Origin of the sequence: Oceanobacillus saliphilus, assembly GCF_023522835.1 — a bacterium.
Lineage (GTDB): Bacteria > Bacillota > Bacilli > Bacillales > Amphibacillaceae > Oceanobacillus > Oceanobacillus saliphilus.
Genome location: NZ_JALCZU010000006.1, coordinates 115,344 through 173,014, shown reverse-complemented (window position 1 = coordinate 173,014; position 57,671 = coordinate 115,344). Strand labels below are relative to the sequence as shown.

General features: G+C 39.0%; 51 protein-coding genes and 1 other RNA gene (1 of these 52 only partly in view). 44 read left to right on the top strand and 8 right to left on the bottom strand.

What is annotated here, in order from left to right:
* Positions 1 to 19: 19 nt before the first annotated feature.
* Together MN204_RS11795 and MN204_RS11790 are read left to right on the top strand one after the other, a co-directional pair.
* On the top strand, positions 20 to 1,303 hold the full coding sequence (locus MN204_RS11795; protein WP_249871273.1) for a GntP family permease: 1,284 nt from the start codon (positions 20 to 22) through the stop codon (positions 1,301 to 1,303).
* Positions 1,304 to 1,353: 50 nt separating this feature from the next.
* On the top strand, positions 1,354 to 2,292 hold the full coding sequence (locus MN204_RS11790) for a 3-hydroxyacyl-CoA dehydrogenase family protein (protein ID WP_249871272.1): 939 nt from the start codon (positions 1,354 to 1,356) through the stop codon (positions 2,290 to 2,292).
* Positions 2,293 to 2,345: 53 nt separating this feature from the next.
* Here MN204_RS11790 and MN204_RS11785 read toward each other — a convergent pair whose 3' ends face one another.
* Positions 2,346 to 2,900 carry a shikimate kinase gene (locus MN204_RS11785; protein ID WP_249871271.1) on the bottom strand — a complete coding sequence of 185 codons (555 nt, stop codon included), beginning with the start codon at positions 2,898 to 2,900 and terminating at the stop codon, positions 2,346 to 2,348.
* A gap of 104 nt (positions 2,901 to 3,004) precedes the next feature.
* Complete coding sequence (locus tag MN204_RS11780) at positions 3,005 to 3,400, bottom strand: RNase H family protein (protein WP_249871270.1); 396 nt, start codon at positions 3,398 to 3,400, stop codon at positions 3,005 to 3,007.
* A 195-nt stretch (positions 3,401 to 3,595) separates the two neighbouring features.
* On the opposite strand from MN204_RS11780, the gene MN204_RS11775 reads away from it, so the two are divergent.
* The 5 genes from MN204_RS11775 (at position 3,596) to MN204_RS11755 (ending at position 9,341) form a co-directional block, all read left to right on the top strand.
* A complete protein-coding gene (locus MN204_RS11775) occupies positions 3,596 to 4,624 on the top strand; it encodes an ABC transporter ATP-binding protein (RefSeq protein WP_249871269.1) in 1,029 nt (342 codons plus the stop codon).
* On the top strand, positions 4,599 to 5,621 hold the full coding sequence (locus MN204_RS11770; protein WP_249871356.1) for an ABC transporter ATP-binding protein: 1,023 nt from the start codon (positions 4,599 to 4,601) through the stop codon (positions 5,619 to 5,621). The genes MN204_RS11775 and MN204_RS11770 overlap by 26 nt, the downstream gene beginning before the upstream one ends.
* Complete coding sequence (locus tag MN204_RS11765) at positions 5,618 to 7,306, top strand: ABC transporter substrate-binding protein (protein WP_249871268.1); 1,689 nt, start codon at positions 5,618 to 5,620, stop codon at positions 7,304 to 7,306. Before MN204_RS11770 ends, MN204_RS11765 begins: the two co-directional genes overlap by 4 nt.
* Before the next feature lie 89 nt (positions 7,307 to 7,395).
* Positions 7,396 to 8,397 carry an ABC transporter permease gene (locus MN204_RS11760; protein WP_249871267.1) on the top strand — a complete coding sequence of 334 codons (1,002 nt, stop codon included), beginning with the start codon at positions 7,396 to 7,398 and terminating at the stop codon, positions 8,395 to 8,397.
* Positions 8,398 to 8,492: 95 nt separating this feature from the next.
* Positions 8,493 to 9,341, top strand: a complete 849-nt coding sequence (locus tag MN204_RS11755; protein ID WP_249871355.1) for an ABC transporter permease — start codon at positions 8,493 to 8,495, stop codon at positions 9,339 to 9,341.
* 77 nt (positions 9,342 to 9,418) lie between these two features.
* Here the strand turns inward: MN204_RS11755 and MN204_RS11750 are convergent, their stop codons facing one another.
* Positions 9,419 to 9,859 (bottom strand): FixH family protein, encoded by a 441-nt coding sequence (locus MN204_RS11750; protein ID WP_249871266.1) that lies wholly within the window; start codon positions 9,857 to 9,859, stop codon positions 9,419 to 9,421.
* A gap of 307 nt (positions 9,860 to 10,166) precedes the next feature.
* On the opposite strand from MN204_RS11750, the gene MN204_RS11745 reads away from it, so the two are divergent.
* The 13 genes from MN204_RS11745 (at position 10,167) to MN204_RS11685 (ending at position 25,211) form a co-directional block, all read left to right on the top strand.
* The gene (locus tag MN204_RS11745; RefSeq protein WP_249871265.1) at positions 10,167 to 11,150 is read left to right on the top strand and encodes a TAXI family TRAP transporter solute-binding subunit; all 984 of its coding nucleotides are present in this window, start codon (positions 10,167 to 10,169) and stop codon (positions 11,148 to 11,150) included.
* Entirely contained in the window at positions 11,140 to 11,604 is a 465-nt protein-coding gene (locus tag MN204_RS11740) for a DUF1850 domain-containing protein (protein ID WP_249871264.1), read from the top strand. The genes MN204_RS11745 and MN204_RS11740 overlap by 11 nt, the downstream gene beginning before the upstream one ends.
* Before the next feature lie 23 nt (positions 11,605 to 11,627).
* On the top strand, positions 11,628 to 13,637 hold the full coding sequence (locus MN204_RS11735; protein ID WP_438804704.1) for a TRAP transporter permease: 2,010 nt from the start codon (positions 11,628 to 11,630) through the stop codon (positions 13,635 to 13,637).
* Between the two features lie 75 nt (positions 13,638 to 13,712).
* The gene (locus tag MN204_RS11730) at positions 13,713 to 14,648 is read left to right on the top strand and encodes a fumarylacetoacetate hydrolase family protein (protein WP_249871262.1); all 936 of its coding nucleotides are present in this window, start codon (positions 13,713 to 13,715) and stop codon (positions 14,646 to 14,648) included.
* A gap of 764 nt (positions 14,649 to 15,412) precedes the next feature.
* On the top strand, positions 15,413 to 16,702 hold the full coding sequence (gene rpoN / locus MN204_RS11725) for an RNA polymerase factor sigma-54 (RefSeq protein ID WP_249871261.1): 1,290 nt from the start codon (positions 15,413 to 15,415) through the stop codon (positions 16,700 to 16,702).
* 2 nt (positions 16,703 to 16,704) lie between these two features.
* Positions 16,705 to 16,965: a glutaredoxin family protein gene (locus MN204_RS11720; protein ID WP_249871260.1), complete on the top strand. Its 261-nt coding sequence runs from the start codon at positions 16,705 to 16,707 to the stop codon at positions 16,963 to 16,965.
* Between the two features lie 284 nt (positions 16,966 to 17,249).
* Complete coding sequence (locus MN204_RS11715) at positions 17,250 to 18,278, top strand: sugar-binding transcriptional regulator (protein ID WP_249871259.1); 1,029 nt, start codon at positions 17,250 to 17,252, stop codon at positions 18,276 to 18,278.
* 40 nt (positions 18,279 to 18,318) lie between these two features.
* Positions 18,319 to 19,326, top strand: a complete 1,008-nt coding sequence (gap, locus tag MN204_RS11710; protein WP_249871258.1) for a type I glyceraldehyde-3-phosphate dehydrogenase — start codon at positions 18,319 to 18,321, stop codon at positions 19,324 to 19,326.
* Positions 19,327 to 19,540: 214 nt separating this feature from the next.
* Complete coding sequence (locus MN204_RS11705) at positions 19,541 to 20,722, top strand: phosphoglycerate kinase (protein WP_249871257.1); 1,182 nt, start codon at positions 19,541 to 19,543, stop codon at positions 20,720 to 20,722.
* 29 nt (positions 20,723 to 20,751) lie between these two features.
* A complete protein-coding gene (gene tpiA / locus MN204_RS11700; RefSeq protein ID WP_249871256.1) occupies positions 20,752 to 21,510 on the top strand; it encodes a triose-phosphate isomerase in 759 nt (252 codons plus the stop codon).
* Positions 21,507 to 23,045, top strand: a complete 1,539-nt coding sequence (gene gpmI / locus MN204_RS11695; RefSeq protein WP_249871255.1) for a 2,3-bisphosphoglycerate-independent phosphoglycerate mutase — start codon at positions 21,507 to 21,509, stop codon at positions 23,043 to 23,045. Before tpiA ends, gpmI begins: the two co-directional genes overlap by 4 nt.
* A 51-nt stretch (positions 23,046 to 23,096) precedes the next feature.
* Positions 23,097 to 24,383 (top strand): phosphopyruvate hydratase, encoded by a 1,287-nt coding sequence (gene eno, locus MN204_RS11690; protein WP_249871254.1) that lies wholly within the window; start codon positions 23,097 to 23,099, stop codon positions 24,381 to 24,383.
* Positions 24,384 to 24,632: 249 nt separating this feature from the next.
* Positions 24,633 to 25,211, top strand: coding sequence for a nitroreductase family protein (locus tag MN204_RS11685; RefSeq protein ID WP_249871253.1), 579 nt, complete (start codon positions 24,633 to 24,635; stop codon positions 25,209 to 25,211).
* 156 nt (positions 25,212 to 25,367) lie between these two features.
* Here MN204_RS11685 and ptsP read toward each other — a convergent pair whose 3' ends face one another.
* Together ptsP and MN204_RS11675 are read right to left on the bottom strand one after the other, a co-directional pair.
* Positions 25,368 to 27,080, bottom strand: a complete 1,713-nt coding sequence (ptsP, locus tag MN204_RS11680) for a phosphoenolpyruvate--protein phosphotransferase (protein ID WP_249871252.1) — start codon at positions 27,078 to 27,080, stop codon at positions 25,368 to 25,370.
* A gap of 94 nt (positions 27,081 to 27,174) precedes the next feature.
* Complete coding sequence (locus tag MN204_RS11675; RefSeq protein WP_249871251.1) at positions 27,175 to 28,089, bottom strand: alpha/beta hydrolase; 915 nt, start codon at positions 28,087 to 28,089, stop codon at positions 27,175 to 27,177.
* A 172-nt stretch (positions 28,090 to 28,261) separates the two neighbouring features.
* Here MN204_RS11675 and secG point away from each other — a divergent pair, with 172 nt between their 5' ends.
* From secG to MN204_RS11620, 11 genes are all read left to right on the top strand, one after another.
* Entirely contained in the window at positions 28,262 to 28,495 is a 234-nt protein-coding gene (secG, locus tag MN204_RS11670; RefSeq protein ID WP_249871250.1) for a preprotein translocase subunit SecG, read from the top strand.
* A 191-nt stretch (positions 28,496 to 28,686) separates the two neighbouring features.
* The gene (locus MN204_RS11665; protein ID WP_249871249.1) at positions 28,687 to 29,433 is read left to right on the top strand and encodes an alpha/beta hydrolase; all 747 of its coding nucleotides are present in this window, start codon (positions 28,687 to 28,689) and stop codon (positions 29,431 to 29,433) included.
* Positions 29,434 to 29,482: 49 nt separating this feature from the next.
* Positions 29,483 to 31,696 carry a ribonuclease R gene (rnr, locus tag MN204_RS11660; protein WP_249871248.1) on the top strand — a complete coding sequence of 738 codons (2,214 nt, stop codon included), beginning with the start codon at positions 29,483 to 29,485 and terminating at the stop codon, positions 31,694 to 31,696.
* Positions 31,697 to 32,202: 506 nt separating this feature from the next.
* A complete protein-coding gene (gene zupT / locus MN204_RS11655) occupies positions 32,203 to 33,009 on the top strand; it encodes a zinc transporter ZupT (RefSeq protein WP_249871247.1) in 807 nt (268 codons plus the stop codon).
* A 77-nt stretch (positions 33,010 to 33,086) separates the two neighbouring features.
* Positions 33,087 to 33,554: an SsrA-binding protein SmpB gene (smpB, locus tag MN204_RS11650; RefSeq protein ID WP_249871246.1), complete on the top strand. Its 468-nt coding sequence runs from the start codon at positions 33,087 to 33,089 to the stop codon at positions 33,552 to 33,554.
* Positions 33,555 to 33,665: 111 nt separating this feature from the next.
* Positions 33,666 to 34,027, top strand: a transfer-messenger RNA (tmRNA) gene (ssrA, locus tag MN204_RS11645).
* Positions 34,028 to 34,420: 393 nt separating this feature from the next.
* Positions 34,421 to 35,410: a sodium:calcium antiporter gene (locus MN204_RS11640; protein WP_249871245.1), complete on the top strand. Its 990-nt coding sequence runs from the start codon at positions 34,421 to 34,423 to the stop codon at positions 35,408 to 35,410.
* 479 nt (positions 35,411 to 35,889) lie between these two features.
* Positions 35,890 to 38,244 carry an FtsX-like permease family protein gene (locus MN204_RS11635; RefSeq protein ID WP_249871244.1) on the top strand — a complete coding sequence of 785 codons (2,355 nt, stop codon included), beginning with the start codon at positions 35,890 to 35,892 and terminating at the stop codon, positions 38,242 to 38,244.
* Positions 38,245 to 38,397: 153 nt separating this feature from the next.
* On the top strand, positions 38,398 to 39,165 hold the full coding sequence (locus MN204_RS11630; protein ID WP_249871243.1) for an ABC transporter ATP-binding protein: 768 nt from the start codon (positions 38,398 to 38,400) through the stop codon (positions 39,163 to 39,165).
* 395 nt (positions 39,166 to 39,560) lie between these two features.
* On the top strand, positions 39,561 to 40,865 hold the full coding sequence (locus MN204_RS21295; protein ID WP_306798681.1) for a PcsB-like coiled-coil domain-containing protein: 1,305 nt from the start codon (positions 39,561 to 39,563) through the stop codon (positions 40,863 to 40,865).
* Between the two features lie 312 nt (positions 40,866 to 41,177).
* Positions 41,178 to 42,233, top strand: coding sequence for a M42 family metallopeptidase (locus MN204_RS11620; protein ID WP_249871242.1), 1,056 nt, complete (start codon positions 41,178 to 41,180; stop codon positions 42,231 to 42,233).
* A gap of 46 nt (positions 42,234 to 42,279) precedes the next feature.
* Here MN204_RS11620 and trhA read toward each other — a convergent pair whose 3' ends face one another.
* Complete coding sequence (trhA, locus tag MN204_RS11615) at positions 42,280 to 42,927, bottom strand: PAQR family membrane homeostasis protein TrhA (protein WP_249871241.1); 648 nt, start codon at positions 42,925 to 42,927, stop codon at positions 42,280 to 42,282.
* A 141-nt stretch (positions 42,928 to 43,068) separates the two neighbouring features.
* Here trhA and MN204_RS11610 point away from each other — a divergent pair, with 141 nt between their 5' ends.
* The 8 genes from MN204_RS11610 (at position 43,069) to MN204_RS11575 (ending at position 49,522) form a co-directional block, all read left to right on the top strand.
* Positions 43,069 to 43,662 (top strand): DUF1836 domain-containing protein, encoded by a 594-nt coding sequence (locus MN204_RS11610; RefSeq protein ID WP_249871240.1) that lies wholly within the window; start codon positions 43,069 to 43,071, stop codon positions 43,660 to 43,662.
* A complete protein-coding gene (locus MN204_RS11605; RefSeq protein WP_249871239.1) occupies positions 43,652 to 44,650 on the top strand; it encodes an LLM class flavin-dependent oxidoreductase in 999 nt (332 codons plus the stop codon). The genes MN204_RS11610 and MN204_RS11605 overlap by 11 nt, the downstream gene beginning before the upstream one ends.
* A 281-nt stretch (positions 44,651 to 44,931) precedes the next feature.
* Positions 44,932 to 45,546, top strand: a complete 615-nt coding sequence (locus MN204_RS11600; RefSeq protein ID WP_249871238.1) for a DedA family protein — start codon at positions 44,932 to 44,934, stop codon at positions 45,544 to 45,546.
* Positions 45,547 to 46,019: 473 nt separating this feature from the next.
* Positions 46,020 to 46,370 carry a lmo0954 family membrane protein gene (locus MN204_RS11595; RefSeq protein WP_249871237.1) on the top strand — a complete coding sequence of 117 codons (351 nt, stop codon included), beginning with the start codon at positions 46,020 to 46,022 and terminating at the stop codon, positions 46,368 to 46,370.
* A 23-nt stretch (positions 46,371 to 46,393) separates the two neighbouring features.
* Positions 46,394 to 47,026 (top strand): PspA/IM30 family protein, encoded by a 633-nt coding sequence (locus MN204_RS11590; protein WP_249871236.1) that lies wholly within the window; start codon positions 46,394 to 46,396, stop codon positions 47,024 to 47,026.
* A 102-nt stretch (positions 47,027 to 47,128) separates the two neighbouring features.
* On the top strand, positions 47,129 to 47,857 hold the full coding sequence (gene liaF, locus MN204_RS11585; RefSeq protein WP_249871235.1) for a cell wall-active antibiotics response protein LiaF: 729 nt from the start codon (positions 47,129 to 47,131) through the stop codon (positions 47,855 to 47,857).
* Positions 47,854 to 48,897, top strand: a complete 1,044-nt coding sequence (locus MN204_RS11580; protein ID WP_249871234.1) for a sensor histidine kinase — start codon at positions 47,854 to 47,856, stop codon at positions 48,895 to 48,897. Before liaF ends, MN204_RS11580 begins: the two co-directional genes overlap by 4 nt.
* Positions 48,890 to 49,522, top strand: a complete 633-nt coding sequence (locus MN204_RS11575; RefSeq protein WP_249871233.1) for a response regulator — start codon at positions 48,890 to 48,892, stop codon at positions 49,520 to 49,522. The genes MN204_RS11580 and MN204_RS11575 overlap by 8 nt, the downstream gene beginning before the upstream one ends.
* An 11-nt stretch (positions 49,523 to 49,533) precedes the next feature.
* Here the strand turns inward: MN204_RS11575 and MN204_RS11570 are convergent, their stop codons facing one another.
* Positions 49,534 to 50,565, bottom strand: a complete 1,032-nt coding sequence (locus MN204_RS11570) for an aromatic acid exporter family protein (protein ID WP_249871232.1) — start codon at positions 50,563 to 50,565, stop codon at positions 49,534 to 49,536.
* Between the two features lie 365 nt (positions 50,566 to 50,930).
* Between MN204_RS11570 and MN204_RS11560 the strand changes: the two genes are divergently transcribed.
* The 3 genes from MN204_RS11560 (at position 50,931) to MN204_RS11550 (ending at position 53,871) form a co-directional block, all read left to right on the top strand.
* Positions 50,931 to 51,068 carry a hypothetical protein gene (locus MN204_RS11560; RefSeq protein ID WP_249871231.1) on the top strand — a complete coding sequence of 46 codons (138 nt, stop codon included), beginning with the start codon at positions 50,931 to 50,933 and terminating at the stop codon, positions 51,066 to 51,068.
* Positions 51,068 to 52,345 carry an isocitrate lyase gene (aceA, locus tag MN204_RS11555; protein WP_249871230.1) on the top strand — a complete coding sequence of 426 codons (1,278 nt, stop codon included), beginning with the start codon at positions 51,068 to 51,070 and terminating at the stop codon, positions 52,343 to 52,345. Before MN204_RS11560 ends, aceA begins: the two co-directional genes overlap by 1 nt.
* A gap of 254 nt (positions 52,346 to 52,599) precedes the next feature.
* Positions 52,600 to 53,871, top strand: coding sequence for a C40 family peptidase (locus MN204_RS11550; protein ID WP_249871229.1), 1,272 nt, complete (start codon positions 52,600 to 52,602; stop codon positions 53,869 to 53,871).
* Between the two features lie 223 nt (positions 53,872 to 54,094).
* Here the strand turns inward: MN204_RS11550 and MN204_RS11545 are convergent, their stop codons facing one another.
* The gene (locus tag MN204_RS11545; protein ID WP_249871228.1) at positions 54,095 to 54,946 is read right to left on the bottom strand and encodes an MBL fold metallo-hydrolase; all 852 of its coding nucleotides are present in this window, start codon (positions 54,944 to 54,946) and stop codon (positions 54,095 to 54,097) included.
* 624 nt (positions 54,947 to 55,570) lie between these two features.
* Between MN204_RS11545 and MN204_RS11540 the strand changes: the two genes are divergently transcribed.
* Both MN204_RS11540 and MN204_RS11535 read left to right on the top strand, forming a co-directional pair.
* Entirely contained in the window at positions 55,571 to 57,064 is a 1,494-nt protein-coding gene (locus MN204_RS11540) for a BCCT family transporter (protein WP_249871227.1), read from the top strand.
* 344 nt (positions 57,065 to 57,408) lie between these two features.
* Positions 57,409 to 57,671: the 5' end (the start) of a (Fe-S)-binding protein gene (locus tag MN204_RS11535; RefSeq protein WP_249871226.1), read on the top strand. 457 nt of this gene lie beyond the right edge of the window; the window shows 263 of its 720 coding nt (coding positions 1-263); its start codon is at positions 57,409 to 57,411; its stop codon lies off the right edge, out of view.

The following is a 57,671-nucleotide window of genomic DNA, read 5'->3' as shown; positions in this document are numbered from 1 at the left end:
ATAAACGAGGAGGGGTATTATGTTTGGAATTATTTTAGGGTTAATCGTATTGATGGGGTTGGCTTATTTAGGATGGTCCATTATCTGGATTGCACCAATTGCTGCTGGGGTAGTAGCGCTGACTGGTGGGCTGGATCTGTTGGATGCATATACAAATACGTATATGAGCGGGTTTGTCAACTTTGCTAAAAACTGGTTCCCGGTATTTATGCTCGGGGCGATTTTTGGGAAGTTAATGGAAGATACGGGGATGGCAAAGTCAGTTGCTGTTGCTTTAACGAAGGTAATTGGTACAAAGAGAGCGATTTTAGGTGTTTTAGTATCCTGTGCGGTACTTACTTATGGTGGGGTTAGTTTGTTTGTAGTAGTATTCGCGGTTTACCCACTTGCACTTACTCTTTTCCGTGAAGCAAATATCAGTAGACGTCTGATTCCTGGAACAGTTGCACTTGGGGCATTTACATTTACAATGACTGCAGTTCCCGGAACACCACAGATTCAAAACCTGATTCCAACGGAACATTTTCAAACAAATGCGATGGCAGCACCGGTTATGGGAATCGTTGCAGCAGCGATTATGGCCGTTGGAGGATATTTCTATCTTCGCTGGCGTGAAAAGCAGATGACTGCTAGTGGGGAAACATATACAGAACCAAAAGATAATAAAATTATTGACGTAGGAGAGGATACACCACATTTCATTCTATCCATTCTCCCATTGCTGACAGTACTTCTTACATTGAATTTACTGAATTGGCATATCGTAGTTGCATTACTTTCCGGTATTATTTTACTGATGATTCTTAATATAACGAAATTTAAAGGATTTGTTAAAGCTATCAATGGTGGGGCAATAGGATCTGTTACAGCTATTATCAATACGAGTGCAGCTGTTGGTTTCGGTACAGTGGTACAGGCCGTTCCAGGTTTTAACCGGTTGACGGAATTACTAATGGGTATTAAAGGTAATCCGCTAATTTCTGAAGCGGTTGCAGTAAACCTTCTTGCTGGTGCTACTGGCTCAGCTTCTGGTGGAATGGGGATTGCGCTTGAGGCACTCGGTTCCAAATACTATGAGATAGCATTGAATACGGGTATTGATCCGGAAGCGTTTCACCGGGTAGCATCCCTATCCTCCGGTGGATTGGATACACTTCCACATAATGGTGCAGTGTTAACACTTCTAACGATTACTGGTATGACACATAAAGATAGTTACAAAGATATTTTTGTAGTAGGGGTACTTATTCCGATCATAGCTACGGTAGCAGCTATTTTGCTTGCATCTATGGGAATCTACTAATAATGAAACTATAATCGTTAATAGCAATGCTTGTTTGGAAGGTGAGATGGATGATTACTAATATAACTGTACTAGGTTCCGGTGTAATGGGGCATGGTATTGCTCAAAATTACGCCTTGGCTGGCTACACGGTACATCTTTATGATTTAGAAAGCTCCTACTTGGAGAAGGCAATAAAATTGATTGATGTGAATTTGTCATTATTGGTTAAAGAAGAAATTATTGTACCTGCTGATAAGGAAAACGCATTGGAAAGAATAATTACGACAACAGATTTGCAGCAAGCAACTGAAAACAGTGATTTTATTACAGAGGCTGTGCCAGAAGTGCTTGACATAAAACACAGACTGTACAACGAGCTGGAGTCTATCATTCGGCAGGATACGATTATTGCATCCAATACGTCTACATTTCCAATCTCGCAGCTTACAAAGCATATAAAACATCCGGAGCGATTTATCATCACCCACTTTTTTAATCCGGCACAGTTGGTACCTTTAGTGGAGATTGTAAAGGGCGAGGATACATCCAATCTTGTTGTGGAAACTACATTGAACCTGATGAAAGACATCGGTAAATCACCAGTAGTTCTAAAGAAAGATATTCCTGGTTTCATTGCAAACCGTCTTCAAGCGGCTCTGGTCAGAGAGGCATTCCATTTAATGGAGACGGGGGTAGCATCACCAGAAGATATCGATTTGGCAATAACTGCTGGTCCAGGTGTTCGATGGGCTTTTTCCGGACCCCTTGAAACAGCTGATTTTGGAGGGCTGGATATTTGGAAAAGCGTTGTTGAAAATTTGGCACCAGATTTATCCAAAGCAGAAAAGGTGCCTGAGCTCATAAGTAAAAAAGTGAAAAATGGGGAACTTGGGACGAAAACGGGTAAAGGAATATACAGCTATTCCAATGAAGTTATCGAAGGAAAGCTTGTACAAAGGGATGAGAGATTAGTCAAACTAGGCAAGATTAAACATGGGGATATATAGAATATGATAGAGAAAAAGACAAGGGAGAGCATTTATTGCTACCCCTTGTCTTTTTACTTTCCATTTGGTTCATAAATATCCCATGCGGTTTTGAGTGAATCGGTAATATAATCGGCTACTTCATCCTCAACAAGATTATCCGTAATGACCCGTGAATGATGGTCTTCATAAATCGGTTGTCTATCATAAAATAACTGCTGTATCTCATCAATCGTTTTGCCTTGCAGTACAGGTCGGCTATCGATCAGTAGACTGATGCGTTCTTTCCATGAATCCCAGGATAAATCAAGGAAAAAGATAATGCAATGCGATAAACAGGCATCTCGGATTTCTTCCTGTAAAAATGCGCCCCCGCCAACAGAAATGATTTTCAGTTTCTGTTTGCATGCATGGATAATGGTCTCTTTTTCCGTCTGACGGAATGTTTTTTCTCCGTACATTTTAAAAATCTCTGACGTGGGCATGTTAAATTTCTTTTCGATTTCCTCATCTATATCGATAAAATCTCTATAAAGTTTTTTGGCAACAGCTCTGCCAATCGTCGTTTTGCCAACACCCATAAAACCGATCAGCACAATGCTTTGTTCCCGAAGTGAAACGTCGTTCATGTTTATCCCCCTAGTAACCTAATCTGTAAAACTAGTATATGTTATATCGTTTGTTTTTGCACGGAGAGATTGGATGAAGTTATTGGAAAACTTCCCCAGAAATATTATCTTGTCTGCTGTTGCACGGCTTTTCTTGCTAAAAGGTCTGCATGATTGTTTTGCTTTTCAGGTATCCATTTTATAAAGAAATAGGGGAATTCATTTGCTTTTTCTTGAATCCTTTCCAGCAAGGGTAGAAATAACTTGTTTTTTGTGAACGCTTTTTCGATAACATCTACAGCTACCTTTGAATCGGAACGAAAAGATAAAATCTCATTTGGAAAGAACTCCTGGCAAATTTCCAAAGCTTTAATTATCGCATGGAATTCGGCTTCATGGTTTGTTAAAGTTCCTAATGGAAATGAATATTCATAGCTTTTTCCTTGTGCTTTTATATAGATTCCGGCCCCGCTTAATCCAGGATTTCCTTGGGCGGCCCCGTCTGTGTAGACTTCAATCATCGATGTACACTCCAAACATTGGCTAGTTGTTTAATACTATTATCTATAAGTATATACCAATTTAAATACATCTGACAGCTATACTAAACCGTTATTTTATGTATTAATTCTCTTGCAATCTTAATTAATATTCAGTATATTTAAAAGAAACGTAATATTTATATTTTTGGTGGGGTAGTGAGGGGGAGGAATCATTTGTCTGACATCGTTCTTGAAATAAAGGATCTAAGCACCCATTTTTTCACCGATAGAGGAGAAGTACCAGCGGTAGAGCAAGTCAGCATTCGAGTACATAAAGGTGAGGTAGTAGGAATTGTCGGGGAATCAGGCTGTGGAAAAAGTGTCACTTCCTTATCCATCATGCAGTTGGTACCTAATCCACCGGGGAAAATTGTTTCCGGAGAAATAAACTTTAAAGGTGAAAACCTCGCATTAGCCACAGAAAAACGTATGAAAAAAATACGGGGAAATGAAATATCAATGATATTTCAGGAACCGATGACTTCCTTAAATCCATTGTTTACGATAGGAAACCAAATGATAGAAGCAATCCGGATTCATCAAAAGGTAAGTAAAAAAGAAGCAAGGGAAAAATCGATCGAAATGCTGAAAATCGTTGGTATTCCGAGGGCAGAAGCAATTATCGATGAGTATCCACATCAACTTTCTGGTGGAATGCGACAACGGATCATGATTGCGATGTCCATGTCCTGTGACCCTGAACTTCTTATTGCTGATGAGCCTACAACAGCACTCGATGTTACGATTCAGGCGCAAATACTGGAGTTGATGCGCACATTAAATCATGAGAAAGATACGGCAATTTTATTTATAACACATGATCTTGGTGTTGTAGCGGACATATGCGACCGTGTGGTTGTTATGTACTCGGGGCAAGTAGTTGAAGAAGGAACGAAAAGGGAGGTACTTAAAGATCCCAAACATCCGTATTCCAAAGGATTGATCCGGTCCATACCTAAACTTCATGGTCGGGAAGAGAAACTCTATTCCATCCCGGGAACAGTACCAAAACCGAAAATGGATAGAATAGGATGTCGATTCGCTCCAAGGTGTGAATTTGCCTTTGAGCGCTGTTTTGAAGAAAATCCTCAGTTATATCCAACTGGAGAAGGGAGATTCAGCCGCTGCTTTTTATATGATAAGTCGGAGGGAGACAAGACAATTGATGCAGCAACAAATAAAGAAGCCACTATTGGAGGTTGATGGTCTAAAGAAGTATTTTCCGATAAAAGGTGGGGTGTTTGGTCGCACGGTTGGAGAAGTCAAAGCAGTTGATGGCCTGTCATTCACTGTCTACGAGGGGGAAATACTTGGCATCGTTGGCGAGTCAGGCTGTGGCAAGTCAACGACGGGAAAAGCTATTTTAAGGCTTATTGAACCATCCGAAGGCAGTGTTAAGTTTGAAGATGAAGAAATAACTAGTTTAGGTCCGGTAGAGATGCGAAAATTGCGCCGGGATATGCAGATTATTTTCCAGGACCCGTATGCATCGCTAAACCCAAGGCATACAGTTGAAAAAATTATCGGTGAATCCCTATTGATTCACGGTACCACTTCGAAAAAAGAACGTAAAAGCCGTGTCAAGCAATTACTTGAAGTAGTTGGATTAAGTGCTTATCATGCCTCTCGGTATCCTCATCAGTTCAGTGGCGGACAAAGGCAGCGTATTGGTATTGCGAGAGCACTGGCAAATAATCCGAAACTGATTATTTGTGATGAGCCTGTATCGGCGCTCGATGTTTCTGTGCAGGCACAGGTTTTAAATTTAATGGAAGAATTACGTGATGCGTTTAATCTCACGTATGTATTTATAGCACATGATCTAAGTGTCGTGAAGCATATCAGTGACCGTGTCGGCGTGATGTATTTAGGGAGAATGGTTGAATTAACTGGAAAAGATGAATTGTATAATCATCCGAAACACCCTTATACACAGGCACTTTTATCGGCGGTTCCGGATCCAGACCCTGATATTGAAAAAGAAAGGATTATTCTAAAGGGAGATGTGCCAAGCCCGGCGGATCCGCCAGCTGGCTGCACGTTTCACACAAGATGTCCCATGGCAATGGATATTTGCAAGCAGGTTAAACCGGAATTTTTACCAATTGAAGATAATCATTTTGTTGCTTGTCATCTTTATCATAGTGAGCAGCAGAATATATCAAATAATAACTTAGTAAAAGAGGGGGAACACGAATGAATTTAAAAAGACTATTCTTATTTACCTTGTTGCTTGCATTCCTGTTGGTGCTCACTGCCTGCAGTGGCGATGGTGGAGCAAATACAGATACTAACGCTGATGACGATGAAGCAGATTTAACGGAAGAAGCTGAAGCAAGTGATGAAGATGCTGAAGCGGCAACAGCAGGTAATCAAGTATTGGTTTTTGCGCGTGGAGGGGATTCAGAGAGTTTGGATCCGGGAAGCACAACAGACGGGGAATCTTCACGTGTAACGAAACAAGTACTCGAAGGCTTGTTGGAATTTGATAAAGATTCATTTGAACTTATACCGGGTTTAGCCCATGACTGGGAAGTATCAGAAGATGGTCTGACGTACACGTTCCATTTGGACGAAGGAGTTACATTCCACGATGGTACTGATTTTAATGCGGAAGCTGTAAAAGTCAATTTTGAACGTTGGTCAGATCCTGAACATGCGTATGCGTTTGCTGAGGATGGGTACGTATATTCCATGTACGGAACAATGTTTGGTGGCTATAAAGGTGATGAAGGTCATGTGATAGAAGCGATTAATGTCATCGATAATTATCAGATTGAATTTGTATTAAATCAACCTTTAGGATTCTTCCTGCAAAATTTAGGAATGAGTTATTTTGGAATTACTTCTCCAGCAGCTCTTGAAGAATATGGCTCTGAAATCAATGAAAATCCAGTAGGAACAGGTCCATTTAAGTTTGTTAGCTGGAGTAAGAACGATTCGATTATTGTTGATAGATTCGAAGACTATCGTAAAGAAGGCTTACCAAAACTCGATCGGGTTATTTTTGAAGTTATCCCGGATAACGCTGCTCGTTTGATTGCATTGCGTGCTGGTGAAATCGATATTATGGATGGTTTAAATCCGGATGATGCTGCGGGTATCGAGGCAGAAGCTGGATTAGCATTGTTGACACGTGCTGAAAATAATTTTGGCTATGTCGGATTTAATGCACAAAAGGAACCTGTTGACAGTAAGGAGGTTCGCCAGGCGATTAGTTATGCAATAGATAACCAGGCCATAGCGGATGCTTTATATGCAGGTTATGCCACTTCAGCGAAAAACCCATTACCACCAGGATATTTAGGTTACAACGATGAGGTTAAAGGCTATGCATATGATCCAGAGAAAGCAAAGGAGATACTTGCTGAAGCAGGATATGAAAATGGATTGGAAATTGAATTGATGATGTCACCAACAGCAAGGCCTTATATGCCAGATCCGGAAACAGTTGCCCAGATTGTCCAAAACAATTTAGCAGATATCGGGATTGATGTGACAATTACAAGTCACGAATGGGCACCATACTTGGAGCAGACATTAAAAGGAGAACATCAAATGTTCCTTCTTGGCTGGTCAGGTACCAATGGAGATCCAGACTACTTCTTAAGCAGTCTTCTCCATGGGTCAAATGTCGGAAGCAGTAACCGTACGTTCTATCATAACGAAGAAGTTGATGCGCTATTGGATCATGCAAAAAGAGCTGTAGATCAAGCTGAACGTGCCGAACTGTATATGCAGGCACAAGAACTAATTTCAGAAGATGCACCAATGGTTACCTTAGTGCATTCAACTCCAGTTATGGCTATTTCTGAAAATGTATTGAATTATGTGCCTCATCCATCAACAAGCGAATCATTGGAAGAAGTGGAACTAACGGAATAAAGCAATGAGAGGTAGTAGTCAACTTGCTGCTACCTTTTTTCATTAGAAAACATAAGACTTACAAATGGGTGGAAGATGGGGGTGAAGTGATGTTTGCCTATGTTATGCGTCGTTTGTTAATGCTCATTCCTGTTCTATTGGGAATGACTTTAATTACTTTTTCTATTGTACATCTTATACCAGGTAACCCTGCACAGGTGATTTTAGGGGAAACTGCATCGGCACAAGCTATAGCAGACTTGGAAGAAAATATGGGGTTGAACGAGCCGTATTTTGTTCAGTATAGTATTTATCTTATTGATTTGCTTCAGGGCGATCTAGGTACTTCCTTACGTTCAAAGTCAGCTATTTCCAGTGAAATTTGGCCTTACATAGCAGCTACCTTTGAACTGACCGTCTTTGCAATGCTGTTTGCCATAATTATTGGTGTGAATGCTGGAATTATAAGTGCGTGGAAGCAGAACACTTGGTTCGATTATTTGGCCATGCTAATTGCGCTAATCGGTGTTTCCATGCCTGTCTTCTGGCTTGCATTGATGGAGCAATGGGTCTTTGCACAGGAACTCGGTTGGTTACCGGCATACGGGAGGCAGGAAAGTAGAGATCCGATAGCCGCGATTACTCATTTATATGTGCTGGATTCACTTATACACTTAGACTTTGACCGGACAGTCACTATTTTGAAGCACTTAGTGTTACCAAGTATTGCTTTAGGAACGATTCCAATGGCGATTATTGCGAGAATGACACGATCGAGTATGCTTGAAGTGATGAAATCTGACTATATCAGAACGGTTCGTGCTAAAGGATCTGGTCAGTTACTGGTAATTTACAAACATGCGTTAAAGAACGCAATGATTCCCGTTTTAACAGTTATTGGACTGCAGACTGGCGTGCTTTTGGGCGGTGCGATTTTGACAGAAACGATTTTCAGCTGGCCAGGAATAGGAAGGTATGTATATGAAGCGATAAGCTATAGGGATTATCCTGTTATTCAGTCTGGCATTCTAGTGATTGCATTCATTTTTGTCATGATTAATTTAATTGTTGATATTCTTTATAAAAAAATTGATCCACGGATTAAATATTAGGGGGGTTGCAAATGTTATCAAAAGACAAAAATGAAAATACTGAACAGCAAATAGCAAACCCTGCGAAAGTAGGACAACAGTTTGATACAGAAGAAATGGAAGCAATCACCCCGTGGAAAGAAACACTTAAACAATTATTAAAAAATAGATTTGCTGTGATTGGATTTACGATTATTGTACTATTTGTTTTGCTTGGAATAGTTGCACCTTTATTGACTCCTTATACGTATCAGGAACAAAATCTTGTTAACCGACTGCAACCACCATCTGCAGAAAATTGGTTTGGTACAGATCATATCGGCAGAGATGTATTTACAAGGTTGGCGTATGGTGCAAGAGTTTCTCTTCAGGTTGGATTTTTTGCAGTTACTGGAGCATTGATTTTTGGGACGATGCTAGGAATTGTAGCAGGGTATTTCGGTCGTTGGGTTGATATGATTATATCACGCATATTCGATATTTTATTGGCATTTCCCAGTATATTGCTGGCAATTGCCATCGTTGCTATTTTAGGACCTTCTCTGGAAAATGCACTTATTGCGATAGCTATTATTAATATTCCAATATTCGGTCGTCTTGTGCGTTCAAAGGTAATCAGCTTACGGGAAGAAGAATACATGATGGCGGCAAAGGCTCAAGGGATGAAAAATGGACGAATCATCCTTCATCATATTTTACCAAATAGTACTGCCCCGATAATTGTACAAGCAACATTAAGTTTTGGTACCGCAATACTTGAAGCAGCTGCACTTGGTTTCCTTGGGTTGGGTGTTCAGCCTCCAATTCCGGAGTGGGGTCAGATGTTGGCAGATGCACGCGATTTCATTCAGCTTGCACCATGGACTTTAGTTGCACCTGGGATTTCGATTATGCTTGTTGTACTGGGATTTAATTTAATTGGGGATGGATTAAGAGATGCACTCGATCCGAAGATGAAGAATTGATAATACACATGATGTATGCAAAGGGAATCTTTTTGGGATTCCCTTTGTATATGAAAAGTAAAACATTTAACTCGAATCTAATGACCATGGTCCTCTTCAGCTTCTTCCATTTCCTCGTAATCATCTGGTGAAGCACTACCTACGATTACTTCCTTCAGTGGCATCGTGTGGAGATCTCTTGCCGTTGTATGTGCATACATTTCATAAATGCCATCTTTTTCAAATGCTGTTTCAGCTGTATAGGAGCCGTCCTCATTATTAACGGATTCTATCATGATGCTATCATCTCTTTGGCCTTTTTCCCAAACCTCAAAGACTACTTCATCAGCATCTTTTACAGGTTCATTGTCATAGATGACGACCGCTGTTAAATTAACCAATTCATTGACTTCTGCTGTTTCCGGAACTTCAAAATTCACTTCAAGGATCGGTAATTCATCAGATTCTTCATTTCCATTACAAGCAGTTAAAGTAAGTACAATAATTGCTAAAAGTATCATCCAACTTTTTCTTGGCATTGTTATATCCTCCAATACTATATTTAGGATTGTAATAATTATCTAAATTCAAGCTTAGTATAACATGTTGAATACAGTTAATCAGTGAACGTTCAGTGAAAATAAGTGATTGTCTAATGGTCACATAAAAGTACTGTACGATATCAATTTTACAGTCATCGCTTAAGGGATGATTTTTTACGAATTAAAAGTACTAAAAATTGTGTTGACTTTATTAAAAAATTCAAATAATATGTTCTATGTAAGCGTTTTACGATAAACATTTACAAATTTCGCTGTATTACGACAAACAAAGGGGGTAATGTATATGAATAAGAAAAAATTAGGCTATTTGTTTGCTATGATTCTATTAGCTAGTAGTATTCTGGCGGCCTGTGGAAGTGATGATGATGCCGGCTCGACAGATGATGGAAATGGTGAAGGGTTAGACACGAATATAGTAACCATTGCTACAGGAGGTGCTTCAGGACCTTATAATATTATTGCAACAACATTAGCTGAAAAATATAGTTCAGCATATGGAGTCAACTCCAGAACGCAAACAACTGGGGCATCGGTTGAAAACGTTAACTTAATGGAACAGGATAAGGTTGAAATGGCTTTTACAATGAGCGATGTTGTCAGTCAGGCAATAGCTGGTGAGGTTAGTTTTGAACAGCCTGCAGAAAAATTAAATCAAATAGCAGCATTATATCCGAACTATGTTCAAATTGTAACGACTGCAAATTCAGGAATTGAAACATTCGAAGATTTAAAAGGGAAACGGATCGCAGTGGGAGATCAAAACTCAGGCGTTGAAGTAAATGCCCGCAGTCTTCTGAACGGTCATGGTATTACTTACGATGACATTGATGTTGATTATTTGGGATATGCCGAAGCAGCAGACGGGCTTCGAGCAGGCCAGCTTGATGCAGCATTCCTTACAAGCGGACTTCCAAACGCTTCGTTATTGGAGTTATCGGAAACATTAGATATCCGATTGGTAACCGTTGATCCAGCAGACGTGGAAGAAATTGCACAGGAAGAATCTTATTTTGTAGCTTTAGAAATTCCGGCTGGTACGTATGGCAATGAGGAACCAATTCCAACGGCTGCTATCATGAATGCATTGGTAGTCCATGCCGATATGAGTGAAGATGACGTTTATGAACTGACCAAAACATTCTTTGAAAGTCTGGATAGTTTAGTGAACTCTCATCAGGCAGCCGCTGACATCTCATTAGAAACAGCTCAGGAAGGTTTAGTAGCACCTATACATCCAGGGGCAGAACGCTACTATAATGAACAGTAAGAGGTTTATGTGGAGCGCATGTATCATTGTGCTCCTCTTTTCTCTTTTTTATAGATTGCCAGTCATTCAGTTGGATTTTGGACATACTATTTACTATCTAAAAGAAGATCACTTCGAATTACGATGGATTCATTCCGTCGAAAAGGAAGAATGGGTGGAAGTCTACCAAAGAGAAGATGATGAATTGATCCTGACAGAAACCTATTTTAAAACGTTTGGTGCAGGTGTACCATCAGACGGTGAAGTTATCGATGCACAAGATGACTTCATCCATATGAAAATCAGCGAGCGACTATCAGAAATGAATCTCACTGTCTCAGAAAATGTTAAAACAACAATTATAAGTAATGAGACCGAAATTCTACTATATGAAATAACGAATGACTACGAAAGTGTAACTATCTCCATAGAATATTTACCTATTTGGGAGTACATAGGAGGCGAATTTTTATGACAGAAAAAAATAAGGAATCTGTAATGGATGAAACTACTTCCGATGTAGTTGACGATGCCAAAACACGCGAGGTCTTGGAAAAGTATGACGCTGAATCCAGAGTTAGAAAAGTAAAGAATAGAAATATCGCAATTTTTATTTCAATCATTGCGATTCTTTATTCTTTCTTCCATCTATATGTTACTTATAATCCGATGCCTGCCCTCTTGCAAAGATCGATACATATGTCTGTAGGTATGGCACTCGTATTCCTTATATACCCTACATTTAAAAAACAAAATAGAGCAGCCATTCCTGTATATGACTGGATTCTTTTCCTATTAAGTATAGCTTCTTCCTTATATTTAATCGCAGAATATAATGCCATTGTAACAACACGTGGTGGAATTCCAAATACAATGGATATTTTATTTGCAATTCTTACTGTCCTATTGGTACTGGAAGCCGCAAGAAGAGTTACCGGTCTTATTTTACCAATACTTGCCTTGATATTCTTGGCATATCCTTTCTTCAGTCATATGGATTGGCTTCCAACGATGCTTATGACAAGAGACTTCGATCTTGGAGACATTTTTGGACAATTATACTTGAAGACGGAAGGGTTATTCTCTACAGCAATTGGTGCTTCTGTCCAGTTTATATTCCTATTTATTTTGTTTGGAGCTTTCCTTACCAAATCAGGCATGGGTCAGTTGTTTAATGATCTGGCAATGGCGCTTGCAGGAAGTAAGCAAGGTGGACCGGCGAAAGTGGCGGTAATTTCCAGTGGATTTATGGGAAGTATCAATGGGGCTGCTGTAGCCAATGTAGTAGGTACAGGATCCTTTACGATTCCTTTGATGAAAAAAATTGGATATTCCAAAAACTTTTCCGGTGCTGTTGAAGCCAGTGCTTCGATTGGGGGGCAAATCTTGCCGCCAATCATGGGTGCAAGTGCATTTATTATGGCAGAAACGACTGGAATTGCATATGGTACAATCGCCCTGGCAGCTTTAATCCCAGCTGTACTCTATTTTCTTGCAGTTATTATGCAAGTCCATTTTCGTGCAGGTAGAAGAAATCTGAAAGGCATTCCTAAAGCTGATTTGCCACGAGCTAAAGATGTGCTGAAAGAGCGAGGCCATCTGCTTCTTCCAATCGTGGGGCTTATCGTGATGCTATATATGGGAATACCTGTTGGTTTCTCCGCGTTCTACACAATTATACTTACAGTAATCATCGCTTCAATCCGGAAAGTCAGCCGGATGGGGGTAAAAGATATCTTAAGTGCTATGGAAAACGGAGCAAAACAGTCGCTATCTGTAATGATTGCCTGTGCGGTAGTCGGAATCATCATCGGAGTTGTTAACCTGACAAGTTTTGGTTCTGTAATGACTTCAGCGATTACGAGTTTTGGAGCAGGTTCGTTATTCCTGACTTTGTTCCTTACAATGATCGCATCTATCATTCTTGGAATGGGATTACCTTCCATTCCTGCATACATTATAACTGCGACAATGACTGCACCTGCACTTGCTGAATTTGGCATTCCGATTTTGGTTGCGCATTTATTTGTATTTTACTTCGGTATTTTTGCAAATATTACACCACCAGTGGCACTTGCGGCATTTGCTGGGGCTGGGATATCCGGTGGGGATCCGATGAGGACAGGATTCACGGCATTACGGTTGGCATTAGCTGGTTTCATTATTCCGTATCTGTTCGTTTATAATCCAGCCATGTTATTAATTGATACGACTGGGTTACCTGTCAATGCAACAGAATTTCCGTTTCCGCCAGTTATGGAAGTCATATTGATTACAATAACGGCGATTATTGGAATTATAGGACTTGGTGCTGCACTGGAAGGCTACTTCAAAACGCATTTAAATGTCTTGTTAAGAATAGTATTAGGTGCAGGATCTCTAATGATGATTGTACCCGAAACGACTACTGATATCATCGGATTAATCGCAGTAGGTGCTGTATTCATTTTGAATTTCATGAAAAATAGAAGAGAAAGTAATGCGGTTGAAACTAAATCTGCAAGCTAGGTATCTTATTGCTTAGCTTTTCGTTTTAAGATTAGTATACTAGTAACTAGATTATTCCCGAAAGAGGTGCCTTTAATGAAATTGTTAAGTTATCAATCAAAAGAAACAGACTCCTGTAGAATAGGCTGTATGGTCGGTGATAAAATTGTGGATTTGCAGGAGGCGTACCGTAGGATGATTATTTCGAAATCGGAAAAAGACACGCTAACAGCAATTGCACAGGAATTCCCTTCAGAGCCAGGCCGATTTTTTTCGACTGGAGAGCGTTTGATAGAGAAGGCAATAGAAGCCCATAACTATATTTTAACAAGCAATAGCAATATCGAAGAGTTCTCTTATAATAGAGAGGAAGTTACTCTCGGAACACCAGTACCTTCACCTTCGAAAATTATTTGTGTGGGAAAAAACTATGCTGATCATGTTGTGGAAATGCAAAGTGAAATACCGGATTATCCTGTCCTATTTGCTAAATTTACGAATGCCTTGATAGGTCCTGAAGATTCCATCGAGAAATCTTCCTCTACAGAAAAATTGGATTACGAAGTGGAGCTGACTATTGTTATCGGAAAAGAAGCTTCGAAGGTGAAGAAAGAAAATGCACTTGATTATATTGCCGGATACACCATTGGCAATGACATATCGGCAAGGGACCTTCAAAAAAGGACACCCCAATGGTTACAAGGTAAAACATTGGACCGTACAACACCAATTGGCCCATGGGTTGTCACTGCAGATGAGATTGAAGATCCGTCCAATCTATCTATTAAATCCTATGTGAATGGGGAAGAAAGGCAATCTTCCAATACAAGCCATCTTATTTATAATATTCCTTTTCTAATAGAATTTATCTCAGATTTAATTACATTAAACCCAGGAGACATTATTATGACTGGAACGCCAGACGGTGTCGGTTTTGCAATGAATCCTCCCCAATTTTTAAAAGGCGGGGATGTCGTGGAACTGGAAATAGAAAAAATTGGAACGATGCGTAATAACGTTATCGAATCTTAAGAATACGAGATTGGCACAACTTTCGCACCAATAATTAGGTTAAACCGGTTAACTGGTCAACTGTGAAGTAAGATAATAACCATCGGATTTTAAGTGAACTGCGACGTAACTTATTTAATTACAATTGGATTTGATATAAGCTGTGACGCGGTATATGTAGCTTCGGCGATCGCTCTGGGGAATACACTTATGGTTCGCTGGCGGCTGGTGAGCCAACTTGCGCTAAAGCGCTACGCTGTCTCACCGATGCTTCTGCTCCCGCAGAAGTCTCCGTGTATTCCCCAGAGCTGGTTAGAAGATTGCTTCTAATTACTACTCATGCACTAGCTCAAAAAGCATCATACAACAACTTCACCAGTACAGGTGAGCGTCCAGAGTGATCTAGGACTGGTGCAGCTATTGATTACGAAAGATCTTTGTAGCTAGTTATAAAAATGCTAAATGCAGTCAAATTTAATCAAAAATCTTCTATCGCTCTTGCTGAGGTATATATTTTTGAAAGAATTCCCATATCAGCAGCCCGTATACACGTAGTCTCCAACGGGAGGAAAGGCATCGGTGAGACACTGAAATGCGTTAGCATGAAGGGGCTCACCAGCGCGCCCGTGGAAAGCGAGGTGTATACGGGCTGCGGACGCCGAAGTAACTTATTTCCATTAGCAATCCCTACCCTTCGTTCTATAAAATTTGTTCACATGGATGACATTTACATATTGAAATGGCAATATAGAAGGCAGTGATATGATTTAAGGAGTCTGATGATAATGAAACAAAAACTCGTCCTGAAACAATCCTTACAATGGAAGATGAATCAGTCACTCATGCAATCGATCAATATTCTGCAACTCACGAGCAGTGAGCTGATGGATTATATAAAAGAGGTTGCAAATGAAAATCCGTTAATTGAAGAAATAGACACGGATATGGATTGGGAGCAGTTCAGGCCAATGCACGCCAATGTTCAATCCGTTGGAGAAATCAATCAATCAGAGATGACAATGTATGATCAGCTGAAAGCACAGCTTTTCATGCTCACAATGGATGATGAGTTAAAAGCAATCATAGAATTTGGAATCGACTCTTTGAATGAGGACGGCTATCTAGATATTGAATTGGAAGAGTGGGCCAGCGCTTGTGGAACGACGATGGATGCTGTTGAAGAGGCTCTTATGAAAATTCAGTCCTTAGAGCCGACTGGGATCGGCGCAAGGAACCTTCAGGAATGTATTTTGCTACAACTGAGGCAATTAAACAATTACGCTCCATATATAGAAGATTTAGTAGTTGACCATTTGGAATTGGTTGCGGATACAGATACGGACTCCATCAGCCGATTATACGGAGTGACCATCGACGAGGCTAAAGCTTTGATAGAGAATATTAAATTATGTAATCCAAAGCCAGGTCGACTGATATCCACAGTTCAACCAGAATATATCATTCCCGAAGCTTCCATTCATAAAGAAGAAGGAAAATGGAAAATATCTTTTTATAAATGGGCGACACCAAAAATTACCCTCAATCCCCAATATGAAAAATTGAAAGACCCAGCAAATGAAGCTACCGATTATTTAAAAGAAAAATACAAGGAAATTGATTCACTCAAACAGGCCATTATGTACCGTGGAAGTACATTGGAACAGGTCATCCGAATAATCATGGAAAAGCAGCTGCCATTCTTTGAACACGGGCAAAGTAGGATCCAACCGCTTACATTAAGAGAGATAGCTGAAGAATTAAATCTCCACATTTCGACTGTCAGCAGAGCCATCAGTCAGAAATATGTACAGACCAACCATGGAGTTTTGCCACTGAAATTTTTTCTGCAAAGTGGTGTCAGAAAAGGAAACGGAAAGGTTATTGCTACATTAGCAATTAAACAGCTTATTCAAGAAATGATAAAATATGAAGATAGAAAAAAACCTTTATCTGATAAAGCGATAAAACAGAAGCTGAGAAACGAATTCGCTATCGAGGTTGCAAGAAGGACTGTAATGAAATACCGTGACCAGCTTCATATACCATCTTCCATGAAAAGGAAACAGGAGGAATAATTTTGCGGCAAGTTATATTATATACAAAACATAAGTGTTCATTATGTGAGGAGGCTGAAGCCTTGCTTTCCCTCTTTTCTAATGAATATCCTTATCATCTAATAAAGCGGGATATCTACACCAATGACAGCTGGCTTGAAGAGTTTCAGCTACAAATACCTGTTATTGAGATAAACGGAAAACAATTAAATTGCGAGGAAATTAATTATAAATCGGTTGAAATGCTGTTTTCAGCCGAACAAGAAGGGGAGCTCAATCAATAAGAGCTCCCTTTTTCTATGTTTACTCTTCTCACAAAGAGGAATAATTTGTATAACCTTATTTTTTGTCGTGTCAGTTTAAAATATCTCTTCCTGCATAAATGCAACGAAAAGAATCGATAAAGCGCCTAGGCCACTACCCAATATCTATTGTACAGAAAAGTTAATTAAAATTTTACATACTTATTGTTTGTATAACTTTTTGATTATGTTATAATAAAATCGTAGCCGGGACAAAATAAAATCGTCAGGGACGAATTTTGACCAGGTGAAGAGGAGTAATGACCGTGAAAGCATTAATAGATTTACAAAAAAAGCTTGTTCCAGAAATACTTGAGACAATGACACAGAGGTATTCCTTACTCCAAACCGTTGATCTTTATCAGCCTATCGGAAGAAGAGGGTTGGCAGAGAACACGAAAATGACGGAGAGGCATGTTCGAGGAGAAGTCGATTTCTTGCATGAGCAAGGATTAATTCAAATCACATCAAAAGGAATGTTTATATCAAATGAGGGTAAATTAATTCTGGAACAGTTGACGAAATTTATTGGTGAATTATCCGGGTTGCATGTTTTAGAACAACGGATTAAGGAAAGAGTATCTGTAGAAAAGGTTATTATCGTTCCTGGAAATAGTGATGAGAATGAATGGGTTAAACAAGAAATGGGGAAAGTGTGTGTTACTTTTCTTAAAACGATTCTTAAAAAGGAAAACACCATTGCGGTAACAGGTGGAAGTACAATGGCTGCCGTTGCAGACGTAATGTCACCTTTGGGCAAGGATAGTGATCTTTTGTTTGTACCTGCCCGTGGAGGGATTGGGGAGAAAGTCGAAAATCAGGCCTCAGGGATTGTTGCCGAGATGGCTAGAAAAGCACAAGGTTCATACCGCATGCTCTATGTTCCTGATCCTATAAGTGATTCTACGTATGAAACCATTATTACAGAGCCTGCCATTATTGAAATATTAGAGAAAATTAAAGGATCAAACATTGTAATACATGGTATTGGTGATGCATTGAAAATGGCAGAGCGGCGAAAAACGGCTGAAAAGGTAATAACTCTTTTAAAAGAAAAGAAAGCTGCAAGTGAAGCATTCGGGTACTATTTTGACCAATCTGGAAATGTTGTTCATAAAGTGAAGACAGTCGGGATACAGCTTGAAGACCTGAACAGTGTTGACCATGTGATTACTGTAGCTGGTGGAAAATCAAAGGGTGAAGCGATTGCTTCTTATTTTAAACAAGGAAAAAGCGACCTGCTCATAACAGACCAGGGAGCAGCTGAACAGATATTGAGAGGTAGCCCTCTTTAAATATATCATTAACATAAAAGTTCTCTAGGAGGAATAGTAAATGACAGTTAAAGTTGGTATTAATGGTTTTGGTAGAATAGGACGTAACGTATTCCGTCAAGCTTTATTGAATGATGAAGTGGAAATCGTTGCAGTAAATGATTTAACGGATGCACATATGCTTGCTCACTTATTGAAATATGATTCTGTACATGGTCAATTGAAAGAAGAAATTTCCGTTAATGGATCAGACATTGTTGTAGGTGGAAGAGAAATCAAAGTATTATCTGAACGCGATCCTGCTAACCTTGGTTGGGGAGATTTGGGAGTAGAAGTAGTTATTGAATCAACTGGACGTTTCACAAAAGGTGAAGACGCTCAGAAACACATTGATGCCGGAGCTAAAAAAGTTATTATCTCTGCCCCTGCAAATGGTGAAGACCTAACAGTCGTTATGGGTGTTAATGATGATCAATACGATCCATCCAAGCACAATATCATTTCCAATGCATCTTGTACAACAAACTGTCTAGCTCCATTTGCTAAAGTGCTTCATGATAGCTTTGGAATTAAACGTGGATTAATGACTACAATCCATTCTTATACAAATGATCAGCAAATTCTTGATCTGCCGCACAAAGACTATCGTCGTGCACGTGCTGCAGCAGAAAACATTATCCCGACAACAACTGGTGCAGCAAAAGCTGTTGGACTAGTTCTACCTGAAATCAATGGCAAATTGAATGGTATGGCAGTACGTGTACCAACTCCAGATGGTTCATTGGTTGATTTAGTAGCCGAACTTGATAAAAATGTTACTGCTGAAGACGTTAATCGTGCATTAAAAGAAGCAGCAGAAGGTCCATTAAAAGGTGTACTTCAATACAGTGAAGAACCACTTGTTTCTACTGATATCATTGGAAACCCACATTCATCTGTAGTAGATGGTCTATCTACAATGGTAATGGAAGACAATATGGTAAAAGTTGTTTCATGGTATGACAACGAAATGGGCTACTCTGCACGTTGTGTTGACTTAGCAGCATACTTGAAAAAACAAGGGCTATAATAAAAAAGCTTAGGCTACCTTTTTAGAGGATGCTAGAGCAGAATTAACAATGTTGACGGAGGAGGATTCCATTCCTCCTCCGTTTTTTAATTTTTAATCTCGTACTGTAACAAGCGCTTATGCGTTTGATAGTATATAATGGTTACGACTGAGGTAATTTGGGGAAATCGATTACAATCAGCTTGTACATAGGCCAAAATTAGGAGGGTTTAGCATGAACAAAAAAACACTTCAAGACCTTGATGTAAAAGGAAAAAAAGTATTTTGCCGTGTAGACTTTAACGTCCCATTGAAGGATGGGTCCATAACGGATGATACTCGTATCAGAGCAGCATTGCCGACGATTAAGCATTTAACAGAGCAAGGAGCTATCGTTATATTAGCAAGCCATCTGGGACGGCCAAAAGGACAGGCTGTTGAAGATTTGCGTTTGGATCCTGTTGCCAAACATTTAAGTGATTTAATTGGAAAAGAAGTAGTTAAAACGGATTCTGTTTATGGTGACGAAGTAAATGAAGCTATTTCTCAATTGAATGACGGAGACATTTTATTAATTGAAAATGTGCGTTTTGAAGCTGGAGAAGAAAAGAATGACCCTGAATTGGCTCAAGCTTTTGCGGATATGGCTGATGTATATGTTAATGATGCCTTCGGTGCAGCACACCGCGCACATGCCTCCACAACAGGTGTTGCCGAAAAGCTTCCCGCTGCAGCTGGCTACTTGATGGAAAAAGAAATTGCAGCTCTTGGCAATGCACTTAGTGAACCTGAACGTCCTTTCACGGCAATCATTGGTGGTGCTAAAGTAAAAGATAAAATTAATGTGATTGATAACCTACTGGAAAAAGTGGATAACCTAATTATTGGTGGAGGTCTTGCGTACACGTTCATAAAAGCCCAGGGCCATGAAGTTGGGAAATCATTACTCGAAGAAGATAAAATTGATCTTGCCAAACAATTTATGAAGAAAGCGGAAGAAAAAGGTGTTAACTTTGTTCTTCCAGTTGACGCAGTTGTTGCTGATGATTTTTCGGAATCAGCTAACACTAAAATTGTAGATATTGATCAAATTCCTGCAGACTGGGAAGCATTGGATATAGGACCAAAAACAAGAGAAACATACAGTAATATCGTTGCGGAATCAAAACTGATTATATGGAATGGACCAATGGGGGTTTTTGAAATGAACCCGTTCGCCGGAGGTACAAAAGCTGTAGCAGAAGCATTGGCAGAAACAGAAGGATTCTCCATTATTGGAGGCGGAGATTCTGCGGCAGCAGTCGAGAAATTTGACCTTGCCGCTGAAATGGATCACGTTTCAACTGGAGGTGGAGCTTCCCTTGAATTTATGGAAGGGAAAGTTTTACCAGGTGTAGCAGCTCTAGATGATAAATAATTTCTATGACGAATTCGAGAGGTGAGACAATGCGTAAAAAAGTAATCGCTGGAAACTGGAAAATGAATAAGGTTTTAGCAGAAGCAAATCAATTTGTTGACGAGGTAGCATCAAAAGTTCCTGAAACTGATCAGGTAGAAGCTATTGTGTGTGCACCATTCCCATACCTTTCTTCACTCGTTGAACAAACGAATGGAACAAAATTAAAAGTGGCAGCACAAAATATGCATTTCGACGATAATGGAGCATATACCGGAGAAGTTAGTCCGGTTATGCTGAAAGACCTGGGAGTTTCCCATGTTGTAATTGGACATTCTGAGCGTCGGGAATTTTTTGCGGAGACGGATGAAACCGTAAATAAGAAAACACATGCAGCATTTAATCATGGACTTACTCCGATTGTCTGTGTAGGTGAAACATTGGAACAGCGCGAAGCAAATGAAACGATGACCCTTGTCGGAACGCAAGTGGAAAAAGCTATTGAAGGGCTGTCCGATGAACAGATTGCTGAAACAATTGTGGCATATGAGCCTGTATGGGCAATTGGCACAGGGAAAACGGCTTCAAGTGAGGACGCCAATGAAGTTTGCGCACATATTAGACAGGTAATTAAAAAAGCAACATCAGAAACTATTGCTGAAAAAGTCGTCATTCAATATGGCGGAAGTGTAAAACCGGCTAATGTAGAAGAACTGTTGAGCCAATCTGATATTGATGGTGCTTTAGTCGGCGGTGCAAGTCTTGAGGCAGAATCATTTCTGCAGTTAGTGGAGGCAGGTACAAAATGAGTCAAGAAAAATTAGCGGCATTAATCATCCTGGACGGTTTTGCGATTCGGGATGAAGAAAAAGGAAATGCGGTAAAACAAGCAAATACCCCTAACTTTGACAGGTACTGGAATCAGTATGCACATAACCAGCTAAAAGCAAGTGGCAATGCTGTAGGGTTACCGGAAGGCCAAATGGGCAATTCCGAAGTTGGACATCTAAACATTGGTGCCGGACGAATTGTTTATCAGAGTCTGACCCGTGTAAACATGTCAATTGAAGAAGGGGATTTCTTTAAGGTAGAAGCATTCCTGAAATCAATCCATCATGCGAAAACAAACAATAAAGCACTGCATTTGTTTGGGCTGTTGTCTGATGGTGGCGTGCACAGTCATATCAATCACTTATTTGCCTTACTGAAACTGGCAAAAGATAGTGATTTAGATAATGTTTACGTCCATGCATTCTTAGATGGCCGTGATGTTGGTCCTCAAACAGCAGGCAAATACATTCAACAGACAGAAGAAAAGATGCGTGAACTTGGAGTGGGACAATTTGCTACCATTTCCGGTCGTTACTATTCAATGGATCGTGATAAACGCTGGGACCGTGTACAGAAATCGTATGATACCATGGTACATGGGAAAGGGCCAAAATATAAAAACCCAATGGATGTCATTGAAGACAACTATGCCAATGGAATTCACGACGAATTCGTCATTCCATCTGTAATGGTCGATGAAAATGATGAGCCTATTGGGACGATTCAGGACAACGATTCCATCATCTTTTATAATTTCCGCCCGGACAGAGCTATTCAGATTTCCCGTACATTTACAAATATGGATTTCCGTGATTTTGACCGGGGCGAGAACGTACCAAAAGACCTTGACTTTGTAATGCTTACCAATTTCAGTGAAACCGTGAATGGTTATGTTGCATATGAACCAATCAATCTCGATAATACGGTCGGTGAGGTTTTGGCACAACATAATCTGAAACAGTTGCGAATCGCTGAAACGGAAAAATATCCGCATGTCACCTTCTTCATGAGTGGTGGACGCGAACAGGAATTTCCAGGTGAAACAAGGATACTGATTGATTCACCAAAGGTTGCAACCTATGATCTTAAGCCGGAAATGAGTGCTTACGAAGTTACGGATGCATTATTGGCTGAATTGGATAAAGGTGAACAAAATGCAATCATTCTAAACTTTGCTAATCCGGATATGGTTGGACATTCCGGGATGCTGCAGCCAACCATCGATGCGATCGAAGCAGTGGATGAATGTCTCGGCAAAATAGTAGATAAAATCATTGAACTTGGTGGGAATGCCATTATTACCGCAGATCACGGTAATTCTGATGAAGTTGTTACAATGGAAGGCACACCTATGACTGCTCATACAACAAATCCGGTACCGGTTATCGTCATAAAGGATGGCATTACATTGCGGGACGGCGGTATTTTAGCTGATCTTGCGCCGACACTGTTAGACCTATTGAACGTAGCAAAACCGGAAGAAATGACTGGAGAGTCATTGATTATTAAATAAATTTAAAATCATTAATCAAACTAAAATGGATATCCAAAAGGAGAGATTTTTATGCCATACATTACTGACGTTTATGCAAGAGAGGTTTTAGATTCACGTGGTAACCCAACAATTGAGGTAGAGATTTTCACAGAATCAGGTGCATTCGGTTCTGCAATCGTACCAAGTGGTGCATCTACTGGAGAATATGAAGCAGTTGAGTTGCGCGACGGAGATAAAGAACGTTATTTAGGAAAAGGTGTCGAAAAAGCAGTTGAAAATGTGAATGATATTATTGGACCGGAGCTAATTGGTCTCGATGTAACACGTCAAAACATTATTGATGCACTAATGATCGAACTTGATGGTACAGAGAATAAAGGTAAACTGGGTGCAAATGCGATTCTTGGTGTTTCCATGGCAGCAGCACATGCAGCAGCAAGTCATCTTGAAGTTCCTTTGTACAACTATCTTGGCGGTTTCAATGCAAAAGTATTGCCAACACCTATGATGAATATTGTAAACGGTGGAGAGCATGCAGATAACAACGTGGATATTCAGGAATTCATGATTATGCCTGTTGGTGCTCCAACATTTAAAGAGGCATTGCGCACAGGTGCAGAAATCTTCCACTCCTTGAAAAAAGTATTGAGCTCAAAAGGTTTAAACACAGCAGTTGGAGATGAAGGTGGTTTCGCTCCTAACCTTGGTTCAAATGAGGAAGCATTGCAGACAATTGTTGAAGCTATCGAAGCAGCTGGATACAAACCAGGTGAAGAAATCATGCTTGCAATGGATGTAGCAGCATCCGAAATCTATGAAGACGGAAAATATAACCTAAAAGGTGAAGGTGTTGTTCGTACATCTGCAGAAATGGTTGACTGGTATGAAGAAATGATCAATAAATATCCGATTATATCCATTGAAGATGGATTGGACGAAAATGACTGGGAAGGCTTTAAATTACTGACAGAGCGTATCGGAGATCGTGTCCAACTTGTAGGTGACGACCTATTTGTTACAAACACTGCGAAGCTTTCTGAAGGAATCGAAAAAGGTGTTGGTAATTCCATCCTTATTAAAGTTAACCAAATCGGTACATTAACTGAAACATTCGAAGCAATCGAAATGGCTAAACGTGCTGGCTATACTGCAGTCATCTCCCACCGCTCCGGTGAAACGGAAGATGCGACAATCGCTGATATTGCCGTCGCTACAAATGCAGGGCAAATCAAAACAGGTGCTCCATCCCGTACAGACCGCGTTGCGAAATATAACCAATTACTTCGCATTGAAGATGAACTTGCCGGTATGGGTGAATATGCTGGATTGAGTGCATTTTATAACTTAAAAAAATAAATCATTACACATGAAAAAGAGGCAGAGAAATCTGTCTCTTTTTTTGATAGGTGAAAAGCATAAAACTTTCCTACCTGCATACGTACAGGCAATAAGGAAACATTGGATAGTATTTAAATGGATGATTCCCGATCTTTCATGGACTTAATGACAACCATGTCAGGGCAATGCTTCTGAATAATAGATGAAGCAAAAGGGTGGACAACGGTTTATAATGAGGGTATACCCTTTAACCAGTGGAGGTAAAGCATGGATATTTTAAACACAATCAAGGAAAGGCGCTCGACTCATTCATTTAAAAAACAAGAGGTCAGTAATGAAATATTAAAAGAGATTTTTACATATGGTTCCTATGCACCTTCGCATTATATGACCGAGTCATGGGAAATAAAATTATATCAGTCAAAAGGAAAACAAGCTTTTATTGATACCATTCTATCAAGCTATCAGCGAATCGGAATGATAAATGATGATGAGGAACCAAAGACATTACAAATGATAAAATCGATGAGACAATTCCTAATGGCGATTCCGCACCATGCTCTCATTTATTTCGAGAAGCCTGAAGACCCTGTCCGATATGAAGAGGAATATGCATCAGTAGCTGCCTTTATTCAAAATAGCCAGCTCGCTGCTTGGGAATATGGAGTTGGCATGCTTTGGACAATCACGCCGTATATGCATGATCCTCTGTTTATGAAGGATCTTGGTCTCGATGTCAATCAGATAAAAATTGCAGCTGTCTTGCAAATCGGCTATCCTGAAAAAGTTGCAAGAAATAAAGGCAGGACCCCTATAGAAGAGAAGTTAGAAGTCATCAAGGAATAACCGCAAACCTAGGAAAAGGGAAGTCCCGAGCAAAAGGCGCTGGAGCTTGATATGGTTCTTTAGGTATAAGTAGTAATTGATGCTAAAATTTTTAAATTTCTTACCTTCCAAAAAAAGCGTTCCTCTTCATTCATTGAAGGGGAACGCTTTCAAGGTTTATTCCGTTTTTTCGTTAATAAATGCTACGACTTCTTCTTCTGTACCCATGGAAAGCAACTGTTCTTTGTAGGAAGCCATTTCTTTTTTGGACAGACTAAGAATTTGTGTTCTTGCAGGTAAAATGGATGTTGCACTCATGCTGAATTCATCAAGCCCAAGGCCGAGCAGAATTGGAATGGCAATGGAATCCCCAGCCATCTCTCCACACATGCCAACCCATTTTCCTTCTTTGTGAGCTGCTTCAATAACGGTATGAATCAGATTTAAAATAGCCGGATGGTATGGTTGATATAAATAGGAAACCTGCTCATTCATACGATCGGCAGCCATTGTATACTGGATTAAATCATTTGTGCCGATGCTGAAGAAATCGACTTCTTTGGCAAACTGTTTAGCAATAACAGCGGTAGATGGGATTTCAACCATGATACCTACTTCGATATCATTAGAAACTTTCACGCCATCTGATTGTAATGCTTCTTTCTCATCGAGTAACATGGCTTTTGCCTGGCGAAACTCTTCCAGTGTTGCAATCATAGGGAACATAATTTTCAAATTGCCATGGACACTTGCACGCAATAATGCACGTAATTGCGGACGGAATACATGCTCATTTTCGAGACAGAAGCGAATTGCACGATACCCCAGGAAGGGATTGAGTTCTTTTGGCAGATCCAAATAGCTAAGTTCTTTATCTCCACCGACATCCAATGTTCTTACAACAACTGGTTTGTCACCCATTTGCTCGAGTACTGACTTGTATGCTTCATATTGCTCCTCTTCAGTAGGGAGTTCTGATTTACCCATATATAAAAACTCTGTACGATATAGGCCAATTCCTTCTCCGCCATTATTAAGTACGCCTTCAACATCATCAGGTGTACCAATATTGGCTGCCAGCTCTACTTGTTCACCATCGCTGGAGAAAGTTGGCTCATCTTTCAATTTTGCCCATTCTTGTTGCTGTGCAGCAAAGGAGTCCTGTTTCTTACGATAGGATTCCAGTTCTTCATCTGTTGGATTGATAATGACTTTACCTTCCATTCCATCCACAATAACTATGTCATCTTTGGAGACAGAGGCTGTAATGTTTTTAGTACCAACAACGGCTGGTATTTCAAGTGACCTAGCCATAATTGCAGAATGGGAGGTACGACCACCGATATCTGTTGCAAACCCTTTTACGAACTCACGGTTTAATTGAGCAGTATCAGATGGAGTGAGGTCATTTGCGATGACGATTACCTGTTCATTGATCAACGCTGGGTCAGGGAAATTCACATCCAATAAATGTGCCATTACCCTTTTTGTAACATCCTGTATATCAGCAGCACGCTCGCGCATGTATTCATTTTCCATATTTTTGAACATGTCGATAAACATATTCGTTACTTCGCTCAAAGCTACTTCTGCATTTACTTTATCTGTACTAATTTTATCCTTCATTGGATTAATCAGTTCCGGATCACTTAAAATAAGTAAATGGGCAGAAAAAATTTCGGCATGTTCGTCGCCGATTTCCTTCTTCGTATGTACTTTAATTTTTTCTAATTCCTGCATCGAAATTTTCAGTGCTTCATCAAGCCTTTCGATTTCCTGATCTGGATTATCTATCGTCACATTTTCAAATGTTAAATCTGGTGCTTTCAATTCATACACTTTTGCAATAGCTATTCCAGTTGACGCTGCGATTCCTTCTATTTTTTTCATTTCTAGTTGTCATCCTTTCTATGGAAGGTTTACTAGTAATTTTCCTGTCCATTTCTATTTTAAACAGTTGCTTTAACACATGCAAGGGAAGCGTTTAAGGAAGTTGGGATTTAAGCCATTTACATAACATTTTAAAGATTTCATCTCTATTAATTTCATTCAATAACTCATGCCGTCCATCTGTGAAGAGCATTACAGTGACATTCTCAAGTCCTGCTTTTTGATAGATTTTTGCGGTTTTCCAGATTCCTTTTGCATAGTTTCCAATAGGATCAGCATCCCCACTTAGGAGAAGTAAGGGCAGGTTTTTTCGGACAGATTTATTTTGTTTATTGTTTTGCATCGACATAACACCTGTCAGCAGATCATAGAAAAAACGACTTGTAGGAATAAATCCGGAAAAAGGATCCTTTATATAATCCTCAACTACTGTTTCATCCCGGGTCAGCCATTCAAACCCATTCTTTCGTTCTTTTATTTTCTTATTATTCCTGCAGAAGGTCAATCGATTCATAATTGGTGATTGTTCTTTAGGAGGAAGAAGTGCAGCGAGACTTTTTCCGGTCAAGGAAACTGCTTTTGGGTAATAACCTGTTCCAGTCAGTACAACTCCCTGTACTGATTCACTATGTGTTTGAATATAGTTTCTGGCCAAAAAGGAACCCATACTATGCCCAATCAAAAATATCGGTATTCCTGGATAGTTCTCTTTTACATGGTTTGTTATTTCGAAAAGGTCATTTGTTGCCGTGGAAAAGCCATCCTCATCTGCAAAATATCCTTGCAGTCCTTGTCTTTCACCTGTTTTTCCATGACCGCGATGATCATTACCGAATACATCAAAACCCTGTTCCACCAAGTAATTGGCAAATGCACCGTAACGATTAATATGTTCTACCATTCCATGTGCAAGCTGAATAATCGCTTTTGGTTTTCTATTTTCGTTGGTCCATTTTTTTATATAGACCTCGACATGATCTTCCATTGTAAGCCAAAATGAACTTTCCATCATGATCACTCCAAACTTAAAAATCGTTTTCCATATAATTATATATGTATTAGATTTATTTATGTAGGTACAAACATAACACACTATCAATGAAATTTTGCTTGCTATTCAATTCAACGTTTGATAAAGTAATTAGTAGGTATTTGTCGGATACAGGAGGTGTCGTGGGAACATGGCAGGTTTAGTTAATGTATTATTAGTCATCGATTCAATAGTCATGATTGCTTTTGTATTATTGCAATCAGGAAAAAGCGCAGGACTTTCTGGAGCTATTTCTGGAGGTGCTGAACAATTATTCGGAAAACAAAAAGCACGTGGTGCAGACTTGATTTTGCATCGTGGAACGGTAGTTACCGGAATTCTGTTTTTCGTATTAGCCTTTTTAAGTGCATATGTATTACAATAGAACTAATCCCTTATCATAGCTGTGATAAGGGTTTTTTGTTTTGTCAGTTAGAACTAATTAGAACTCTTCAGAACATGAGTGCAAGGAAGGCTGTCAGCGTAAGGCTTCGTGATAACCAAGTCTTCTAATATGTTGTATAGTTATACATATGGGGTAGAGTAATAATAGGACGTGTAAGGAGATGCAAATTAATGAAAATAAAACAACCAAAACCCTTTACATTTGAAGCAGGCCCTCGGGCCGTTTTACTATTGCATGGATTTACCGGTCATTCTGCAGATGTAAGGATGCTAGGTAGATTTTTAGAAAAAAAAGGGTATACTAGCCATGCGCCAATTTACAGAGGACATGGGCTACCACCGGAAGAACTTATCCATACCAACCCTGATCAGTGGTGGGAAGATGTAAAAAAAGGATTGTACCATTTAAAACAGCTTGGCTATGAAGAAATAGCTGTTGCAGGATTGTCGCTTGGAGGTGTATTGGGGTTGAAGCTGGCATATTCAGAAAATATAAAAGCAATGATACCAATGTGTGCTCCAATGTTTTACGATAATGAAACAGAGCTATCGCAAGCATTTAGAATGTTTGCAAAAGAATATAAGCAGCTTGAACAAATGGATGATGCAACGATTACGGAAGAGGTTGCACTACTAGTCGAAAATTCAAAAGATCTTTTTGTGGAATTGGGTAAAACTATCACAGATGTAAAAAAAAATGTAGATACAATATATACACCAGTTTTTGTCGTTCAAGCGAGAAAAGATCAAATCATCAATACCGAAAGCGCAACCTATATTTATGAGAATGTTGAATCGGATCAAAAAGATATCAAATGGTATGAAGAATCTGGACATGTAATCACATTAGGTAAAGAGAAAGAACAGCTGCATGAGGATATCTTTCAATTTTTAGAGGGCTTGGATTGGAAAATATGATTATATTAAGGAAAAAAGGTTAAGAATACTAAGAAAGAAGGTGAATGAAATGAAAGAAAAAATACTTGAATTTTTTAAAGAAAGCGGTACGAAACCATTGGCAGTTGATGAGATTGAGAGAGAACTGGGAATTGATGATGCACTGGAATTCAAAGAAGTGATCAAAGTACTAAATGACCTGGAAGATGAGGGTGAGCTGGTACGAACACGCAAGAACCGCTTCGGATTGCCTGACAAAATGAACCTTGTTAAAGGTAAAATTCAAATGCATGCCAAGGGTTTTGCTTTTTTGATTCCAGATGACACAGAAGCAAAAGATGTCTATATCCATGCAAACGATATGGCTTCTGCAATGAATAATGATAAGGTGCTAGTAAGGCTTGAAAAAACGGATGTGGACGGCAATAGACCAGAGGGGAAAGTCATTCGCATATTGGAGCGCGCTGTTATCCAGGTGGTCGGCACGTTTGAAGATAATCGTTCTTTTGGCTTTGTCATTGCAGATGATAAGCGTATTCCAAATGATATCTTCATACCGAAAGGCAGTACACATGGTGCGGTCAGCGGGCATAAAGTTATCGCGCGCATAACAAAATATCCTGAAGACAGAAAAAGTGCTGAGGGGGAAATTATTCATATACTCGGGCATAAGAATGATCCGGGAATTGATATCATTTCCATTATTTATAAACACGGCATCAACATAGAATTTCCTGAGGATGTTTTAGAACATGCAATAAATGTACCGGAGTCAATTGCTGAGGAAGAACTGAAGGGACGTCGTGATCTGCGGGATGAGATGATTGTTACAATCGATGGTGCCGACGCGAAGGACCTTGATGATGCGGTAACGGTCAAAAAGCTTGATAATGGAAACTATAAGCTCGGTGTCTATATTGCCGATGTCAGTTACTATGTGGAAGAAGGATCTCCAATGGATAAGGAGGCATTTGAACGTGGGACGAGTGTTTACCTTGTTGATAGAGTAATTCCAATGATTCCACATCGTTTATCCAATGGCATTTGTTCCTTGAATCCACAGGTGGACAGACTGACACTTGGTTGTGAAATGGAAATAAATGCTGCTGGCCAAGTAGTCAATCATGAAATTTTTCAAAGTGTCATTAAAACTACAGAGCGTATGACATATACGGACGTCAATAAGATCTTAGTAGATAGAGATGAAGAGATTCGGGGAAAATACAGTCCATTGGTGCCTATGTTTGAAGAAATGGAAAAACTTGCAGAAGTTCTTCGTAAAAAACGTTTTGGCCGGGGTGCAATCGATTTTGATTTCAAAGAGGCGAAAGTACTTGTTGATGATACAGGTAAACCTACTGATGTCGTCGTCAGAGAACGGTCAGTAGCAGAACGTTTGATTGAAGAATTCATGCTTGCTGCGAATGAAACGGTGGCAGAGCACTTCCATTGGATGGATGTGCCGTTTATCCACCGTATTCACGAAGACCCCGATGAAGGAAAGCTTGAAAAGTTTTTCGATTTCTTGGCGGGCCTTGGTATCTCTGTAAAAGGAACATCCAATGAGGTCCACCCACAGGCATTACAGAAGGTTTTGGAATCCATCCATGGTGAACCGGAGGAGATGATTGTTTCAAAACTGATGCTACGCTCGATGAAGCAAGCTAAGTATGACCCTCAAGGTGTCGGTCACTTTGGTCTTGCTACAGAGTTCTATACACATTTTACATCACCGATCAGAAGGTATCCTGATTTAATTGTCCATCGTCTGATTCGAACTTATTTGATCAATAATCAATTGGATAAGAAGACAACAGGACAATGGAAAGATAGACTGCCTGAAATTGCCAGACATACTTCTGAGCGGGAACGCAGAGCTGTTGATGCAGAACGTGATACAGACGAACTTAAAAAAGCTGAATTTATGAAAGATAAAATCGGTGAAGAATATACAGGTGTCATCAGTTCGGTGACTAACTTTGGTATGTTCATTGAATTGGAAAACACCATTGAAGGTCTTGTTCATGTAAGCTATCTGACAGATGATTATTATCACTACGATGAACGCAGTCATGCCCTGATTGGTGAGCGGACTGCCAATGTATATCGAATAGGGGAAGAGGTCGAGGTAAAAGTAGTCAGTGTCAATACCGATGAGCATACAGTTGATTTTGAGCTTGTTGGGTTGCCAAAGACGAAAAGTATGAGAAAAAGCAATCCTCATAAGAAAGCCCTTAACACCAATAAGACAAATTCAAAGAAGAAGAAAAAAAATAAGAAATAAAAACATTAAAACTGCCCCCTAATTTGTTAGAAATATTACAATGGGGGCAGTTTTATTTTGACAGTCAGGAAAAAATTGACTCTCCTAGCTGCATAAATGCTATTAAGGTCGTCACCGAAAAGTTGGTGACGACCTTCGTTTTCTAGCAAGTAATAAAGTATAAGCTATCTTACTTCAACTAATGCAACCGTCCAAGGGCTAAAAATTGAATTGCACGTTAAAAGTAAAAAACATGGTTATCAAATTGCTGTATGGTGCATATACTAGGTTATCAAAAGTTGCCCTCAGGAAAACTATTTGTTGACACCTAACTAATTGTCCTATAAACTACTTTATATACTAATCAAAAATATAATGTTTTTTAGCGGGTAGGAAAGAATAGACCTACAAACCTGCTGCATAAAGTTTAACGAGGGCTGTCACCGAAAGACTTGGTGACAACCAAAACAAAAGTTCTAAATATAGAAATGGAGCAGCTTTTGTGTAAGTTATTTGGAGGGATACCCATGGATAATGTTTTACTTGCCTTCCTATTAACATTGTTTGCAGGTCTTGCAACAGGGGTAGGAAGTTTACTTGCTTTTTTTGCCAAAACAACAAATACGAAATTTCTGTCCTTTGCTTTAGGTTTATCTGCGGGTGTTATGATCTACGTATCGATGGTCGAAATATTTTTTAAAGCAAAAGATGCACTTACTTCATCTATGGGTGAAACAGAAGGATACTGGATGACAATCATCGGATTTTTTGGTGGTATGCTATTAATTGGGTTGATAGACAAATTCATTCCGAAATATACGAATCCACATGAAGTTAAAAAAGTAGAGGATATGGAAAAACCGAAACAGCCAATGAATGATCCGGATTTGATGAAAATGGGTATGTTTACTGCACTCGCCATAGCAATCCATAATTTTCCTGAAGGGATTGCCACCTTCATATCCACATTAGAGGATCCAACAATCGGTGTGGCCATAGCGATAGCAGTTGCCATTCATAACATACCAGAAGGAATTGCTGTATCTGTTCCGATTTATTATGCTACCGGAAGTAAGAAAAAAGCGTTTAAACTGTCTTTTCTGTCAGGACTTGCAGAACCGATTGGAGCTATTGTAGCGTTTGCGATTTTGATGCCCTTCTTGAGTGAAACACTATTCGGCATTGTCTTTGCCATGGTGGCGGGGATAATGGTATTTATCTCGTTGGATGAATTACTTCCTGCTGCAAAAAGATATGATGAAGCACATATGTCCATTTATGGAGTAATTGTGGGAATGGCAATTATGGCTGTCAGCCTGATACTCTTGGGGTAGAGAATGTATTCTAATTGGATTCAGGCAGAATCTTTGGTAAAATGAAGTTCTATGGTAAGCAGTAGGAGGAAACATGTATGCCAAAAGGACATGGAAAAACGATTACACAAAATAAAAAAGCAAGACATGATTTTTTAATCGAAGAGACATATGAAGCAGGGATCGTATTACAAGGAACGGAGATTAAGTCACTGCGGAATGGTCGAGTAAATTTAAAAGATTCCCATGCAAGAATTGACAGACGTGGTGAAGTGCAGCTTGTCAATCTGCATATTGCTGAGTATGAGCAGGGGAATCGTTATAATCATGACCCTACCAGAACCCGCAAGCTTCTGCTGCATCGACAAGAGATCGACAAATTAATCGGTTTAACGCAGCAGCAGGGTTATGCACTTGTCCCCTTGAAAATCTATATTAAAAATGGATATGCAAAAGTGCTGATTGGGTTAGGGAAAGGTAAGAAGAAATACGACAAACGTGAGGATCTGAAAAGGAAACAAATGAAACGTGATGTCGATCGTGCGATTAAAGAGCATGTTAGATAACACACACTTGTAAATCCTTCCACCCATTGATTTTAACTTGGATTCTGTTATAATAAGAGTTGTAGGAAATTTAAACAATGCTCAGTGTTTTACCGAGCGTTTCTCTTTTATGGGGACGTTACGGATTCGACAGGGGTAGTTTGAGCTCAGGTTGCACGTCGAGGTTACGACTCGTAAAACGTTACACGCCTATAATAACTGGCAAAACTAATCAACCTGCTTTAGCAGCTGCGTAAGTAGCCTAAAGCGATCCTTCCTGGCATCGCCCGTGTGGCAGATTGAAGGGTCTCAAATGAAGCGGGCTATACTGCCATCCACCGTCTGAGGATCGGTAGTTGAAATGAATCAGACTAGCTGCTCTAAAGCCTGTTGATAGGCTGAAGAATTAGCGAACTATAATATATCAACTAAGCGTGTAGAGGCCTGAGTGCCGATATCTCTGGACGTGGGTTCGATTCCCACCGTCTCCACCAATACATAATATTGGTGGTTTTTTGTTTTTCTAAAACTTAAAAAACTTTTCTTCAAATAAAGAATGCAAAACTTACTTTCTTAACAGAAATTTTTCGGAATAGTAGAGTAGTAAACCGTTCTCACCCTTTGGACATGAAATTTCAAAGGGTTTTTTCATGGTAAATTAGCATGAACATGGAATGTAATGGATGCAAGATGGAAAGGCTGAGTGTATAAAGTTGGAATATCATTTCATTTAATTGAAACGTAAGGTTTGAATGAGAAGAAAAAAAGGTAAAGAAATACGGTTCATGGCTTTTAAAAAAGAGCGCTCTATCAGTTCATGTTATCATTAATGAAGTCTATTTGGAAAAGCCAGATTTGAAATGGACATATTTGCAAGGAGTGGGATTTTGGTATTTTTCTTTTTTATATTGGCAGCAATTGTAACCGTGTTTACTGCGATGAAGTTATCACAGTATGCGGATGTAATTAGTAAAAAGAGCGCGATGGGCGGTATGATGGTCGGTACGATATTATTGGCGGGAGCTACATCGCTTCCCGAGATTACGACGAGTTTTTCAGCAGTAATAATCGGAAATGTTGATATTGCGATTGGTAATATGCTTGGTTCGAATCTATTTAATCTCTTGATTATCGCTGTATTTGATTTGTTTTTTAGAAGAAAACAGTTGTATTATCTCGTAAGTAGAAATCATATTTATTCTGCGATCCTCGGTCTATTTTTAATGTTAATGGTTACGTTGGCACTTGTTATTAAAGTAGACGCTACGATTTTGGGAATTGGTGTTGATTCATTATTGATTCTGCTTGGATACATAATCGGGATGATCATCATCAGTCAATTGCCTTCACCTCCGGCAGAGGAGACATCGGACAAGCAATTGGAAACCCCTGTAAATAAGAAAGCAGTCTCTTTAAGAGGAGCGGTTACCGGTTTTGTGGTTGCTGCTGTAATTATTATGGCAGCTGGTAGTGTGCTTTCTGTGACAGGTGATCGGATTGCGATTATAACTGGTCTTGGTTCAAGTTTTGTCGGAAGTTTTCTTATTGCCGCAACAACCTCTTTACCAGAAGCAGTCTCTGTCTATGCTGCTTTTCGTTTGAAAAACCCCAATATGGCTGTTGGTTCCATTCTGGGAAGCAATATGTTCAATATGGTGATCATAGCTGTTTCGGATGTAGTATATCAAGGCGGATCGATTTTGGCTGATGTCTCCTGGTCAAATTTGTATACCGCAATTGGGATATCCATTTTGTCTGTTGTGCTTATTTGGGCACTAATGAGAAAGCGTTCAGCATCTTTATGGTTGTATAGTTTGCCTTCGATTATCACGGTTGTAGGGTATTTTGTTGTCTCCTACTTTATTTTCATTGGCTAGATTGAAGGACTGAAGTATAAGACAGGAATTCCCTTTAGGATTACAACATGTCTTCTCCATATGGAGAGGGCATGTTTTTTTAAGTGACTAGCTTCTTTTCCTCCTGAGATAAATTTAAAATATAGAGTAATGCTATCTACCAATTGTGGAAATAAGATAGAAGGGTAAATATGCTAAATTAAAAATATTATTCGACATAATTCGGGGAGTGACAGGCACTAGAGGTAACTTAAGGGATTTTTATAATCATGTAAAAATAGTTTAACAATTTTCCGGATATGGCATAATAATTCATTTAAATAGCGGTAATAAAGCTAATGTAAGGCTTAAGACTGACGTTAATTTAAACTTAAGGTGTATAGAAAGTATAAAGGATTGATGGTAAAATTTGCTTGTAATTCTAAATGGGAGTAGTGAAAAGAGGGAAGATAGCTTCATCTATATAAAATTAGAAAAACTGTTAGAGAAGAGGAATGATTTTGTTTATAAAAATGGTGAAAAATGATTTCTACAGGAAGAAAATCATCACTGGCACAGTATTTATATTTATAACTCTGGCAGTTCTTTTAGGAGCCAGTGCCATAAATAATATTGCAAATCTGATACAGTCAATGTCGGAACTGCAGGAACATGCCATGCCTGCTGACATTACGCAGATGCATTCTGGTGAATATGACCAGGAGGAAATCGATCAATTTACAAAAGAACACCGTGAACACATAGGGATGCAGGAGACAATGGTCCTACTTAATTTTGATGGAAGTCATATTCACTATGGCAATAATAATACGATGGCTGGAACAGTACAGGACATTTCATTTGTCGTACAGAATAATAAATTTGATTTTATATTAGATTTGGATAATGAAAAGCTGGATGTCCAGGAAGGGTTTGTTGCCGTTCCTATCTATTTCATGGAACAATATGACTTAAAAATAGGTGATCCGATCACGGTGAAAAATGGAGAGTATCAAAAAGCGTTTATCATTTCAGATTATGCAAGGGATTATGAGATGAATTCTTCCTTTACTTCATCGAAACGGTTTGTTATCAATAAGCAGGACTATGATGAAATGCGCAGAGAACAGGCAGGGGAACTGGAATATCTTATCGAATTTAAACTGACTGAAAACGGGGATGTGAATGCGGTTCAGACTGCCTATTTTGAAGCAGGTCTTCCAGCAAACGGACCTACAATTGGAGGAACAATATTTTTGCTGTTTAATGCCATGTCAGATACAGCGATTGCAATGGTGATTATACTAATCAGTATTCTATTGATTATTATAGCGGCACTCTGCATCAGACTTACGTTTCTGGCAACGATTGATGAAGATTTAAGAGAAATCGGTGTGATGAAAGCAATAGGAATATCGAAAAAGGATATAAAGAAGGTATATTTGAACAAATATAGAGTCATGGCAGCCGCGGGCGGCATTATAGGGTATCTGCTTTCCTTTGCAGTGGTAAATCTTTTTAACGGGAATATGAGGCTTTACATAGCTTCGGATCTATCAGGGAATTTAAAATATGTACTCTCTCTTGTAGCTCCATTAGTTGTCTATATCATGATTGTAATGTATTGCAGACATGTACTCAAAAAAATTGATAAAATATCTGCGGTGGAAGCATTACGTTCCGATATCATGGAGCGAAGAAAGAATCGAAAGTACAGTTTTCCACTGCTTAAGAACAAATTTTTCAGCACCAATCTATATATGGGTGTCAGGGACGTATGGAAACGTTTCGGTTTATACAGATTACTATTTTTTATTTTTATTGTATGCACATTTATAGCGATACTTCCCTTAAATATATATAACACGATGAATTCACCGGAATTTTCCACATACATGGGAATAGGGAAATCCGACATGAGAATTGATCTTCGAAGAACAGATACGATTACAGATGATTTTGAAAAGCTACAGAAAGAGCTGGAAAATGATCCGGAAATTGAAAAGCATGCGGCGTCTATCACAAGTTCTTACCAGGTCAAAAATACAGAAGGTTCCTGGGACTATATTTATATTGAAACAGGCGATTTTTCGGTGTTTCCTCTAAATTATCTGGAAGGAAGCGCTCCAGAGGATGAAGGGGAAATCGCGCTCTCCTTTGCCAATGCACAGGAAGACGGATTAAACAAGAACGTGGGAGATAAAATAGCGGTTAAGGTAGGCGGGACAGAAAAGACTTTGAAAGTAAGTGGTATTTATCAGGATATAACAAATGGAGGGAAAACAGCGAAGGCGGATAACAGTCTTGAGGTAAATCAAGATGCGGTTCTTTGGTATATTGTTAGCATGGATGTGTCTCCAGAAGCAGATATTCATGAGAAAATGAAGTATTATCAGAATGCTTATGAATCTGCTCAGGTAAATGATATAGAAGAATATACTCGACAGACGCTTGGGAATATCATTGATCAGATGAGCGTCATTGTTTTAGGTGCAATCGCAATTGCATTCATCATTGCTGTATTAATCACTGCATTATTCCTTAGGATGTTATTATCAAAGGACATGTCCCAGATTGCAATCATGCGGAGTGTGGGATTAACTTCTAAACATATACAAAACCAATATATGGCAGGAACGTTGATGGTACTCCTATTTGGAATCATCGTTGGAGTGCTGGCTTCAAATTATTTAGGGGAATCTCTTGTAAGTATGGCACTGTCCACGATGGGTGCTTCAAAAATAGAGCTTGTTATTGTTGCATGGCAGACTTGGCTCCTCTTTCCATTAGCACTTATTGCAGTTGTTTGGTTTACAATTTTCGTGTGCTGTAACGTATCAGCAGAAGATGATTTATCAATTGTAATGAGAAGTTAAAACGGGCTGAAAACGGTCCGGGCAGGAAGCGTATATGCGAACGTAGAAAAGTTTTCTGCGTGAAAGGAAACGAAACAATAAGAGTGCAGATTCCTGAAAATGTAGTAATGACTGTAGCGTTTACTTTACCAATTTGGCATTGGAGGAATAGATATGAGCAGTATTTTAGAAGCAAGAAGTATGAGCAAAAAAGTAGAATTAGGAAAAAATAATTACCTTAATATCTTAAAGGGTGTAAACTTGGAGATTGAAGAAGGTGAATTTGTATCGGTCATGGGGCCATCCGGAAGCGGGAAATCAACACTGCTTTATAATATAAGCGGTATGGATCGAATTACTGCTGGCAGTGTGAAATTTAAAGGCCGCGAAATAGGTAGACTAAAAGAAGAAGAACTGGCGAAGTTACGACTGAGACACATGGGGTTTATCTTTCAGGATATTCATCTATTAAAAAATCTGTCACTGATTGACAATGTTATGTTTCCTGCACTGGTATCAAAAGATGCAAATAAAAAGGTGGTATATCAAAAAGCAAAAAAACTGTTGGATATGACAGAAATTGCACAGCTTGCAGATAACCATATCACGCAAGGCTCGGGTGGACAGCTGCAGAGAGTCGCCATTTGCAGAGCATTGATAAATGATCCGGACATCTTATTTGGAGATGAACCGACTGGAGCATTGGATTCCAAATCAGCAGCAAAGATTATGTCTATTCTTGCAGAGATTAATAAAAACGGGACAACCATAATGCTTGTTACGCATGATGCAAAGGTGGCTGCTAAAACCGATAGGGTATTGTTTATGGTAGATGGAAATATTGTCGCGCAGAAGAAAATGAGTAAATACGATGCACAGCATGATGATGGGAAAGATAGAGAAGAAAGCATTATGAAATGGTTAGTGGAAAATAGATTTTAATCTTCCATTCATCTAGTTGATAAGTTTAAAGCTAAGTCTTTGCAATAAGAAATGGATTGTGAAGAAAATAAGCATTACTTTATTGGACAAAATTCGGGGAGTGACAGGCACCTATTAAACACGAGTGTATTTATACTCGTGTTTTTTTGACATCCAATTTAAAGTTGATATTTTGATATTTTGATATTTTCGGTATGGTAGAAAACATGCTTTCCCCTATGAAATGAAATTGTAACATTACTATAATATTAATGACATGTGCAGATGTTACACTACCTTTACTTAGGATGGAAATATTTTGTAATAGAAAAAACATAGTTACATTACTGCAAACAGACGAAATGAAGTTATAAAACTAGAAATTGCAGATGTGATTTTAGAAAGCAGGGGAAAATATGAGAAAAACCTTCGTAGTCATGATTGCATTTATTATGATTGTTGGTCTAGGTGGTTCATTCTTCAGTGTCCCAGCCTTTGCAGAATCCGCGAACAATTTAGATGAAATTCGTAATGATCGTGCTTCATTAAAAGAAAATCTTTCAGAATCAGAAAGTGAAGTAGCGGAAATTTTAATAGAGCTTGAAAAATTAAATCAGGAACTCCAACTTGCTAATGAACAGCTAATCGAAAATCAAAACCTCGTTGATGAAACAGAGCGTAATATAGAAGATACGCTGGATGAGGTATCCGAATTGGAAAAAGAGATAAAAGAACTCGAAGCTAAAATTGAAGAAAGATATGAAATACTGAAAGGGCGTATCGTATCCACTCAGAAAACGGGTGGGAAAATCAGTTATCTAGAAGTTATATTCGGTTCGCAAAGCTTCGATGACTTTGTAAGCCGTGTAACAGCAGTCAACAAGATTACGAATTCCGATGCAGCTTTAATGGAACAGCAGCAAGATGATATGCAAGCGGTAGAAGATAACCGTAGCGAAGTATTACAGAAGCTGAATGAGTTAAACGCAATGAAGTTGGAACAGGAAGAAGCCAAAGAATTCATCAGCCAGCAGATTAAGCAAAATGATGTATCTAAACAACAACTGGAAAATAAAAAACAGGAATTAACTGCATTAATAAATGAATTGGAAATGGAAGATAGTACGCTTGCTTCACTTGAAAACCAGGTCAGACAAAATATCGTAGCTAAAAACGCGATGGCTGAAGCTGAATCAGCGGAAAAAGAGGAAACCGCAGATGATTCTGCTTTAGTTCAGGTAGCATCTGTTGAGCCAAAACAAACGAAAGCAGAAACAGTACAGCCGAAGGAAAATAAAACGATAACACCTGTTAAGCAGGAATCAAAAAAAGAAGTAAAAGAAACGAAAGCAGTACCAAAAGAAGAAGTACAGGAAAAAGAAGAACCGAAAGCTGAATCAAAAGAAGAACCAAAGGAAGATAAGAAAGAAAGCAAGACATTTACGATGACTTCTACAGCATATACTGCCGGATGTGCAGGCTGCTCCGGTGTGACATCAACGGGGATTGATTTAAACAAAAATCCTGATGCAAAAGTAATCGCAGTAGACCCAAATGTGATTCCATTAGGCAGTATTGTACTTGTAGAAGGGTATGGCTATGCAACTGCAGGAGATACCGGTGGTGCAATCAAAGGGAATAAGATTGATGTATTTGTACCGACAAGACAGGAAGCGTTAAACTGGGGTGTACGGACAGTTAAAGTAACGATTGTAGATTAATAATATAAAACGCCAATTCCGTTAATGGGATTGGCGTTTTTTTGGTAGTCGAGGATTTAAAAAAACTTCTTTTTATGCTAAATCTACTGCACTAATAATGGGAAATAGTTTCTCAGGCAATCAAGCCCGTAAATACTTGCGTTCACTGACAGCTGGTATCGGGATGATAAAATGATAGAATTGGTCTGGAATCGAACAGAGGAGTACTTGTACGAATAAAATGATAGTTATAGTAACAGCTGCTGCTACTGTTATTTCCGAATAATAACCTGTAATATATCAATAGAGGATCATGGAAAGGAGTAGTGCAATATGAATACATATCCAAATGTAAGCCAAACGAAAGAACTTATTAAACAATTAGTATCCATTCCGAGTCCATCGGGAAACACATTTAAAGTTATTCAATTCGTTGAAAATTATTTGCAGGATTTAAATGTGGAAACGCATCGCAATCGAAAAGGCGGTTTAATCGCAACATTACCTGGTGTGAATAATGACGAACATAGAATGCTGACTGCCCACGTGGATACTTTAGGTGCAATGGTAAAGGAAATAAAAAGTAATGGGCGACTTCGCCTGGACCTGATTGGAGGATTCCGCTATAACTCCATTGAAGGGGAATATTGTGAAATTCAAACTTCCGGAGGTAACATTTTTACAGGAACCATTCTCATGCATCAGACATCTGTCCATGTTTATAAGGATGCAGGTGATGCAAAACGGAATCAGCAAAACATGGAAGTGCGTATTGATGCAAAGGTTGAAAATGCAGAGGACATCAGGAATTTAGGTATCGAAGTAGGGGATTTTGTTTCATTCGATCCAAGAGTCCAAATGACGGATAATGGATTTATCAAATCACGTCATCTGGATGATAAAGCAAGTGTAGGTATTTTACTGCAGCTGATTAAACGGATAAAGGAAGAAAACATTACATTGCCACACACTACACATTTTCTTATTTCAAATAATGAGGAAATCGGCTATGGCGGTAATTCCAATATCACGCCGCAAACTGTCGAATACTTGGCAGTAGATATGGGAGCAATGGGGGATGGCCAATCGACAGACGAATATACGGTATCCATTTGTGTCAAAGATGCAAGCGGACCGTATCATTATGCACTGCGCACGCATTTGGTCAACATTGCGGAATCAAATGATATCGGCTATAAACTGGATATTTATCCATATTACGGTTCTGATGCATCTGCTGCCATCCGAGCCGGTCATGATATCATTCATGGCTTGGTTGGCCCGGGGATTGATTCTTCCCATGCATTTGAAAGAACGCATGAGACATCATTAATCCATACTGAAAACCTGCTTTACCATTATTTGCAATCAAAGATTTTATCCTATTAAAGGAAAGAAACGAACTTACCGATTGTTGGCAAGTTCGTTTTTTCTTTTATAAAACATACATGTAAATACAGATGAAATGGAATAGGCTCCCAACTAAGATGAATAGATGGAAAATCTCATGAAAACCAAATTGCTTAAAGGATAAAAAACTTGGTTTCAACCAATATATAAGGGCACCGATTGTATAGAACAGCCCGCCTGCAACGAGGAATATCATCCCGTTTTTCCCAATTTCGGCTGCAAGTGATCCACTGAAAAAGATCATGATCCAGCCCATTATCACGTAAAGTGCTGTGGACAGCCATCTTGGTGAATGAAACCAAATCAATTTAAATGTAACTCCGATTAACGCTAAGGCGCTAATCACTGCAAATATTGACCAGCCTTTTACCCCATTTAACGTAATCAAACAAAACGGTGTGTAGGTGCCTGCAATCAGGACAAATATCATCGAATGGTCAATTTTTCGTAAAAATGCGATCACCCAATCTTTTGCAACAACCATATGATAGGTTGCTGAAGCGGTATATAATAAAATCATACTTACTCCAAATATAATGACTGCCATAAAATCCAATGCAGCGTCAGATGTTGCAGATACTTTCATAACCAGAGCTGCCAAGCCAACAGCTGCCATGATGGCTCCAAATAGATGTGTAAATCCATTAATTGGTTCTCGAATATATTTATTCACTTTGTTCACATCCCTATAATGATATGTAGTTTTGGAAACTATATCATGATAATAACCTTATGTTGATATATAGTCAATGTTTTACTTTGAAAATCATATCACGTATAATGTAACAAAACCTTTAAAAATGGAGTTTAAACAATGGAAAATAATAATGGGCTAATTGATTCTCTAAATATGGATACCCAACTGACACTGGATGATATTCCTAATCTGGATTTATATATGGATCAGGTCATTCAGCTGTTTGAAAATAAATTTGCAGCGTCCAAGCGTAATGATGAAGAAAAAGTTCTAACAAAAACAATGATTAACAATTACGCGAAGGGAAAACTCTTTTTTCCTATTAAAAACAAAAAATATTCCAAGGACCATCTGATACTAATCAGTCTGATATACCAAATGAAAAGTGCATTATCAATCAACGATGTGAAGAAGACGCTTGATGATCTGAATACAAAAATAGTGAGTGAAGATTTCAACCTGCATCAGTTATACAGAAGCTACCTGGACTTAATGGAAAAAAACAGTACCATGTTCATAAAAAATGTTGAGGACCAGATGATCGATGCAAAAAAAGAAGCGAAAAAATTAACTAATGATCATGATGAAGAATATTTGGAAAACGTTTTACTGGTAGCAACCTTTTCGAGTATGAGCAATTATTACCGAAGAGCTGCAGAGAAAATCGTCGACGATATGAAGAAAAAGGAGGGGGAAAAGAATGAAGCTTAGTATTTTGGATCAGGCTCCTGTTTCCAAAGGAAGGACTCCAAAAGAAGCCCTTGAAGCTACAATCGAATTGGCCAAGCAGGCTGATGTGTTGGGTTACACTCGTTTTTGGGTGGCTGAGCACCATGATCTCGATGGCTTATCCAGTCCTGCTCCGGATATTCTTTTAGGAATGATAGGTTCTAAAACGAGTAAGATTCGTTTGGGAGCTGGTGCTGTTCTTTTGCCTAATTATAAACCGTATAATATTGCAGAAAGATATAATGTGTTGGCAACCATGTTCCCGGGAAGAATTGATATCGGATTAGGAAGAGCCCCTGGTGGATCTGCTGAGGTCTCTATAGCGCTGGCTGGTAACTTTCTGGAAAAGGTGCAGAAGATGCCTGTTCTGATTGATGAACTGATGCATTTCCTTGATGGAAATTTTCCGGAAGACCATCTATTTTCCAACGTGACAGCGGCACCTGTGCCAGAAATAGCTCCAGTTCCATGGCTCCTTGGAACGAGTGGTAAAAGTGCAAAGTTAGCGGCAGAGAAAGGATTGCCATATGTATATGGTCATTTTATGAGTAATCAAGATGGCCCGTCAATTGTGAAAAGTTATTATGATCATTTTCTAGGAGAAAAACCAAAAGCATTTGTAACTGTTTCCGTAATTTGTGCGGAAACAAATGAAGAAGCAGAAGAACTGGCGAAAAGCAATATTCTGTGGAAGTTTCAGCAATCGAAGGGGATGGGAAAAAGCGGCGTCCCTTCACTAAGAGAAGCAAATGCTTACCCTTACACAAATGATGATTTACAGATGGTAGAGAAAATGAAGCATAGTCAGATTGTTGGAGATCCTCTAATGATAAGAAAAAAGCTGGAGGAACTGCAGGAATTATATGCAACAGATGAAATCATGGTTGTTACGATTACACATAGCTATGAGGCCAGAAAAAAATCTTATCGGTTACTTGCTGATGAATTTAAATTAAAGGAAAAGCAGTGATTTATCCACATATCGGACTGTGTGAAGTTTTACTTAATGAAAGCTGTTGAATGAAGACCCCTTATTGATTGTTGAGGGTTCTTTTTCATTTTCTTGTAGATCGGAAACCATCATCGTGGATCCGCTCGTGACTTGCATGGTATTTTTTTATCTGGGTAAGTACAACGAAGGCTCCCACCAAAAGGAATGATGACAGCCAAGTTTCTAACGATTATTAATAAATATTTCAATGATGTTTGACATATGAATGAATGGACAACCATTATTTACTGGAGGCACTTATGCAAAGTTGGGTTACTGACGTTATGGAACAATTGGGATATCTCGGAGTTTTCCTTATGATGGCTCTTGAGAATATTTTTCCGCCTATTCCTTCTGAAATCGTTCTTCCTTTCGGTGGATTTCTGACAACATATACGGAATTGACGGTGATAGGTATTCTTGTTGCAGCGACACTCGGTTCCGTAATCGGTGCGATGATTTTATACAGCGTCGGGCTGTTGATAGATGTGGAAAGATTGGAGAAGATAGTTGATCGCTGGGGTCATGTTCTTCGTGTCAGCAAAGAGGATATTCATAGAGCGGATGCATGGTTTGATAAATATGGGTACTGGACGGTACTGTTTTGCAGAATGATTCCATTGATTCGAAGCCTTATTTCAATCCCTGCAGGTATGTCGAATATGAAGTTTACCGTATTTTTGTTTTTTACTACAATTGGTACATTCATCTGGAATATAATACTTATTTCAGTCGGTGTTGTCCTTGGTGAAAATTGGGAGGATATACTTGGAATTATGGATATGTATTCCTCTGTTGTCTATATATTGGTAGGTATCGCGGTCGTGTTATTTGCAGTCTGGTATATGAGGAAGAAAAGAAAAAAGAAAGAATGAAAATGAAGGCACCAAATGACGTAAGTACTGGCATACGTCATTTTCGCTGTTATATTAATGTTTTATCATTAAATTAGCCTGTTTTACACATCATAATAGACCCGTTCTGAGAGATCCTGATCTATTCTCTTATTGAACTAAATAACAGAATCTATTATCTACTAATATTAAAAAGATTAACAAGATCGTTGTTATCTTAATAATAAAAGCTGCCTGAATTAGAGGCAGCTTTTATTTGCTGTTTTATCGGTCAAATGAATGTCATCGAGTAAAATCGTTTGAAAACGTACCTTGGTGACAACCAAGTTTTCTAATCGTTATGAGTAAATTCTGTTCGATAAATACCGACAAAAATCGAGGAGTGACAGGCACCTATAGGTCTGTGGGCGTAGTTGGAAATATAGCTGAGGCTCATTACGGAGGAGCGTTTTTACGGATATGATTGGTTTAGGATAAAGAAAGGAGGAAAAGAAATGAAAAAATTTCTATTGTTCGTCGGAGGGCTTGTTGCATTGTTGATTCTTGTGGCCAATATTGGTCCAATGGCATTGCTGGCTCTGAGCATCTGGTTGCTCTATATCGTTTTCAAAAGATTTGTCAACAGCGATTCCACAGTCGGAAAAGTTGGCTGGGCAATTGTTGGACTGCTTGTATTGAGCATTACATTTTCCAATATGTATGCCGTCATCGGAGTGGCTGCTGCTTATGTCCTCTACCTCATCTACAAAAACTGGAATGAAGATGAAAGTCCGGTTGTTCGTGTGGTGGAAGAAGACGACCCGTTTACCAATTTTGAACGTCAATGGGCAGATTTGAACAGATAATTTAAATAAAAGGAGAGATTTAGATGTCAACGAATATTTTTACAAGGATTAAAGAAACCGTTTCTGCAGACCTTCATACGATGCTGGATAAAAAGGAACAGAAAAATCCGATTGCAGCTTTAAATCAATATTTACGTCAAAGTGAGCAGGAAAAAGAAAAGGTTAGAAAATTGATTGATCGCCAGTACAAGTTAAAAGAGGAATTTTCAAGAGAATACTTGAAGGCACGAGATCTTGCCGACAGACGCCTAAAACAGGCGGCAATTGCGAATAAGGCTGGGGAAGAAACGATGCATGAGTTTGCTTTAAAGGAACATGAAGAATATCAAGTACGGGCTGATCGGATGAAAGCTTCCCGCGAAGAGGCATTGGAGCAACTTGAAACATTGGAACAAAATTATGAAGATATGAAACATCGATTAAAGGACATGCATTTGCGCAGAATGGAATTGATGGGCAGGGAAAATATTGCAAAAGCAAATCACCAAATTAATAAAGTGGTGGAAGAGACTTCGGATAAGTCATTCTCTAAATTCGCAGAAATGGAGCAATATATTGAGAACTTGGAGTACAAAGTAAACAGCTCCTATTATAAAAGCACCTTTGATAGTAAAATAGCAAAACTTGAAAAGGAATTGAACGAACAGGCTAATTAAAGAGCAGGATCAAACGATGCAGGAAAATTATAAATCATGATATACTGTACAGGCGCAGTACTTCTGCGTCTATACGATTACATAAAAAGGGGGATTACAGCGATGTTCAAACGACTATCAACAGATTATTTCAACTGGATATTGATCATTGGTGTAATCCTCTTTATTTTTGAGATTGCCTTTTTTTATGGAGGTACGATTATTCCAGCTTTATTCTCGGCCTTATTTATGTACATTGGCTGGAAATATTTCAATAAATTATGGGGTAAGATCTTATTTTGGATCTCATTGGTCAGTCTCGTATTTGCCATCTTAAATTTAATGGCCGTACGTTTCCTCATTATCGCAGCAGTTGTTTTATTTATCATTCATTATTCGAAGGCGAAAAAGGAAGCGGAATATGACGAGCCAATCCTTCCAAGCGGGGAAATAAGGGAAGAGACATTAATCGAAATTACCCCGCTGTTCGACCAGAATTATTTTGGTGATCAAGTAACAGAGGATACTGCCTACCAGTGGAAGGATGTCAATATAAATGGTATTTTTGGAGACCGTATTATCGATCTAAGTAATACGGTTTTGCCAAATGATACGGCTGTCATATCGATACGGCATTTTATTGGAAATATCGAAATTTATGTTCCTTATGAGGTTGAAGTAAGCATACATCACAGTTCTATTTTTGGACGAGCGCATATTCTAGGAAAGCACGAAGGAAAGTTAATGAATCGCTCGCTATTTTATCAAACAGAGAAATATGATAAAGCATACCCACGGGTAAAAATCATAACCTCCCTACTCTCTGGAGATATCGAGGTGAAGCGAATATGAATACCGTTATTCGTCCCGTGTTTACGGCAATTCTCTTTAGTATCCTGTTTGCGCTCATGCTTGTAGGGGTGACGCTTCTTTTCTTTCCTCCAGCGAATTGGTCTGCTGTTTGGACAGAGGGATTTGGCAATGTTTCATTTGTTGTTTGGGTGCTCGGAATCGCTATTTTGATTGGCACCATTACAGGTCTTTCGATTGGATGGTACTCGAAGCAGAGGCTTCATCATGTGGAACGTAAACTTGATCAAATGGTAAAGGGGCAGAAAGTATCGCTTATTGAGGAACCGTATAAAGAAATGACGGGAATACATTTACGGATTGATCAATTGCAGGAGAAGCTCCGAAATCAGGCAGAACATGCCCAGCGGCTATCTACAGAACGGGCTCATGAAAGAGAGAAAAGCCTACAGGAAATCGTTGTCCAGGAAAGGAACCGTCTGGCAAGGGAACTGCATGACTCAGTAAGTCAACAGCTATTTGCCGCTTCGATGATGATGTCTGCAATTAATGATGCGAACCCACCGGATAATCCGACACTTAAAAAGCAGTTAACGATGGTGGAAAAAATGATACACCAATCCCAGCTGGAGATGCGTGCATTACTATTACATCTGCGGCCTGTAGCATTAAAAGGAAAGTCCCTTCAGGAAGGTGTAGAGGAATTGTTACATGAGCTTACCCAGAAAGTGCCGATGGAAATTGTATCAAAAGTGGAATCTTTTTCTGTAGATAAAGGGATAGAAGACCAACTGTTTCGTATTTTACAAGAATCAATCTCGAACACATTGCGACATGCCAAAGCAACGACGATGAATATCCTACTGATTGAGCGGGATGAAACGATTATATTAAGAGTGGCCGATAATGGGATTGGTTTCGATATGAAAAAAGTAAAAACAAGTTCATATGGGATGCAAAACATGAGGGAACGTGCCTATGAAGTAGGTGGAAGCTTTAAAATTATCAGCCTGCCGAACGAAGGAACACGCTTGGAAGTAAAAGTCCCGGTGCTTGGAAAGGAGGAAACGCAAGATGATTAATGTACTATTTGCTGATGATCATGAAATGGTCCGAATCGGGGTTTCGGCCTATCTTTCAGCACAGCCGGACATAAATGTGATTGCCGAAGCGGATGATGGTGTCCCTGCTGTGGAACTCGCATTAAACTTAAGACCCGATATTATTTTAATGGATCTTGTCATGAAAGAAATGGACGGTATCGAAGCGACAAGCAAGATTATCGAAAAGTGGCCAGAGGCAAAAATTATTATTGTTACTAGCTTTCTAGATGATGAAAAAGTGTATCCAGCACTTGAGGCAGGTGCTACCAGCTATATGCTGAAAACATCAAAGGCAAGTGAAATCGCAAAAGCAATCCGGGCAACATATCGTGGGCAGTCCATCTTGGAGCCGGAAGTGACCGGCAAAATAATGAACCGAATGCGTCATAAGCCCAAATCTTTGCTTCATGATCAATTGACAGTGCGCGAAGGTGAAATCTTGCAGCTAATTGCCAAAGGGAAATCGAATCAGGAAATAGCCGACGAACTTTATATTGCACTTAAAACAGTAAAAGTACATGTAAGTAATATTCTCGGAAAACTTGAAGTTCATGACCGGACACAGGCCGTCATCTATGCATTTAAAAATAATCTCGTCGAATAAGAAGAGCCATTTTAATCGGCTCTTCTTTCTGTTTCCTCATAAAATTTAGCTACGAGATTATAAATGGATACTAGTTCATATAAAATGATCAGTTCCGGAGGGAAGTTAGTCGGATGTATGTCATTATTCTTTGTAATTTCCTCGTTATCTTCCCAAAAAATCTCTGTTATCTCCTTCAATTGTCTTGCATGTGTAACGGGCTCAAATAAAGACGCATCCTTTAGACTGTCAACCAACCCTCGAACAGAGAGTAATATCGTATTCCTTTCACTTTCTGTCCACGACAAATCAATAATCGGATTATGGATTAAATTACTTAAATGATAATGAATGAGACGCAGGTGACTGAGCTTATTTTGCAGGTGTTGAAATTGTTCCTGTTCTGTTTCAATCAGTGGATGATATTTATCCTCATCTTTTTGAAAACCGCTCAACTTTTCTGTCTGTTTGATATCATTGTCGAGTTTCCTTAAATCTTCAAGCATGGAGGATGTTTTCTCCTGTTGATCTGTAAGTACCGCTTTAAATATTCTTTCGATCTGCGATGCAGTTTGGTTCTTGATATCTGTTACATTATTTTTAATCAGATTTCTGTAATCCGGTGGCAGTATAAACATGTTTACAAGTGTGGATACTCCAAGACCGATGGTTGTCGTACCTAACCTTGTAAAAAAGGCAATCAGGAAATGGCTGTGAATGACTTCAATCATTGCAACAGATGTCAGGGTAGCCACAAGCAAACCAGCATGAAGCTTTAATCGGTAACAGGTAGCTATCGTAAATACAGCTGCCAATGTATATGTTAGCGAAGAATTACCGAATAAAGAAATAAATAATACAGCATAAGCTGAACCAATTGCCGATGCCGGAAAACGGACAAGCCCTTTTTTTATGGAATCTGAAACTGTCGGCTCAATCGTCACGATGGCCGTTATGACAGCGAAGACCGGGGGCCAGCCAATCCATTGGCATAGAAGGGCTGTCAAAAAGACAGCAACTCCCGTTTTAACCACTCTGCTACCGATAAATTGATAAATCTTCACCTTTCTAACCTCTATTCCCATAACTAACGACGTATCAAAACGTTATCGTTATCCCTATTCTCTTACTATTTGAAAAAAAATTCAATTAATTTCAAAAAAGGGGTTGCATTATTTCAGAAGATAGAATAAACTGTTTTGTAACAGAAGAAATAATATAACAACTGTTATATAAGAGGGAGGGAAACAAGATGAAAAGAAATGAGAAAGTATCGTGTCCAGAGTGTGGAAAAGAAGTGGATTCTAGAAGTTACACAATGGAATGTGACTACTGTTTGTCAAAGAAGGAGGACTAAATTTTTTTAGTTATAGTGTTATACAACAATATAAAACTAATTCAATTATAGTATAACAGAGGGGTTGAGTTCATGTTATGGAAGAGTGAAACGATACAAATTCATCCTGAAAAACAATTTGAAAATCTACTCACACCCGAAGAAATGAAATGTTTAAGAAAACTTAAGATGCCGGCATATAGCCAACTAATAAAAGGGGGAAAAGGATAATGTCAAACGAACGTATAAATGAACTGAAAAAGGATTGGGAAAGTAATATTCGCTGGGTTGGAGTGGAACGTCCGTACAGCGCAGAGGAAGTTATTCGTCTGCGAGGTTCAATTGACATAGAACACACATTGGCACAAAGAGGAGCAAATAAGTTATGGGATCTCATTAATACAGAGGACTATGTAAATGCTTTAGGAGCTTTGACTGGAAACCAGGCAGTTCAACAGGTCAAAGCTGGGCTGAAAGCTATTTACTTAAGCGGATGGCAGGTTGCTGCAGATGCAAATATGGCAGGACAGATGTATCCCGATCAAAGTCTGTACCCAGTTAACAGTGTTCCCAATGTCGTAAAACGAATTAATCAGGCTCTTCAGCGTGCAGATCAGATTCACTATTCAGAGGGAAATGAAGAAATTGACTGGTTTGCCCCGATTGTGGCTGACGCAGAAGCTGGCTTTGGTGGACAGCTCAATGTTTTTGAATTGATGAAATCGATGATTGAGTCCGGAGCTTCGGCAGTCCATTTTGAAGATCAATTGTCATCAGAGAAAAAATGTGGTCATTTGGGTGGTAAGGTGTTGCTTCCTACACAAAATGCGGTCAAAAATCTAATTGCAGCCAGGTTCGCCGCAGATGTAATGGGTACTCCTACAGTTATTATTGCAAGAACGGATGCAAATGCTGCTGATATGATTACAAATGATGTAGATCCATACGATGCACCTTTTATAACAGGCGAGCGCACGACAGAAGGGTTTTACAAAACAAAATCAGGAATTGAGCAGGCGATTGCAAGAGGATTGGCATATGCTCCTTATGCAGATTTGATTTGGTGTGAAACATCCGAACCAAATATAGAAGAAGCGCAGAAGTTTGCAGATGCCATCCATGAGCAATATCCAAACAAACTTTTGGCCTATAATTGCTCCCCGTCATTTAATTGGAAAAGGAAACTATCAGATGATGAAATCGCTAACTTCCAGAAAGAATTAGGGAAAATGGGTTATAAATTCCAATTTGTAACATTGGCTGGGTTCCATGCATTAAACCATAGTATGTTTGAATTGGCACGGAAGTACAAAGATGAAGGTATGGCAGCTTATTCCGAATTGCAACAAGCTGAATTCGACAGTGAACAGTTTGGTTACAGTGCAACACGCCATCAACGTGAGGTTGGCACAGGCTATTTCGATGAAGTAGCACAGGTCATCTCCGGTGGAACGGCTTCAACAACTGCACTTAAAGGTTCTACGGAAGCAGAACAATTTACAAAATAAGACAAATTTCATTAAAAAATGCCTGTCCGTTAATTCGGGCGGGCATTTTTTAATGAAAAAAGAGGTTTATTGTCATTTTTGAAATATAACTGTAACATTATCATAATACAAGTGACATTTTAGAATGCTATACTACATATTGCCTAGATTAAATCTACTAAACTATAAACATAACTGCAAAATTGAATACATAAAAATACATACATACATAGAGAGCATTGCGGTGTGATAGTGGGAAGCGGGGAAACGAGAAATTGAAAAAGACAATAATGACATTGACCACGGTTGCTGTGGTTGGTATAAGTAGTACTTTATTCACAGTGACAACCCAGGCGGAAACCGTACAGGAACTTGAAACGGAGCATGCTGAGATTCAAGAAAAACGAGAAGCATTGCTAGGAAATCTATCAGATGCAGAAAATCAAATTGCTGATGTATTAATGGAACTTGAGGAATTGAATAGGGAAATTCAAAAAGTAAACGATGCGTTGGAAGAAAACCAAAAGCAATTGGAGAAAACGAAAGTACATATAACAGAAAAAGAAAATGAAGTAGCTCTATTTGAAGAAGAAATTGCAGCGCTAGAAGAAGCGATAGAAATACGTTTTGATATTCTGAAAGAACGTGCTGTCTCATACCAGCAAAGTGGCGGTGAGATAAGCTATTTGGAAGTAATCTTTGGTTCCAAAAGCTTTGGTGATTTCATCAGTCGTGTTTCGGCTGTAAACAAAATTACAGAATCAGACAATGCCTTAATCAAAAAGCAGGAAGAAGATAAAATAAAGGTCGAAGAAAAACAAAAAGCCGTCATCGTTAAGCTTGAAGAGCTTCAAGAGATGGAAGTTGAGCTTGATGGTATTTTAGCATTGATTGAAGATCAGAAGGCTGAGAATGAAAATAAAATAGAAAATCTGGAAAGTAAAGAAAAAGATTTAATAGCTTTAAAAGAAGAATTGCAAATGGAGGACTCCGAGCTTGCAACACTTGAGAAAAATGTGGTGGCAAGTATAAACGCAGCACTGGAACCAGCTCCTTCAACTATGGTTGCAAGTGCTCCAGTCAACGATAGCGGATCCGATAGCAATTCCGATAGCAATGATGATGGAAAACTGACAACATTAAGTAGCGAAACAAGCACTGCCAGTAAACCAGCAGCTTCTGGAAACATCAGTACAGCAATGAACGCAGGGTTTGCACATCTGGGAACTCCATATGTATGGGGTGGAAAAACTACAAGTGGTTTTGATTGTTCCGGATTCGTGTCATGGGCTTTTGCACAGGCAGGAATTTCAATACCTTCAAGTACTTCAGGTTTAGCAAGTACTGGTACAAAAGTAGCTCCAAGCAATATGCAACCTGGTGATCTTGTGTTTTTCAACACATACAAAACAAACGGCCATGTTGGTATCTACCTTGGTGGCGGTAAATTTATCGGTGCGCAAAATTCAACAGGACTTGCTGTTGCGGACATGAGCAGCGGGTACTGGGCAGAGCATTTTGCTGGCCATGTACGTAGTGTAAATTAATCGTATAAAATTAGTTAACGAAGGCATTCGCCAAGCTTTTTGGCTGAATGCCTTCGTTGCTTCTATGCAAGTAGTAAAGTTTATACATGCTTCCCCATCAAAAAAATCAATTCTGATTAAAATCATTAGGATAAAGCACAGAAAAAGCTTGGATCTATTCCAAGCTTTTTTCTTATCTCCATAAGTATAAGGGATCGATAGAACAGCTTACCTTGTTACTTTATCAATTCATTTTCTTTTGATTACCGGCTACAAAGTTTTGGATATACTCTAGCTGTTCTTCATTTGGTATTGTTTTTCGTACCTCGTTAAATCTAGTAACAGCTTTATCAAGCGTAACTTCTTTACCTACAATTTCACCGATACTTGTTAAATCATCAAAAAAGCTGCTCATTTCTTCGTGCGTTTTCGGATTTTGATGACCTGTTACATAGTGATTGACATCGTATTTTTTTATTTTAGCTATTAGGATAGTCAATTTTTCCAAATCATAACTCCATTCTCCACTATAAAAGTCCTGATAGATGCAGTCCCCTAGAAACAGTACTTTTGCATCAGGAATATAAACAATGGATGAATCATGTGCATGGACACCTCCAACATGCTCGATCACACAGGTTATGCCACCCAAATCAATTTCAATCTTATCATTAAAAGTTACATTCGGTGACTTCAGCTCCAAATAATCACGTGTAGGCATTTCACGTTTTATCATATCCCTGCAAAATTCAATTTCTTCTCCAGTTTCAACTCGCTCATCTATGGAAGCATCATCCCATTTAAGTGTTTTCATATAGTCTATTTTCTTCTTCGTTTCATCATGACTTATCGTTAACAGGTCCATCGTTTTAATGCCAAAGATATGGTCCCAATGCCAATGTGTAATGACAGCAAACTTTACCGGCGAAATAGCCATCTTTTTGACTAGATCAAGAAAATCTTTTGCATGTGCAGGCGAGTTCCCTGAATCAACGACTAAGCTATAGGTATCCCCACAGATCAAACCTAATGTCGGCCGATCAGTTTCTGAATAATGGGGCATATAGTACACGCTTTTTGCAAGTTCTTTCAACATTTAAATACCTTCTCTCTTATAAATTAAAAAATCGAACATCATTATGATTACAGGAAATTAACGCAATCCACTGAAGTTACGTTGAAAATCGGATTACAAACTATATATTTTACCCGTATTACTAGACATTTTCAACGCTAAGTGAAGTTTTCTTTTATTTACAAGTAAAAAAAGTATAAACTTGGTCTTAGAAAGGCATGGCGACAATCAAGTTTTCTAATAGTGTCATGAACATCGTACATGTCATCTCTTTTAATTTTCTGTATAATAGCGGTTATACTTGATAAATGTAGTATGTTAAGACCAATGCAATTTTATCCTGCATTAACTGCCATATTCCATCCACTTCATAAAATTGAGGGAAAATAGTATTGTAAGGGGGGATTCACAATTCGTAAATGTCCGATTCTGTCAGAAGCCTTTTGTTCATACCTTTGAGTGAAGTTTCCCTTCATCTTTGAAAAGGATTTTTATAGTTAGATTGCGGAAAATAGCTATGAAACCGAAAAAGAATGACTCTATTTTTAAAAAGTAGGTTTCAATCCTGTCAAAAACGGTAATACAATTTAAGTTAATCCTTTTATACATAGTACAAAAAATAACATAACTAAGAAAGGAATTGTCATGAAAAAAAGAACATATTTTAATCCAGTATTTTTTGTATCAGCAATAATTGTTACAGTATTGGTTATTATTGGTGCTTTTGCTCCAGTGACTTTTGGTCAGGTCGCAGGTAACCTGTTTGATTTTACAACAACTAATTTTGGCTGGTTTTACCTATTGGCTGTATTCGTTATCACCTTATTTCTCATCGCAGTTTCTATCAGTAAATTTGGCAACTTAAGACTAGGTCCACCAGATTCACGGCCGGAATTCCCTTTTTTCACATGGATCGGTATGCTATTCTCAGCAGGATTTGGAATTTCTATCGTGTTCTGGGGTGTTGCCGAACCGATGAGCCATTATTTTGAAACACCTTTCCCAGGTCTCGTAGGGCAAACGGATGAGGCTGCCCGCATAGCGATGGGCTATTCATTTTTCCACTGGGGAATAAGTCAGTGGTCAGTTTTTGCAATGGTTGGTTTGGTTATTGCTTATTTGCAGTTCAGGAAAAATGAAAAAGGATTAGTATCTATCGCAATTGAACCAATAGTCGGAAAAAACAAAGGAGTTGCAAACACGGTTGATTCTCTTGCGGTAATCGCAACGGTTATGGGAGTAGCCACCTCCCTTGGCCTAGGTATCATGCAAATGAACGGTGGATTAACAGCTGTAGCTAATATACCAAGTTCCATTTGGATACAGATGATCATTGCAGCAGTAATACTTGTAGCATATTTAGCTTCCTCCAGCACAGGTTTAAATAAAGGGATTAAATGGCTCAGTAATTTAAACCTTGGATTGACACTCCTGCTCTTAGTATTTGTTTTCATTGCGGGTCCGACAGTATTCATATTGGAGACATTTGTATTGGCTACGGGTGATTATATAACCAACTTTATTCAGTATAGCTTGCGCCTGACTCCTTATGAGGGTGGAACATGGGTACAGGAATGGACGATATTCTACTGGGCATGGGCAATTGCGTGGTCCCCATTTGTAGGGGCATTTGTCGCACGTGTCTCAAGGGGAAGGACCATTCGCCAATTTGTCTTTGGTGTTCTAGTCGTACCACCGGCAATTGCCTGTTTGTGGATTGCTACGTTTGGTGGGACAGCTCTGCATAGCGATTTGATAAACGGAACCCAAATAGCCGAAGCTGTCAACCAAGATGTCACGGTAGCATTATTTGAAACATTTGGTGTACTACCTTTAACGGATATATTATCCGTTTTATCGATTTTGTTAATATTCACATTCCTGGTTACTTCCGCAGACTCAGCGACGTATATTTTAGGAAGTATGACTTCGAAGGGTACATTGAATCCTGCTCTAATTACAAAAATGATTTGGGGTTTTCTGATTATAGCAATTGCGGTTGTACTATTGCTTGCTGGTGGACTTGAAGCATTACAGACAGCTTCCTTGACCTCCGCATTGCCGTTCACAATCATCTTACTATTGATGATGTTATCATTCTTGAAATTGATAAACAAAGACTTCAAAGGGAAGAAGTAAATTCAGGAAGGCAGCTGATAGCTATCAGCTGCTTTTAAAGTGAGGTAAAAGGCAGTTTTTTAAGAGATATTTTGTTATTGGTTTTTATTAGTCGCTAAAGTAAGCTACAAAAGAGCTTTATTCGGTCCATTGACGTAGTTAGAAATTTCAGATAAAATCAGGTCAATGATTGACCTGATTTTTAAAATATATAATGAAAGCGGTTTAGTTAGTGGGTCAGGTTTTTCACGTTATACATCCCAGTCAGGCTAGCTTACATAATAAAAGACTAGATTCTAATTTAGATGAGGAAATTTGTTCGATAACGAAATACTTCAAATACGCAAAAGAAAGAGTGGATAATCATGAAAGTGTCTTTATTTGTCACCTGTCTTGGGGAAATATTTTATCAGGATGTTGCTAAAGATGTGGTGGAAGTTCTGGAGAGACTTGGCTGTGAAATTGATTTGCCAGCAGGTCAAATCTGTTGTGGCCAACCTGCATTCAACAGTGGTTATCGAAAGGATGCGAAAAAGGCAGCAAAACAGATGATTACAAGTTTCGAAGACTCGGAGTATATTGTTTCCCCTTCAGGTTCCTGTGCAGCAATGCTCAAGGAATATCCAGG

Coding starts and splice junctions, on each gene's coding strand:
- MN204_RS11795 (WP_249871273.1), top strand. CDS start 20: ATGTTTGGAATTATTTTAGGGTTAATCGTATTGATGGGGTTGGCTTAT.
- MN204_RS11790 (WP_249871272.1), top strand. CDS start 1,354: ATGATTACTAATATAACTGTACTAGGTTCCGGTGTAATGGGGCATGGT.
- MN204_RS11785 (WP_249871271.1), bottom strand. CDS start 2,900: ATGAACGACGTTTCACTTCGGGAACAAAGCATTGTGCTGATCGGTTTT.
- MN204_RS11780 (WP_249871270.1), bottom strand. CDS start 3,400: ATGATTGAAGTCTACACAGACGGGGCCGCCCAAGGAAATCCTGGATTA.
- MN204_RS11765 (WP_249871268.1), top strand. CDS start 5,618: ATGAATTTAAAAAGACTATTCTTATTTACCTTGTTGCTTGCATTCCTG.
- MN204_RS11760 (WP_249871267.1), top strand. CDS start 7,396: ATGTTTGCCTATGTTATGCGTCGTTTGTTAATGCTCATTCCTGTTCTA.
- MN204_RS11755 (WP_249871355.1), top strand. CDS start 8,493: ATGGAAGCAATCACCCCGTGGAAAGAAACACTTAAACAATTATTAAAA.
- MN204_RS11750 (WP_249871266.1), bottom strand. CDS start 9,859: ATGCCAAGAAAAAGTTGGATGATACTTTTAGCAATTATTGTACTTACT.
- MN204_RS11745 (WP_249871265.1), top strand. CDS start 10,167: ATGAATAAGAAAAAATTAGGCTATTTGTTTGCTATGATTCTATTAGCT.
- MN204_RS11740 (WP_249871264.1), top strand. CDS start 11,140: ATGAACAGTAAGAGGTTTATGTGGAGCGCATGTATCATTGTGCTCCTC.
- MN204_RS11735 (WP_438804704.1), top strand. CDS start 11,628: ATGGATGAAACTACTTCCGATGTAGTTGACGATGCCAAAACACGCGAG.
- MN204_RS11730 (WP_249871262.1), top strand. CDS start 13,713: ATGAAATTGTTAAGTTATCAATCAAAAGAAACAGACTCCTGTAGAATA.
- rpoN (WP_249871261.1), top strand. CDS start 15,413: ATGAAACAAAAACTCGTCCTGAAACAATCCTTACAATGGAAGATGAAT.
- gap (WP_249871258.1), top strand. CDS start 18,319: ATGACAGTTAAAGTTGGTATTAATGGTTTTGGTAGAATAGGACGTAAC.
- MN204_RS11705 (WP_249871257.1), top strand. CDS start 19,541: ATGAACAAAAAAACACTTCAAGACCTTGATGTAAAAGGAAAAAAAGTA.
- tpiA (WP_249871256.1), top strand. CDS start 20,752: ATGCGTAAAAAAGTAATCGCTGGAAACTGGAAAATGAATAAGGTTTTA.
- gpmI (WP_249871255.1), top strand. CDS start 21,507: ATGAGTCAAGAAAAATTAGCGGCATTAATCATCCTGGACGGTTTTGCG.
- eno (WP_249871254.1), top strand. CDS start 23,097: ATGCCATACATTACTGACGTTTATGCAAGAGAGGTTTTAGATTCACGT.
- MN204_RS11685 (WP_249871253.1), top strand. CDS start 24,633: ATGGATATTTTAAACACAATCAAGGAAAGGCGCTCGACTCATTCATTT.
- ptsP (WP_249871252.1), bottom strand. CDS start 27,080: ATGAAAAAAATAGAAGGAATCGCAGCGTCAACTGGAATAGCTATTGCA.
- MN204_RS11675 (WP_249871251.1), bottom strand. CDS start 28,089: ATGGAAAGTTCATTTTGGCTTACAATGGAAGATCATGTCGAGGTCTAT.
- secG (WP_249871250.1), top strand. CDS start 28,262: ATGGCAGGTTTAGTTAATGTATTATTAGTCATCGATTCAATAGTCATG.
- MN204_RS11665 (WP_249871249.1), top strand. CDS start 28,687: ATGAAAATAAAACAACCAAAACCCTTTACATTTGAAGCAGGCCCTCGG.
- rnr (WP_249871248.1), top strand. CDS start 29,483: ATGAAAGAAAAAATACTTGAATTTTTTAAAGAAAGCGGTACGAAACCA.
- zupT (WP_249871247.1), top strand. CDS start 32,203: ATGGATAATGTTTTACTTGCCTTCCTATTAACATTGTTTGCAGGTCTT.
- smpB (WP_249871246.1), top strand. CDS start 33,087: ATGCCAAAAGGACATGGAAAAACGATTACACAAAATAAAAAAGCAAGA.
- MN204_RS11630 (WP_249871243.1), top strand. CDS start 38,398: ATGAGCAGTATTTTAGAAGCAAGAAGTATGAGCAAAAAAGTAGAATTA.
- MN204_RS21295 (WP_306798681.1), top strand. CDS start 39,561: ATGAGAAAAACCTTCGTAGTCATGATTGCATTTATTATGATTGTTGGT.
- MN204_RS11620 (WP_249871242.1), top strand. CDS start 41,178: ATGAATACATATCCAAATGTAAGCCAAACGAAAGAACTTATTAAACAA.
- MN204_RS11610 (WP_249871240.1), top strand. CDS start 43,069: ATGGAAAATAATAATGGGCTAATTGATTCTCTAAATATGGATACCCAA.
- MN204_RS11605 (WP_249871239.1), top strand. CDS start 43,652: ATGAAGCTTAGTATTTTGGATCAGGCTCCTGTTTCCAAAGGAAGGACT.
- MN204_RS11600 (WP_249871238.1), top strand. CDS start 44,932: ATGCAAAGTTGGGTTACTGACGTTATGGAACAATTGGGATATCTCGGA.
- MN204_RS11595 (WP_249871237.1), top strand. CDS start 46,020: ATGAAAAAATTTCTATTGTTCGTCGGAGGGCTTGTTGCATTGTTGATT.
- MN204_RS11590 (WP_249871236.1), top strand. CDS start 46,394: ATGTCAACGAATATTTTTACAAGGATTAAAGAAACCGTTTCTGCAGAC.
- liaF (WP_249871235.1), top strand. CDS start 47,129: ATGTTCAAACGACTATCAACAGATTATTTCAACTGGATATTGATCATT.
- MN204_RS11580 (WP_249871234.1), top strand. CDS start 47,854: ATGAATACCGTTATTCGTCCCGTGTTTACGGCAATTCTCTTTAGTATC.
- MN204_RS11575 (WP_249871233.1), top strand. CDS start 48,890: ATGATTAATGTACTATTTGCTGATGATCATGAAATGGTCCGAATCGGG.
- MN204_RS11560 (WP_249871231.1), top strand. CDS start 50,931: ATGTTATGGAAGAGTGAAACGATACAAATTCATCCTGAAAAACAATTT.
- aceA (WP_249871230.1), top strand. CDS start 51,068: ATGTCAAACGAACGTATAAATGAACTGAAAAAGGATTGGGAAAGTAAT.
- MN204_RS11545 (WP_249871228.1), bottom strand. CDS start 54,946: ATGTTGAAAGAACTTGCAAAAAGCGTGTACTATATGCCCCATTATTCA.
- MN204_RS11540 (WP_249871227.1), top strand. CDS start 55,571: ATGAAAAAAAGAACATATTTTAATCCAGTATTTTTTGTATCAGCAATA.